General features: G+C 59.8%; 55 protein-coding genes and 1 pseudogene (2 of these 56 running past the window's edge). 27 read left to right on the top strand and 29 right to left on the bottom strand.

Going from position 1 to position 55329, the window contains the following annotated elements; translation table 11 throughout:
- Positions 1 to 517, top strand: the final stretch of a protein-coding gene (locus tag ACYZUA_RS20065; RefSeq protein WP_461960299.1) for a tripartite tricarboxylate transporter permease. It extends 992 nt beyond the left edge of the window; the window shows 517 of its 1509 coding nt (coding positions 993-1509); its start codon lies off the left edge, out of view; it ends in the stop codon at positions 515 to 517.
- Positions 518 to 570: 53 nt separating this feature from the next.
- On the opposite strand, the gene ACYZUA_RS20060 is transcribed toward ACYZUA_RS20065, so the two are convergent.
- From ACYZUA_RS20060 to ACYZUA_RS20050, 3 genes are all read right to left on the bottom strand, one after another.
- A complete protein-coding gene (locus ACYZUA_RS20060) occupies positions 571 to 990 on the bottom strand; it encodes an organic hydroperoxide resistance protein (protein ID WP_461960298.1) in 420 nt (139 codons plus the stop codon).
- 235 nt (positions 991 to 1225) lie between these two features.
- Positions 1226 to 1732: a peptide-methionine (S)-S-oxide reductase MsrA gene (gene msrA / locus ACYZUA_RS20055; protein WP_461960297.1), complete on the bottom strand. Its 507-nt coding sequence runs from the start codon at positions 1730 to 1732 to the stop codon at positions 1226 to 1228.
- Between the two features lie 78 nt (positions 1733 to 1810).
- Entirely contained in the window at positions 1811 to 2212 is a 402-nt protein-coding gene (locus ACYZUA_RS20050) for a GFA family protein (protein WP_461960296.1), read from the bottom strand.
- Between the two features lie 137 nt (positions 2213 to 2349).
- Between ACYZUA_RS20050 and ACYZUA_RS20045 the strand changes: the two genes are divergently transcribed.
- The 4 genes from ACYZUA_RS20045 to ACYZUA_RS20030 all read left to right on the top strand — a co-directional run bounded on the left by ACYZUA_RS20045 (position 2350) and on the right by ACYZUA_RS20030 (position 5178).
- A complete protein-coding gene (locus ACYZUA_RS20045; RefSeq protein ID WP_461960295.1) occupies positions 2350 to 2910 on the top strand; it encodes a nucleotidyltransferase family protein in 561 nt (186 codons plus the stop codon).
- 105 nt (positions 2911 to 3015) lie between these two features.
- Complete coding sequence (locus ACYZUA_RS20040; RefSeq protein WP_461960294.1) at positions 3016 to 3648, top strand: CDP-alcohol phosphatidyltransferase family protein; 633 nt, start codon at positions 3016 to 3018, stop codon at positions 3646 to 3648.
- Positions 3635 to 4234, top strand: coding sequence for a lysophospholipid acyltransferase family protein (locus tag ACYZUA_RS20035; RefSeq protein WP_461960293.1), 600 nt, complete (start codon positions 3635 to 3637; stop codon positions 4232 to 4234). Before ACYZUA_RS20040 ends, ACYZUA_RS20035 begins: the two co-directional genes overlap by 14 nt.
- Positions 4231 to 5178 carry a phosphatidate cytidylyltransferase gene (locus tag ACYZUA_RS20030; RefSeq protein WP_461960292.1) on the top strand — a complete coding sequence of 316 codons (948 nt, stop codon included), beginning with the start codon at positions 4231 to 4233 and terminating at the stop codon, positions 5176 to 5178. Before ACYZUA_RS20035 ends, ACYZUA_RS20030 begins: the two co-directional genes overlap by 4 nt.
- Before the next feature lie 471 nt (positions 5179 to 5649).
- On the opposite strand, the gene ilvD is transcribed toward ACYZUA_RS20030, so the two are convergent.
- Entirely contained in the window at positions 5650 to 7332 is a 1683-nt protein-coding gene (ilvD, locus tag ACYZUA_RS20025; protein WP_461960291.1) for a dihydroxy-acid dehydratase, read from the bottom strand.
- A 375-nt stretch (positions 7333 to 7707) separates the two neighbouring features.
- On the opposite strand from ilvD, the gene mqo reads away from it, so the two are divergent.
- A complete protein-coding gene (mqo, locus tag ACYZUA_RS20020) occupies positions 7708 to 9354 on the top strand; it encodes a malate dehydrogenase (quinone) (RefSeq protein WP_461960290.1) in 1647 nt (548 codons plus the stop codon).
- 116 nt (positions 9355 to 9470) lie between these two features.
- Here the strand turns inward: mqo and ACYZUA_RS20015 are convergent, their stop codons facing one another.
- Entirely contained in the window at positions 9471 to 9743 is a 273-nt protein-coding gene (locus ACYZUA_RS20015) for a hypothetical protein (protein ID WP_461960289.1), read from the bottom strand.
- A gap of 200 nt (positions 9744 to 9943) precedes the next feature.
- Here ACYZUA_RS20015 and ACYZUA_RS20010 point away from each other — a divergent pair, with 200 nt between their 5' ends.
- Positions 9944 to 10309, top strand: coding sequence for a hypothetical protein (locus ACYZUA_RS20010; RefSeq protein WP_461960288.1), 366 nt, complete (start codon positions 9944 to 9946; stop codon positions 10307 to 10309).
- A 131-nt stretch (positions 10310 to 10440) separates the two neighbouring features.
- Here ACYZUA_RS20010 and ACYZUA_RS20005 read toward each other — a convergent pair whose 3' ends face one another.
- Positions 10441 to 11343 carry a LysR substrate-binding domain-containing protein gene (locus ACYZUA_RS20005; protein WP_461964054.1) on the bottom strand — a complete coding sequence of 301 codons (903 nt, stop codon included), beginning with the start codon at positions 11341 to 11343 and terminating at the stop codon, positions 10441 to 10443.
- Between the two features lie 184 nt (positions 11344 to 11527).
- On the opposite strand from ACYZUA_RS20005, the gene ACYZUA_RS20000 reads away from it, so the two are divergent.
- From ACYZUA_RS20000 to ACYZUA_RS19970, 7 genes are all read left to right on the top strand, one after another.
- Positions 11528 to 12286 (top strand): alpha/beta fold hydrolase, encoded by a 759-nt coding sequence (locus ACYZUA_RS20000; protein WP_461960287.1) that lies wholly within the window; start codon positions 11528 to 11530, stop codon positions 12284 to 12286.
- Positions 12287 to 12341: 55 nt separating this feature from the next.
- The gene (locus ACYZUA_RS19995) at positions 12342 to 13889 is read left to right on the top strand and encodes a GMC family oxidoreductase (protein WP_461960286.1); all 1548 of its coding nucleotides are present in this window, start codon (positions 12342 to 12344) and stop codon (positions 13887 to 13889) included.
- Positions 13890 to 13953: 64 nt separating this feature from the next.
- Positions 13954 to 14883, top strand: a complete 930-nt coding sequence (locus ACYZUA_RS19990) for a LysR family transcriptional regulator (RefSeq protein WP_461960285.1) — start codon at positions 13954 to 13956, stop codon at positions 14881 to 14883.
- 116 nt (positions 14884 to 14999) lie between these two features.
- Positions 15000 to 16637: a GMC family oxidoreductase gene (locus ACYZUA_RS19985; protein WP_461960284.1), complete on the top strand. Its 1638-nt coding sequence runs from the start codon at positions 15000 to 15002 to the stop codon at positions 16635 to 16637.
- A gap of 19 nt (positions 16638 to 16656) precedes the next feature.
- Positions 16657 to 18114, top strand: coding sequence for an aldehyde dehydrogenase family protein (locus tag ACYZUA_RS19980; RefSeq protein ID WP_461960283.1), 1458 nt, complete (start codon positions 16657 to 16659; stop codon positions 18112 to 18114).
- Between the two features lie 113 nt (positions 18115 to 18227).
- Positions 18228 to 19157: a catalase family peroxidase gene (locus ACYZUA_RS19975; protein ID WP_461960282.1), complete on the top strand. Its 930-nt coding sequence runs from the start codon at positions 18228 to 18230 to the stop codon at positions 19155 to 19157.
- Positions 19154 to 19702 (top strand): hypothetical protein, encoded by a 549-nt coding sequence (locus ACYZUA_RS19970; RefSeq protein WP_461960281.1) that lies wholly within the window; start codon positions 19154 to 19156, stop codon positions 19700 to 19702. Before ACYZUA_RS19975 ends, ACYZUA_RS19970 begins: the two co-directional genes overlap by 4 nt.
- Before the next feature lie 52 nt (positions 19703 to 19754).
- On the opposite strand, the gene dapF is transcribed toward ACYZUA_RS19970, so the two are convergent.
- The 6 genes from dapF to ACYZUA_RS19940 form a co-directional block, all read right to left on the bottom strand.
- Positions 19755 to 20570 (bottom strand): diaminopimelate epimerase, encoded by an 816-nt coding sequence (dapF, locus tag ACYZUA_RS19965; protein ID WP_461960280.1) that lies wholly within the window; start codon positions 20568 to 20570, stop codon positions 19755 to 19757.
- Positions 20571 to 20842: 272 nt separating this feature from the next.
- On the bottom strand, positions 20843 to 21862 hold the full coding sequence (locus ACYZUA_RS19960; RefSeq protein ID WP_461960279.1) for an AbrB family transcriptional regulator: 1020 nt from the start codon (positions 21860 to 21862) through the stop codon (positions 20843 to 20845).
- Positions 21863 to 22013: 151 nt separating this feature from the next.
- Positions 22014 to 24269, bottom strand: coding sequence for a catalase/peroxidase HPI (gene katG, locus ACYZUA_RS19955; protein ID WP_461960278.1), 2256 nt, complete (start codon positions 24267 to 24269; stop codon positions 22014 to 22016).
- Positions 24270 to 24648: 379 nt separating this feature from the next.
- Positions 24649 to 26685 (bottom strand): LTA synthase family protein, encoded by a 2037-nt coding sequence (locus ACYZUA_RS19950; protein WP_461960277.1) that lies wholly within the window; start codon positions 26683 to 26685, stop codon positions 24649 to 24651.
- A gap of 32 nt (positions 26686 to 26717) precedes the next feature.
- A complete protein-coding gene (locus tag ACYZUA_RS19945) occupies positions 26718 to 27332 on the bottom strand; it encodes a hypothetical protein (protein ID WP_461960276.1) in 615 nt (204 codons plus the stop codon).
- Positions 27329 to 28627 carry a sialidase family protein gene (locus tag ACYZUA_RS19940; protein WP_461960275.1) on the bottom strand — a complete coding sequence of 433 codons (1299 nt, stop codon included), beginning with the start codon at positions 28625 to 28627 and terminating at the stop codon, positions 27329 to 27331. Before ACYZUA_RS19940 ends, ACYZUA_RS19945 begins: the two co-directional genes overlap by 4 nt.
- 314 nt (positions 28628 to 28941) lie before the next feature.
- Here ACYZUA_RS19940 and ACYZUA_RS19935 point away from each other — a divergent pair, with 314 nt between their 5' ends.
- Together ACYZUA_RS19935 and ACYZUA_RS19930 are read left to right on the top strand one after the other, a co-directional pair.
- Positions 28942 to 29448: a GNAT family N-acetyltransferase gene (locus tag ACYZUA_RS19935; protein WP_461960274.1), complete on the top strand. Its 507-nt coding sequence runs from the start codon at positions 28942 to 28944 to the stop codon at positions 29446 to 29448.
- Positions 29439 to 29840 (top strand): NUDIX hydrolase, encoded by a 402-nt coding sequence (locus ACYZUA_RS19930; protein ID WP_461960273.1) that lies wholly within the window; start codon positions 29439 to 29441, stop codon positions 29838 to 29840. The genes ACYZUA_RS19935 and ACYZUA_RS19930 overlap by 10 nt, the downstream gene beginning before the upstream one ends.
- 279 nt (positions 29841 to 30119) lie before the next feature.
- Here the strand turns inward: ACYZUA_RS19930 and ACYZUA_RS19925 are convergent, their stop codons facing one another.
- Positions 30120 to 30326, bottom strand: a complete 207-nt coding sequence (locus tag ACYZUA_RS19925; RefSeq protein ID WP_461960272.1) for a hypothetical protein — start codon at positions 30324 to 30326, stop codon at positions 30120 to 30122.
- 96 nt (positions 30327 to 30422) lie between these two features.
- Here ACYZUA_RS19925 and ACYZUA_RS19920 point away from each other — a divergent pair, with 96 nt between their 5' ends.
- Positions 30423 to 31643 carry a helix-turn-helix domain-containing protein gene (locus ACYZUA_RS19920; protein WP_461960271.1) on the top strand — a complete coding sequence of 407 codons (1221 nt, stop codon included), beginning with the start codon at positions 30423 to 30425 and terminating at the stop codon, positions 31641 to 31643.
- A gap of 36 nt (positions 31644 to 31679) precedes the next feature.
- The gene (locus ACYZUA_RS19915; protein ID WP_461960270.1) at positions 31680 to 32309 is read left to right on the top strand and encodes a Vgb family protein; all 630 of its coding nucleotides are present in this window, start codon (positions 31680 to 31682) and stop codon (positions 32307 to 32309) included.
- Between the two features lie 16 nt (positions 32310 to 32325).
- Here ACYZUA_RS19915 and ACYZUA_RS19910 read toward each other — a convergent pair whose 3' ends face one another.
- Entirely contained in the window at positions 32326 to 33186 is an 861-nt protein-coding gene (locus ACYZUA_RS19910; protein WP_461960269.1) for a CAP domain-containing protein, read from the bottom strand.
- Positions 33187 to 33359: 173 nt separating this feature from the next.
- Here ACYZUA_RS19910 and ACYZUA_RS19905 point away from each other — a divergent pair, with 173 nt between their 5' ends.
- Positions 33360 to 33767: a hypothetical protein gene (locus ACYZUA_RS19905; RefSeq protein WP_461960268.1), complete on the top strand. Its 408-nt coding sequence runs from the start codon at positions 33360 to 33362 to the stop codon at positions 33765 to 33767.
- Here ACYZUA_RS19905 and ACYZUA_RS19900 read toward each other — a convergent pair.
- Positions 33715 to 34605 (bottom strand): DMT family transporter, encoded by an 891-nt coding sequence (locus ACYZUA_RS19900; protein WP_461960267.1) that lies wholly within the window; start codon positions 34603 to 34605, stop codon positions 33715 to 33717. The genes ACYZUA_RS19905 and ACYZUA_RS19900 overlap by 53 nt on opposite strands.
- A gap of 83 nt (positions 34606 to 34688) precedes the next feature.
- Here ACYZUA_RS19900 and ACYZUA_RS19895 point away from each other — a divergent pair, with 83 nt between their 5' ends.
- The 3 genes from ACYZUA_RS19895 (at position 34689) to ACYZUA_RS19885 (ending at position 38039) form a co-directional block, all read left to right on the top strand.
- A complete protein-coding gene (locus ACYZUA_RS19895; protein WP_461960266.1) occupies positions 34689 to 36020 on the top strand; it encodes an aminotransferase-like domain-containing protein in 1332 nt (443 codons plus the stop codon).
- Between the two features lie 157 nt (positions 36021 to 36177).
- The gene (locus ACYZUA_RS19890) at positions 36178 to 36594 is read left to right on the top strand and encodes an organic hydroperoxide resistance protein (protein WP_461960265.1); all 417 of its coding nucleotides are present in this window, start codon (positions 36178 to 36180) and stop codon (positions 36592 to 36594) included.
- A gap of 173 nt (positions 36595 to 36767) precedes the next feature.
- Positions 36768 to 38039 carry an epoxide hydrolase family protein gene (locus tag ACYZUA_RS19885; protein WP_461960264.1) on the top strand — a complete coding sequence of 424 codons (1272 nt, stop codon included), beginning with the start codon at positions 36768 to 36770 and terminating at the stop codon, positions 38037 to 38039.
- 14 nt (positions 38040 to 38053) lie between these two features.
- Here the strand turns inward: ACYZUA_RS19885 and ACYZUA_RS19880 are convergent, their stop codons facing one another.
- Positions 38054 to 38842, bottom strand: coding sequence for an alpha/beta hydrolase (locus tag ACYZUA_RS19880; RefSeq protein WP_461960263.1), 789 nt, complete (start codon positions 38840 to 38842; stop codon positions 38054 to 38056).
- Positions 38843 to 38928: 86 nt separating this feature from the next.
- Here ACYZUA_RS19880 and ACYZUA_RS19875 point away from each other — a divergent pair, with 86 nt between their 5' ends.
- Together ACYZUA_RS19875 and ACYZUA_RS19870 are read left to right on the top strand one after the other, a co-directional pair.
- Positions 38929 to 40215 (top strand): NTP/NDP exchange transporter, encoded by a 1287-nt coding sequence (locus ACYZUA_RS19875; RefSeq protein ID WP_461960262.1) that lies wholly within the window; start codon positions 38929 to 38931, stop codon positions 40213 to 40215.
- Positions 40202 to 41146 (top strand): aldo/keto reductase, encoded by a 945-nt coding sequence (locus ACYZUA_RS19870; protein WP_461960261.1) that lies wholly within the window; start codon positions 40202 to 40204, stop codon positions 41144 to 41146. The genes ACYZUA_RS19875 and ACYZUA_RS19870 overlap by 14 nt, the downstream gene beginning before the upstream one ends.
- 18 nt (positions 41147 to 41164) lie before the next feature.
- Here ACYZUA_RS19870 and ACYZUA_RS19865 read toward each other — a convergent pair whose 3' ends face one another.
- The gene (locus tag ACYZUA_RS19865; protein ID WP_461960260.1) at positions 41165 to 41845 is read right to left on the bottom strand and encodes a glutathione S-transferase family protein; all 681 of its coding nucleotides are present in this window, start codon (positions 41843 to 41845) and stop codon (positions 41165 to 41167) included.
- Between the two features lie 102 nt (positions 41846 to 41947).
- Here ACYZUA_RS19865 and ACYZUA_RS19860 point away from each other — a divergent pair, with 102 nt between their 5' ends.
- A complete protein-coding gene (locus tag ACYZUA_RS19860) occupies positions 41948 to 42319 on the top strand; it encodes a nuclear transport factor 2 family protein (protein WP_461960259.1) in 372 nt (123 codons plus the stop codon).
- 45 nt (positions 42320 to 42364) lie between these two features.
- Here ACYZUA_RS19860 and ACYZUA_RS19855 read toward each other — a convergent pair whose 3' ends face one another.
- Positions 42365 to 43756 (bottom strand): aldehyde dehydrogenase family protein, encoded by a 1392-nt coding sequence (locus ACYZUA_RS19855; RefSeq protein WP_461960258.1) that lies wholly within the window; start codon positions 43754 to 43756, stop codon positions 42365 to 42367.
- A gap of 100 nt (positions 43757 to 43856) precedes the next feature.
- On the opposite strand from ACYZUA_RS19855, the gene ptrR reads away from it, so the two are divergent.
- Entirely contained in the window at positions 43857 to 44741 is an 885-nt protein-coding gene (ptrR, locus tag ACYZUA_RS19850) for a putrescine utilization regulator PtrR (protein WP_461960257.1), read from the top strand.
- A 37-nt stretch (positions 44742 to 44778) separates the two neighbouring features.
- Here ptrR and ACYZUA_RS19845 read toward each other — a convergent pair whose 3' ends face one another.
- The 3 genes and pseudogenes from ACYZUA_RS19845 to ACYZUA_RS19835 form a co-directional block, all read right to left on the bottom strand.
- Positions 44779 to 45240 (bottom strand): MarR family winged helix-turn-helix transcriptional regulator, encoded by a 462-nt coding sequence (locus ACYZUA_RS19845; protein ID WP_461960256.1) that lies wholly within the window; start codon positions 45238 to 45240, stop codon positions 44779 to 44781.
- A gap of 133 nt (positions 45241 to 45373) precedes the next feature.
- Positions 45374 to 45814 carry an Ohr family peroxiredoxin gene (locus ACYZUA_RS19840; RefSeq protein WP_461960255.1) on the bottom strand — a complete coding sequence of 147 codons (441 nt, stop codon included), beginning with the start codon at positions 45812 to 45814 and terminating at the stop codon, positions 45374 to 45376.
- A 109-nt stretch (positions 45815 to 45923) separates the two neighbouring features.
- A pseudogene (locus ACYZUA_RS19835) lies at positions 45924 to 46359 on the bottom strand (Ohr family peroxiredoxin).
- A gap of 236 nt (positions 46360 to 46595) precedes the next feature.
- On the opposite strand from ACYZUA_RS19835, the gene ACYZUA_RS19830 reads away from it, so the two are divergent.
- Positions 46596 to 47603, top strand: a complete 1008-nt coding sequence (locus ACYZUA_RS19830; RefSeq protein WP_056745298.1) for an Ldh family oxidoreductase — start codon at positions 46596 to 46598, stop codon at positions 47601 to 47603.
- Positions 47604 to 47727: 124 nt separating this feature from the next.
- On the opposite strand, the gene ACYZUA_RS19825 is transcribed toward ACYZUA_RS19830, so the two are convergent.
- From ACYZUA_RS19825 to lhpI, 8 genes are all read right to left on the bottom strand, one after another.
- Positions 47728 to 49308 (bottom strand): aldehyde dehydrogenase (NADP(+)), encoded by a 1581-nt coding sequence (locus tag ACYZUA_RS19825; protein ID WP_461960254.1) that lies wholly within the window; start codon positions 49306 to 49308, stop codon positions 47728 to 47730.
- Between the two features lie 219 nt (positions 49309 to 49527).
- The gene (gene abaF, locus ACYZUA_RS19820) at positions 49528 to 50925 is read right to left on the bottom strand and encodes a fosfomycin efflux MFS transporter AbaF (protein WP_461960253.1); all 1398 of its coding nucleotides are present in this window, start codon (positions 50923 to 50925) and stop codon (positions 49528 to 49530) included.
- 73 nt (positions 50926 to 50998) lie between these two features.
- A complete protein-coding gene (locus ACYZUA_RS19815) occupies positions 50999 to 51916 on the bottom strand; it encodes a dihydrodipicolinate synthase family protein (protein WP_461960252.1) in 918 nt (305 codons plus the stop codon).
- Between the two features lie 137 nt (positions 51917 to 52053).
- A complete protein-coding gene (locus ACYZUA_RS19810; RefSeq protein ID WP_076030925.1) occupies positions 52054 to 53082 on the bottom strand; it encodes a trans-3-hydroxy-L-proline dehydratase in 1029 nt (342 codons plus the stop codon).
- Between the two features lie 131 nt (positions 53083 to 53213).
- On the bottom strand, positions 53214 to 53936 hold the full coding sequence (locus ACYZUA_RS19805) for an amino acid ABC transporter ATP-binding protein (RefSeq protein ID WP_008157200.1): 723 nt from the start codon (positions 53934 to 53936) through the stop codon (positions 53214 to 53216).
- Positions 53929 to 54579 carry an amino acid ABC transporter permease gene (locus ACYZUA_RS19800; protein WP_008157201.1) on the bottom strand — a complete coding sequence of 217 codons (651 nt, stop codon included), beginning with the start codon at positions 54577 to 54579 and terminating at the stop codon, positions 53929 to 53931. Before ACYZUA_RS19800 ends, ACYZUA_RS19805 begins: the two co-directional genes overlap by 8 nt.
- A gap of 10 nt (positions 54580 to 54589) precedes the next feature.
- A complete protein-coding gene (locus ACYZUA_RS19795; protein WP_283180624.1) occupies positions 54590 to 55255 on the bottom strand; it encodes an amino acid ABC transporter permease in 666 nt (221 codons plus the stop codon).
- On the bottom strand, positions 55248 to 55329 hold the 3' end of the coding sequence (gene lhpI / locus ACYZUA_RS19790; RefSeq protein ID WP_461960251.1) for a cis-3-hydroxy-L-proline dehydratase. It continues 1697 nt past the right edge of the window; 82 of the gene's 1779 nt are visible here — the last part of the coding sequence; its start codon lies off the right edge, out of view — the gene reads right to left on this strand; its stop codon occupies positions 55248 to 55250. Before lhpI ends, ACYZUA_RS19795 begins: the two co-directional genes overlap by 8 nt.

The following is a 55329-nucleotide window of genomic DNA, read 5'->3' as shown; positions in this document are numbered from 1 at the left end:
CACCGCGGCGATTCTGTTGGCCGCGTTCCAGAACTACAACCTGCAACCGGGGCCGATGCTCTTCCAGACTTCTGGGGAACTGGTTTGGACCCTTGTGGCTTCGCTGTATGTCGGCAACGTGATCCTGTTGGTGTTGAATCTCCCGTTGGTGGGGCTGTGGGTCAAGCTCCTGCAGATTCCCCGGCCGTACCTGAACGCCGGCATTCTGGTGTTTGCCACCATCGGCGTGTACGGCATGCGTCACTCTTCCTTCGACCTGTTGCTGATGTTGGCGATCGGTTGGGGTGGGGTGCTGATGCGTCGTTTCGATTTCCCCGTTGCGCCCGTGATCGTCGGCATGCTGCTGGGGCCTATGGCTGAAAAGCAGCTGCGCAATGCGTTGTCCATCAGCGAGGGGGATTGGCTGGTGTTTGTCACGCAACCGATATCGGCCGCGTTCCTCGCGCTGACGCTGCTGGTGCTGGTGATCCCGCATCTGCTTCACGCCCGCGGTATCAAGTTGCATGAGGACGATTGAGCGGCGTGGCCAGTGCAGCCTGCCGGGAAGGCAGGCGGCAAGGGGGGCTTTGGTTAAACCAGATTGATCGTGACGTCGATGTTGCCACGGGTCGCCTTGGAGTACGGGCACCGCTGGTGGGCGCCATCCACCACCGCCCGAGCGAGAGCAGGGTCCAGACCCGGAAGGCTGACATTGAGGCGCGCCTGGAGGAAAAAGGCGTCTTCGGTCTTGCCAAGGTCTACTTCGGCATCGACGGCGACGTCGCTCGGCAGGGTCACCTTCAACGCCACAGCCGCCTTACCCATTGCACCGATGAAGCAGGCTGACCAACCTGCAGCCAGCAGCTGTTCGGGATTGGTGCCGCTCCCTGACGAGCCAGGCGCAGAAAGCTTGATGTCCAAACGTCCATCGTCGCTTCGCGCCTCGCCGTTACGGCCTCCGGTCGTGTGGGTCTTGCCGGTATAAAGCACGGTATCGATTTCATTGATCATGAGGTGGTTCCTGCTGGGGTGTTGGGCTCTTTAGCCTGGGTTCATCGCAGAACGCCAGATGTTCGACGCCGCCCACTCTTTCACCTTCATGTACTGCGTATGTGTCCTGATTCAGTGGTTGTGTAACGCTGTGTAAGATCGCCCGCGAAAATACACAGCGTTACAAATCTTCCGGTCGGGCTGAAAATGACGGACAAACGTTGGTCCTCCGCAACAGGCTGGACCGGCCGAGACATCACGCTCGTTTGGGCAGTTTCCAGTCTGGCCGAATGAAATGACAGGTGTAGCCGTTGGGATAGTGTTCGAGGTAGTCCTGATGTTCGGGCTCTGCCTCCCAGAACGGGCCTGCGGGCACGATTTCAGTCACGACCTTGTCGGGCCACAAGCCGGATGCATCAGCGTCGGCCACCGTGTCCTCGGCCACTTGCTTCTGTTCATCGTTGAGGTAGAAGAGTGCCGAGCGATAGCTCATACCCACATCGTTGCCCTGACGATTTGTCGTCGTCGGGTCGTGGATCTGGAAGAAAAACTCGAGGATCTGGCGATAGCTGATCTGGTCCGGATCGAACACAATCTCGATCGCTTCCGCGTGCGTGCCATGGTTGCGGTAAGTCGCATTGGGCACATCGCCGCCCGAGTAGCCGACCCGCGTGGACAGCACGCCGGGGTAACGCCTCAGCAAATCCTGCATGCCCCAGAAGCAGCCGCCGGCCAGGATGGCGGTTTCAGTTCGAGTCGTCATATACGGTCCCTCCCATCAGTGAATTCGGGATCAGGTATCAATGTACCTCATGTGCTTTCGCTTTTTGGCCGAAAGCGCTCACTCGGTCCGCGGCCACCGATCCTCGATTGCGTACCACGGCGCTTTGGATGCAACACACACGTGTTTCTGTTTTTCACTCAGGAACGGTGTATCCAGCGTGCCTATCGCCACTGACATCCAGTCCGAATACTCACCTTTGGAGTCAGACCAGAACAGCGAAGAGCCGCACTCGCCACAGAACTGTCGGTCGACGCCCTCAGACGAGTGAAAGGTTTTCAGCGTCTCGACACCCGCAACGATAGTAATCGCCGACCTGGGCGCGCTTGCATACGTCGCGAATGCTGCCCCGTGGCTCTTGCGGCATTGGCTGCAATGGCAATGGGTAACCGCTTTCAGCTCGGCGGCCACTCGATAGTTCACTGTGCCGCACAGGCAACTTCCTTGGTGAAGTGCATCCATGTTCATCGTTTCTCAGGTGTCGGTCGCGCCACTGTAGCGGTCTGCCGGGTTGAGTGAAACCCAAGTGCCCGGTCTTTCGTCAGGCGGTTTTAAGGTATCGTCAGCCCCCAGGATTTGATGCATCCCATGGAGAGAACATGACGTTAACCGCTGAAACGTTGATTGAGATCGCGATGGCCAATCCGGCAAACGCCGAGATTGCCCGGCGCTTGCCTTCGCTCGGCCTGGACCAATGCATGTTGACGGCGGGCTGCCTTTTTCAGGCGGTCTGGAATCATCAAGCCGGGCTTCCCGCCGCTTGGGGTATCAAGGATTACGACGTTTTCTACTTTGATGAAGACGTGTCTTGGGAGGCCGAGAATGAAGTCATCATCGCCGCCCGGAAGCTCTTTCACGACCTCGACTTAAACATCGAAATCAAGAACCAGGCACGGGTTCACCTTTGGTACGGCCAGCGGTTCGGCCGGGCGTATCCCAAGCTTCAGTCGGCAAAGGATGGCATCGATCGGTATCTGATCCTGGGGACATGTATCGGTCTGGATGTAGTGACCGGCGAGGTGTACGCGCCTTACGGTCTGAGCGATGTCGAAGAAGGGCTTTTACGGATCAATCCGGTGAATCATCAACCCGATCTGTTCGATCAGAAGGCCCGGAGTTATCAGGCTCGCTGGCCTTTTCTACGAGTGGTCGCAGTTTGAATCGGCAGGTTCGTTGGCAAAGTCTTCAACTGCTGGGTGTAGTCAGCTCGACTCGCCATTACAATGCAACACGTTGTAACTCATCATTTATAGGGATATTGGCTAGTGGATGACAACAGAAGGCCCATCAAGACGCGCTCTGCGGGCTGGGCAAGACGCATCACCGACATTCTGGTGAAAAGAGACATTTCCCCCAATCAGATATCTGTCGCCAGCATCGCCTTCGCGCTTGCCGGCGTCATGGCGCTCAATATTGATAGCGGTGTCATTGGATCGATCTGCTGCGCGATCGGCATTCAGTTGCGCCTGCTGTGCAACCTCTTCGATGGGATGGTGGCGATAGAGGGCGGCAAGAAGTCCGACATCGGCAGTCTCTACAACGAATTCCCGGACCGGATTGCCGACAGCCTGCTGATCGTCGGGTTGGGGTATGCCATTGGGCAATCCGACCTCGGATGGTTTGCTGCCCTGGCGGCGGCACTGACTGCTTATGTCAGGGTGTTCGGCGGCTCGATCGGTCTCAAGCAGACCTTTATCGGCCCTATGGCCAAGCAACATCGAATGGCCGTAATGACCGCAGGACTGCTGCTGAATGCCGTCGAAGCAAACGTTTATGGCACTCACTACGTACTGCTGATCGCGCTGGCTGTCATCGCCATTGGCTCAGTCGCCACCTGCGTCACACGAACGCTGGCGATCGCCAAGCAACTGAAAGGGGCCGACCATGTGGATCAGTAATGCGCTGATTTCTGTTCTTCGACTGCTGATTGGCGTCACGGCCAGGTGGGAGAGCCCGCCGGATCTCACGCGTCAGCGAATCTATTTCGCCAATCACTCCAGCCATATGGACACCTTGGCCATCATTGCAGCCCTGCCGCCCGAGGCCAGGTTAAATGTGAAACCGATCGCCGCTGCCGATTACTGGGGGAAAAACAGATTTCTGTCGTACATCTCCCAGAAAGGCCTGAACGCTGTGCTGATTGACCGTAAACCGGCGCCCGGCAAAAACGCGTTGGAGCCCATTTTCGATGTGGTGCAGGCGGGTCATTCGATCATCTTCTTTCCAGAAGGCACTCGCTCATCCGAGGCACTGCCCGGGGAGTTCAAATCAGGTCTTTTCCGGCTGGCCGAGACCTTTCCCGATGTCGACCTGGTGCCGATCTACCTGGAAAACCTTCATCGCTCCATGCCCAAAGGCAAACACGTCCCTTTGCCGATCATCTGCACGATCCGTATCGGCAATCCGATGGAAAGGATTGCGGGCGAAGACAAACAGGTGTTTCTGGAACGCGCGCGTAACGCCATTGTGGGGCTGTCGAAATGAGTCTTGACGCAAAGTTTTTGTGGTTCTTTTTTGGATTGGCATGCTTGCTGGCGATTGCTTCGCTGGCCGGTCGATTGCTGGCCCGGCGGGCCAACACAGAAAGCGCTGTCTCGACCATCGAAAACCTCAATCAGCGCGTGAATGCCTGGTGGGGGATGGTCATCATCTTCTTCGTGTCCTACCTGCTGGGCGGTAATGCAACGGTCGTCCTCTTCGGTTTCATCTCGCTGTTCGCGCTCAGGGAATTCATCACCCTGACACCGACCCGACGAGGTGACCATAACGCCCTGTTTTCAGCGTTTTTCATCCTGATCCCGCTGCAATACATTCTGATCGGTACGCATTGGTATTCGATGTTTACGCTGCTGATTCCGGTGTATTCATTTCTGCTGTTACCGGCGATTGCGGTGTTGAGTCAGGACACTGACGGCTTCCTGGAAAGGACGGCAAAAATCCAGTGGGGCGTAATGATCTGCATTTATTGCATCAGCCATGCGCCCGCGCTTTTGCTCCTGGATCTGGAAGGGTTCGCCGGTCAAAACGCGCTGCTGCTGTTCTATCTGGTGTTCGTCGTACAGTTGAGTGACGTGTTGCAGTACGTGTTCGGCAAGCTCTTCGGCAAGCACAAGGTAGCGCCGCTGGTGAGTCCGTCAAAAACGGTGGAAGGCCTGGTCGGTGGCGGCCTCTCTGCAACGCTGATTGGCGGCTGCATGTTCTGGATGACCCCCTTCAGCTTCTGGCAGTCACTGATGATGTCGTTCGTCATCGTGGTGATGGGCTTCCTCGGTGGTCTGGTCATGTCGGCAATCAAACGCAGTTTGAGCGCCAAGGACTGGGGCACCATGATCAAAGGTCACGGCGGCATGCTCGACCGGATGGACTCGATTTGCTTCGCAGCGCCAATCTTCTTTCACCTGACGCGCTACTTCTTCTCTGCAGCTTGATTCGGGCACCCGCAAAACCGAAAAAACATACCGCATGTCGTAAGACATGCGCGTATGGACATTCGCTTCATTAACCACTCGTGCCAGTCGATAACCCTTTCAGCAAACCAATCCGCAGTTGGCTTAGGGGGATTGATTGCCTGCATGTCCGAAGGCAACAGCAAGATCATCGGCCGGACTGTCTCGACCACCGAAGAGCTGTCCACTTTGGCGGGCAAGCTCTCGCAGTCGGTGGATCGGTTCAGACTCTAAGCCATGACGCGATCCCTGTAGCAGCTGTCGAGCTTGCGAGGCTGCGTTCGGTTCGGGCCGCGTTCGGACGAAGCAGTCGTAAGGTCAGGCAATGCGGTGTGTCAGATTCACCGCGCACTTAGGGTTTACGACTGCTGCGTCCGAACGCGGCCCGAACCGAACGCAGCCTCGCAAGCTCGACAGCTGCTACAGAACCGGACGCAAGCTCGCATGAAACGCCTAGAGGTATTTATCCGTCACCGCGCCTTCCGAGGCGCTGGACACCGTCTTCGCGTACTTGGCCAACACCCCGCGTTTGTACCTGGATTCCGGGCGCACCCATCGGGTCTTGCGCTCGGCCAGTTCGGCATCGGAAACATCGACCGTAATCTGTCGTGTTTCGGCGTCGATGGTGATCTTGTCGCCGTCTTCAATCAGCGCAATCGGCCCGCCATCAAAGGCTTCGGGCGTGATATGACCCACCACAAACCCATGCGAACCGCCGGAGAAACGGCCGTCGGTGATCAGCGCAACGTCCTTGCCCAGCCCCTTGCCCATGACCGCCGACGTGGGCGAGAGCATTTCGCGCATGCCCGGGCCGCCCTTGGGGCCTTCGTAGCGAATCACGATCACATCGCCGGCTTTGACTTCGCCGTTGAGGATGCCGGCCAACGCGCCTTCCTCGCCGTGGTAAACCCGGGCCGTGCCTTCAAAGCGCAAACCTTCCTTGCCGGTGATTTTGGCTACCGCACCGGTGGGCGAAAGGTTGCCGCGCAGCACCACTAAATGGGAGTCCTTTTTGATCGGTTGGTCGAAGGGCAGGATCACGTCCTGGCCTTCGGGATAGTCGGGCACGTTTTCCAGATTTTCGGCCAGGGTTTTGCCGGTGACCGTCAGCGCATCGCCATGCAGCATGCCGGCGGCGAGCATGCGCTTCATCAGCGGCTGGATACCGCCGATGGCCACCAGTTCACTCATCATGTATTGACCGCTGGGGCGCAGGTCGGCCACCACCGGGGACACCTTGCCCAGCTCGACGAAATCATCCAGCGTCAGTTCGACATCCACAGCATGCGCCATGGCCAGAAGGTGCAGCACGGCATTGGTCGAGCCGGCGAGGGCGATCACCACCCGAATCGCATTTTCAAAGGCCTTGCGGGTCATGATGTCGCGCGGTTTGAGGTCCAGCTTAAGCAACTCCATGACCTGCTGACCGGCGCGGAAACTGTCCGACGCCTTGTCGCTGCCGACGGCGTCCTGAGAGCTGGAACCGGGCAGGCTCATGCCCAACGCCTCAATCGCAGAAGCCATGGTGTTGGCCGTGTACATGCCGCCGCAGGAGCCGGGGCCGGGAATTGCCACTTCCTCGATTTGCTTGACCTGAATCTCGCTGATGTCACCCCGTGCGTGCTGACCCACGGCCTCGAACACCGAGATGATATCGGTGTGGCCGGCGCCCGGCCGGATGGTGCCGCCATAGACGAAGATGGAAGGGCGGTTCAGCCGCGCCATGCCGATCAGGCAGCCCGGCATGTTCTTGTCACAACCGCCCACGGTCACCAGGCCGTCGAAGCCTTCGCAGCCGGCCACCACTTCAATGGAGTCGGCGATCACTTCCCGCGACACCAGCGAATACTTCATGCCTTCGGTGCCGTTGGCGATGCCGTCGGAAATGGTGATCGTGTTGAAAATGACGCCCTTGGCGCCGGCGGCATTCGCGCCTTTTTCGGCTTCAATCGCCAGTTTGTCGATGTGCATGTTGCAGGGCGTGACCATCGCCCAGGTGGAGGCGATGCCGATCTGCGGTTTCTTGAAGTCCTCGTCGGTGAAACCCACGGCACGCAGCATGGATCGTCCCGGCGCTCGTTCCACGCCATCGACCACTTGAGAGGAATATTTGCGCAGATCAACTTTGTCGCTCATGACATCTCCTCACCGGCTCATCGAGAAAAGCACGATGAGTATAGTGGCCGAGGCGGACTATCAAGTCGGGAACAGACGCGCGGGTTTGCCGTGTCGTGATATTCTTCGCCCCAACTTGCTTTGACCTATTCAGTTTGCGCGTCCTCGAGACGCGCCAACAGAATCACTGTCGCTCAAGTAGCTGAAGCCAATAACGATAAAAAGTCAGTTCAGTAGGGACATATAAACTGAGGTCGATGGAGACACGTCGGCCTTGTGTGCCCACCCTCCAATCGTCATGTGCGAGAACCCACGACATCCTGCCTGAATGCCGTAAACAAGGGGCTCGTAAGTGAAGATGGAAGGGCGGATGGCGTTTTATCATAGGTGCTACACATGTTTAAAAAAATGAACACGGCCCTGCTGGGGCTGGCTTTGTCGATGGGGATCACGTCCGTTCACGCGGAAGAGGCAAAGAAAGTCGATGTGCTGCTCATTGGCGGCGGCATCATGAGCGCGACCCTCGGTGTCTGGCTCAACGAGCTGGAACCGGGTATGTCGATGGAAATGGTCGAGCGCCTCGACGGCGTCGCCCTGGAAAGCTCCAATGGCTGGAACAACGCCGGTACCGGTCACTCCGCCCTGGCCGAGTTGAACTACACCCCGGAAGACGATAAAGGCAACGTTCAGATCCCGAAAGCCGTTGAAATCAACGAAGCCTTCCAGATCTCCCGTCAATTCTGGGCCTGGCAGGTTCAGCAAGGCGTGCTGAAAAACCCGCGTTCGTTCATCAACTCCACGCCACACATGAGCTTTGTGTGGGGCGATGACAACATCAAGTTCCTGAAAAAGCGCTACGAAGCCCTGCAAGCGAGCCCGCTGTTCGCCGGCATGCAGTACTCCGAAGACCCGGCTGTGATCAAGAAGTGGGTTCCGCTGATGATGGAAGGGCGTGACCCGAACCAGAAAGTCGCGGCCACCTGGTCTCCGATCGGTACCGACGTCAACTTCGGCGAGATCACCCGCCAGTTCGTTGCGCACCTGCAAACCACGCCGAAGTTCGACTTGAAACTGTCTAGCGAAGTGCAAGACATCACCAAGAACGAAGATGGCAGCTGGCGCGTCAGCTACAAAAACCTGAAAGACGGCAGCAAAACCGAAACCGACGCCAAGTTCGTGTTCATCGGCGCGGGCGGCGGTGCACTGCACCTGCTGCAGAAGTCCGGCATTCCTGAAGCCAAGGAATACGCAGGCTTCCCGGTTGGCGGTTCGTTCCTCGTGACCGAAAACCCGACCCTGGCCGAACAACACTTGGCCAAGGCCTACGGCAAAGCCTCCGTTGGCGCACCGCCAATGTCGGTTCCGCACCTGGACACCCGTGTCCTGGACGGCAAGCGCGTCATCCTGTTTGGCCCATTCGCGACCTTCAGCACCAAGTTCCTGAAAGAAGGCTCGTACCTGGACCTGCTGACCACCACCACCACGCACAACGTGTGGCCAATGACCAAAGTCGGCATCAAGGAATACCCGCTGGTCGAGTACCTGGCTGGCCAACTGATGCTGTCTGACGAAGACCGCCTCAACGCCCTGAAAGAATACTTCCCGAACGCCAAAGCCGAAGACTGGCGCCTGTGGCAAGCCGGCCAACGCGTGCAGATCATCAAGCGTGATGAAGCCGCTGGTGGTGTGCTGAAGTTGGGTACTGAGATTGTTGCTTCGCAAGACGGCAGCATCGCGGGTCTGCTGGGCGCATCGCCGGGCGCTTCGACGGCTGCACCGATCATGCTGACCGTGCTGCAGAAAGTGTTCAAGGACAAGGTGGCTTCGCCAGCCTGGCAGGAAAAGCTGCACCAGATCGTGCCTAGCTATGGCACTCAGTTGAATGGCAGCCCTGAGAAAGTGGCTGAAGAGTGGGCTTACACCGCCAAGGTGTTGCAGCTGACTCCGCCGCCGGCGATTGGTCAGATGGTGGCTCCGGCTGCTGCTCCGGCTGCTCCGGCTAAGGCTCCGAAGGCCAATGCTGCGACTGATATGGCTTTGTAACTAGAGGCCAAATCAAAAGCCCACTGAACCGGTGACGGTCAGTGGGCTTTTTTGTGGGCGCAATTCAGTTCTTGCAGGTTACGCAACACTAAGGCCGAAGCGGGCGGACCGCTAACTCACTCCTGCGTTGGTTTTTTCTCAACGTCCTTCGAACCGCTAGAGGTGGCCGCATCTTTGTCCGTCTCCTCCGAGCTGGCACCGGAGTTTGAACCCGCCGCTTCCTCACCTTTTTTGTCGGCCTTCTCCTCCTTGGATTCAGTGCCCTGAGCCTGGTTGATTCCGGGAAGCGCGGCAGGTGCGTCTTCAGTCACCTTTTCCGCAGCAAACGCGAAAAGCGAGCAGGCGGACACCAGGCCCGCGATCGTGAGAGCAGCAATTGTCCTGTTCATCATTTAGGCCTGCCATGTGAGGGGGTGTACAGCGTTGGAATAACCGGGAAGGGGAAGGTGCTGAGGAGCAGACAAACGGTGGTGGCTCCTGATTTCGCAGCACCAGAGACGGCCAAGCAGTGCCTTCATCCGTCGCGACAAAATGGCTTAAGCTAATCGAAGACTGGAATGGAACATCTCGACTAAAGGACGCGACATTTATGGAAATCCCCTTTTCTCAAATCAGCGAGCGTTTGAACAATCGCCGGTTTTCGGTAGCAGACAACGCCCACGGGCTGTCCGATGCACGCACCGTATTTCACTACCATGTCGAGGAAGGTGCCATTTGGGGTACTTACCAGGGCGGCCATATCCGCATGGGTAATCAAGTCGGACGCGTGACTGGTCCCGATACCATTGAGCTTCTTTATCAGTGCTTGACTACGGATGGTGAGATTCTTGCCGGCTGGTCTCGGGGCACGGTAGGCGTTGATCACGCAGGACGCACCACTCTGACCTTTGTCTGGGGTTGGCTGTCGGGTGCGACTGGAGGTGGGGAGTCTAGCTACGTCGAGCTTGCCGCGTAGCGGTTAAGGATTTTTTGACAGTCACGCAGTAAAAAGCCCACTGAACCGGTGACGGTCAGTGGGCTTTTTAGTGTCTGAAATTCAGTTGCTTCGAATGACACGATGGAGAGTGTTTTGTAGGCGACTCAGTCTCAAACCAGCGGACTCACCCGCATCCCCCGCGCCGGATCATCCAGCAACTTGAATTGCTCCACCATGAAATCTATCAACATCCGCATCGACGGCAGCATTCCATGCCTGCTCGCAAACACGGCGTAGATCATTTCAGTCCGCGGAGCCCAGTCAGGCAAAACCACCACCAGTTGCCCGCGATCAATGTAGTCGTGCACCAGGGACATAGGCATCTGCGCAATGCCGACGCTGTCCAGCGCCGCGCATCGCAGCATCGGCAGTCCTTTGGTGATGAGTTGCGGACGATGCTGAATAGTAAATTCCGCGCCATCCTGATGAAACAACGTCCAGCTGTAATCACGTTGCGGACTGCCGTGATGGACGCTGGGGAAGCGTGACAGGTCTTCCGGTTCCTGGGGTTCGCCCAGGCGCTGCAATAGCGCGGGGCTGGCCACCAGACATTGTGGCCGCTGGGACATAACCCGGTTAACCAGGTCCGAGTCCTGAAGGGGAGGCGGGCGTACTCTCAGGGCAAGATCAACGCCCTCGGCCACCACGTCTACTTGACGGTCGCTGGCTTCCAGATGCACTTCGACTCGCGGGTGCATGGCCATGAATCGCGTGATCATGCCGCCCACGCATTCTTCCAGTAACACCGTCGGGCAGGTGACGCGCAGCAAGCCACCGGGTTCTGAGCGGGTCATGGCAACCGCCGCTTCAGCGGCTTCTGCTTCCTTGAGCATTGAACGGCAATGGGCGTAGTACGTCAGCCCTAGTTCCGTCACTTTGAAACTGCGGGTGTTACGGATGATCAGGCGCACGCCGAGTCTTTCTTCGAGCAGGGCGATCCGTCGGCTGAGGTTGGATTTTGGAATGCCTAGCGCCCGTGCAGTCGGCGCGAAGCCACCGTGGTCCACCACCATAACAAAGTACTGAAGGTCATTGAGATCGAGCACTGGGCGACGTTCATTCAGCCAAAGGAGGCCAACTATACAAGAAGGATCGTCCACTGTATGGGAAAGAGAAACCAACTATTGGGGCCTAGTTCGTTAGGCAACGCGGGGGCTAGATTGCCGCTGTTTGGTTGGTTCACTTAAGGAGATACAGATGTTACGCAGGACAGTTCTCGCCATGTCTTTGGGTTTGGCCGCACTGGGTTCGGTGTGTTGTGCCAATGCTGCAAATGATCCTTCCGTTGTGCTGGTGCATGGGGCGTTTGCCGACGGTTCTGACTGGGCGAAGGTGATCACCTTGTTACAGGCCAAGGGTGTGCAAGTACGGGCCGTGCAGAACGGTTTGAATTCGCTGGCCGATGATGTGGCTACAACCCGCCGCGCGATTGAAACGGCGCCGGGCAAAGTGGTGCTGGTAGGGCATTCGTGGGGCGGCAGTGTGATCACTGAAGCCGGTGCCAGTGACAAGGTAGCGGCGCTGGTCTACGTGGCCGCCTTCGCCCCGGACGTCGGGCAGACCACGGGTGAGCTCGGTAAAGACTATCCGCCGTCGCCGGGCATGCGCGAATTTGTGGCCGACAAGGCCGGGTATCTGTCGCTCACGCAGCAAGGTATGGAGCAGGATTTTGCCCCGGACGTGCCCGCGGCTCAGGCCCGATTGATGGCCTCCACGCAAGGCGCCATCAATGCCCGAGCGTTCGACGAACGCATCAGCGTGGCCGCGTGGAAGCAGAAGCCATCGTGGTACATCGTCAGTGAGCGCGATCGCATGATTGCACCTGAACTTCAGCGCGCACTCGCCAGGAAAATAAACGCCACAACGACTGCGCTGCCCACCAGCCATGTGCCGCATCAGTCCCGCCCGGCAGACGTGGCCAAGGTCATTACCGAAGCGCTGAACACCACGCGCTGAACATGACCTGCGATGTAAATCAAAGTCGCTACATCAATAAATAGGGATATGAAAGATGACTGTAAATAGCAAGGTGTTCGACTTTGTCATTCTGGGTGGCGGTTCTGCCGGCGCCGTATTGGCGGCGCGTTTGTCGGAAGACCCACAACTTAGTGTTCTGTTGGTTGAGGCGGGGCGAGCCTTTGAACCCGATGAATATCCAGAAGCGATCTACAGCAGCAATATCATCGCCGCCAACGCGGATGGACGTTATGAGTGGGGGTATTTCGCAACGCCGGTCGATCAACCGCAATCGGTCTACGTTCCGCGTGGAAAAGTATTGGGCGGAAGTTCCGCCATCAATGGCGCCGTTGCCTGCCGGGCCTTGCCTTTTGACTTTGCGCGCTTCACTGCCAAAGGCCTGAAAGGCTGGAGCTTTGAAGAAGTGCTGCCCTATTACAAAAAAATGGAGCGCACCCCGCACGGTGAAGAACAATGGCACGGCCGCAGCGGGCCGCTTCCGATTCACCAAATGTCATTGGAGTACATCACTCCTGTACAGCGCGCAATGGTCGAGGCGGCATGGGCTTGCGGAGCCAACAAAGTTGACGACTTTAATGACCCAGAGGCCAATAACGGCGCTGGCCCCATTCCAATGAACGTGATCAACGGTGTACGTGTTAACACCGGGATGGCCTATCTCACCCGTGAAGTGCGTGTTCGCCCAAACCTGACGATCCTGGATCAAAGCCTCATCGACAAAGTGTTGATTGAAGGCGGCAAGGTTCAGTCCGTGTTGTTGGCTGGCGGCGAAAAAGTCCACGGCAAAGAAGTCATTCTTAGTGCTGGCGCCTATGGCTCTGCTGCCATTCTTCTACGTTCAGGTATCGGCCCCAGGGCAGATCTTGAAGCATTGGATATTCCTTTGGTCAAAGAGGCGCCGGTCGGTGTTCGACTGCTCGATCATGCGTTCTTCTGGATGAATTTCAGTGGAACAGAAGCGTTGAAGGGGCTGGATCATCCGGTGGTGGGGGCGCAGTGGTGGACCCATTCATCCTATGCCGGTTCGGATAAGGAGCTGGATATCGCTATTTCCCCCTCACATTTGCTCGATCCCGCCAGCAGTCCGACCGGTGTCGCGTTTTCGCTGGGTCTGGAACTGATGCATTGCACGTCCCACGGCCGCCTGCGTTTGAAAAGTCGCGATCCCGAAGAGGCACCTGTTATCGAACTGAATCATCTGAGCAGTGAGGATGATATGAACAGGATGATCGAGTGTTTCCGTCTGGCCAGAAAACTGGCCAACACGGAGCCGCTTAAAAGCATGATCGTGGAAGAGCTCTATCCAGGCTCATCCACTGACGACAGTAATGAGCACATTCGTGCCGCGCTGGCAAAAGGTGTGGGCACTTTGCAGCACCCTTGTTCGACGGCCCCGATGGGGTTGCCGGATGACCCAAACGCCGTGGTGGATGAGGAAGGGCGCGTTTACGGCATAGAAGGGCTGCGCGTTATTGATGCGTCTATTTTTCCCGAGATCCCGCTGATCAACTTGAACCCGACCGTCATCATGACGGCGGAAAAGTTGTCCGATGCCATTAAAAAATCCCTCCAGTCCGCATAAAAAACCTTGAGGGGGCATGCCATCTGGAAGGTATGCCCCCGACTTTTCTTTGGATTACCAAAACTTGAACAAACTGTCCGAGATGCATTCTTTCGCCATGGTGGTGGACACCGGCAGTATTTCCGAAGCCGCCCGGCGTTTGGGTATCGCCAAGTCAATGGTCAGCCTGCGGATCCAGCAATTGGAAAAGCGCCTGGGCAGCATCTTGTTGGAGCGTGGTCGTCAGGCCCGGCTGACTGAGTCGGGCGAGGTGTTTCACAGTTATTGCGTACGTATTCTGGCCGATGTCGAGGATGCCGAAGATGCAGTGTTGGCGTTTCAATCGAGTTTGCGCGGGGTCCTGCGGCTTGCAGCGCCGATGGCCTTCAGCATTCGCTACCTGACGCCGATTCTGTCGTCATTCGCGGTGCGTTACCCCGAGTTGCGGCTGGACGTCGAGTTTGATGACCGCCACGTCAACCTGCACGAAGAGCATTATGACGCGGCCATCCGCATCGGCGAGTTGCCTGACTCCTCGCTGGTCGCCAAGACCATTACGCCCAACCGGCACATCATTTGTGCGAGTCCGGAGTACCTGGCCGCTCACGGCACACCGCAAACCCCGCAAGAGCTGGCCCAGCATTTCGCCATGCTTTATGTGAATCGCGAACCCCACGGCATGTGGATGCTACCGGTGAACAACACCTTGGAATCGTTTCGTGTCCGCTGCCGTATGCGCACCAATAATGGCCATCAACTTTTGGAAGCCGCCAAGGCTGGTATGGGCCTGGCGATTTTGCCGACGTTCCTCGCGGCGCAGGCCATTGTGGCTGGTGAACTGAAAGAGGTGTTGGCGCCTTATGCCCCGCGAGGCGGCAATATCTCGGCGGTTTACCGGCGATCCCAGCGAGCTTCGCCCAAGCTTCAGGCGCTGATCAACTTCCTCATCGAACAGATCGGTAGCCCACCGGTGTGGGAGCAAATGCTGACGGCTCACTCGCAACCACAGCGTTGATTCGTTCGAGAATAACGAAACGTGGAATCGTCTTTTGCCGGCTTATGAGTCTGCGCACCCTCCCATATGCTTTTTCCCAACAGGCGCAATCTGGCGTCTGACAGGGAAGAAGACGGATGAAGAGTACCCTTAACAATCCTGCTCGCCGTGCTGTTCTGGCCGGCGGTGTTGTGGCCGCCGCTACGTTGGCGGCGGGCAGTGGTTTGGCGCAGGCGTTGGAGTCAAGCGGTAGTGCCGGCAAGCGTGCCGCTCACAGCGCCCCGGTTGACGTGATCATTGTCGGCGGTGGCTCGGCAGGTGCGGTTTTGGCCCGTCGTTTGAGCGAGAACAACCAGCGACAGGTGGTATTGCTTGAGGCGGGCCACAGCTACAGTCCGCACAATTACCCCGAGATCATTGCCAGCAGTGACATCGTCGGTGCCAATGCCAATCCTGAGTTCGAATGGGGTTACAAGACCCGACCGGGCTACATTGATCATCCCATCGGCGCCTTGCGCGGCAAGGTGCTGGGAGGCAGTTCGGCGATCAACGGCGCGGTGGCCATCCGCGCCCGTGCCAGCGACTTCAAGCGCTGGGATCTGCCTGGCTGGAGCTATGAAGAGCTGCTGCCGTCGTTCAAAAAACTGGAAACCCACAGCGGTGGAGCCAACCCGTTGCACGGCCATGAAGGGCCGCTGCCGGTGCATCAATTGGGCAAGGCCGATGTCACTCCTATGCAGAGGGCCTTCATCTATGCGACCTTCGCCAACGGCTACAGGGTGATTGACGACTTTGACGGCGCTGACGCCCACGGCGTCGGTCCGTACCCGATGAACATCGTCAACGGCGTGCGGGTCAACACCGGCATGGCGTATCTCACCGATGAGGTGCGCGCCCGCGACAACCTGCATATCCGTACCGACAGCCTGGTGGACAAAGTGCTGTTCGACGGTACTCGTGCGATCGGTGTGCAACTGGGCAACGGTGAGAAGCTGCTGGCCGGTGAAGTCATCCTGTCAGCTGGCAGCTACGGCAGCGCCGCGATCCTGTTGCGTTCCGGCATTGGTCCTGGCGAGGACCTGCGAGCCTTGCAGATTCCACAAGTCGCTGAGCTGGCGGTCGGGCAGAATCTGGTGGATCACCCGTTCTATTACAACGCCTATGCCGCCAGGCCTGACCTGATCGGCAGCCAGTCGCCCGCCATCGGGGCCAAACTCTGGACCCACAGCCGTTCTGCCGAGAATGGCGAGCTGGATCTGCATATCACGGCCACGCATTTGTTCCCTCATGAACAGAGCCCGACCGGCGTTGGCTTCGTGCTCGCGGTAGCCCTGACCCGGCCACTGTCTCGGGGCAAGGTGACGCTGGCCAGTCGCGATCCGTTCGTGGCACCGAACATCGACCTGAATTTTCTCGCCGAGCCCAAGGATCGCCAGCGCCTGCTGGATGGCATCCGTCTGGCCCGCAAAATCGGCACCACGGGGCCTCTGAATTCGTTGATCCATTCCGAGCTCAACCCCGGTCAAGGCAACGATTCGGACGAGGCCTTGCTGGCCAGTGTCAAAGCCAGTCTCGACACCTATCACCACCCGACCTCGACGGCCCCGATGGGCAAGCCAGGGGATACGCGAGCGGTGGTCGACCTGCAAGCGCGGGTCATCGGTGTGCAGGGGCTGCGCGTGGTGGACGCGTCGGTCTTCCCCGACGTGCCATCGGTCGCCACCAACATCACCGTGATTGCCACCGCCGAGCACATTGCCCGTCTTTACGCTTGACCCTCAGGAACCTGCCTCTATGAACAGCACCCCGGTTTTGAACTGGATCGACGGCCAATGGCTGGACTCCGGTGTTTACAAAGACTCCATCGACCCTGCGACCTACGAGCTGATTGGTCGATACGCCGAAGGAGGCTTGAACGAAGCGCAACAAGGGATTGAAGCGGCGCAACGGGCGTTTGCCGAAACACCCTGGAAAGATGACCGCCAATTGCGCGCTCAGGTGTTGCTGGAGCTGGCGGACGCCTTCGAGCGCAACGCCGATGAGCTGATCGATACCCTGGCGCTGGAAAACGGCAAGATCCGACCCGAAGCCGAGTTCGAGGTCGGCATGGTGCCCTCCAAGTTGCGCTATTACGCCGCCCTGGCGCGTGCCGAATACGGTCGAGCGGCCGAGCCCCGACTCGGCAAGCTATCGTTGGTGATTCGTCAGGCGGTAGGCGTGGCGGGCATCATCGTGCCGTGGAACTCGCCGGTGGTGCTGATGATTCGCTCACTGGCACCGGCGCTGGCGGCCGGTTGCACCACGGTCATCAAAATGCCCGGGCAAACCGCGCAGACCAACTGCCTGGTGGCCCGGATCATGAGCGAGGCGCTGTCGCTGCCGCGCGGCGTCATCAACCTGTTCAGCGAGCAGGGCGCGGCCGGCTCCATCCACCTGGTGGAATCACCCCGGGTTCCGGTGATCAGTTTTACCGGCAGCACCACCACCGGCCGGGCGATTTCAGCCGTGGGGGCGCAACACCTCAAGCGTTTTGGCCTGGAGTTGGGCGGGAAAACACCCATGTTGGTGTTTAACGACGCCGACCTTGATGCCGCGGTACCCACTCTGGTGAAAGCCCTGACGGTATTCGCCGGTCAGTTCTGCATGACCGGTTCGCGGCTGCTGGTGCAACGCGATATCGCCACGGCGTTGACCGAGCGTCTGGCCGAGCAACTGGAAGCTGTGCGTGTGGGGCCCGCCGCGGATTCGGCCAGCGAAATGGGTCCGTTGATCGATAAGCCCAACGTGCAACGGGTCAATCAAATCGTGAAGGAGGCGATTACCGCCGGTGCCCAGGTCATCGTTCGCGGTGGCCCGGTGACCGAGGGGCCTTTGGCCAAGGGCGCGTTCTATCGCCCGACGCTGCTGCGGGTCAGCGACCCCGAGATGGCGATCGTCCAGCGCGAAACTTTCGGCCCGGTGCTGACGCTGCAGGTCTTCGACAGCGAAGCCGAGGCGATCGAACTGGCCAACAACAGCGAGTTCGGTCTGGCGGCCAGTGTCTGGACCCGCGATGTCGACCGCGCGCTGCGGGTGGCTCGCGAACTGGAGGCGGGCACGGTGTGGGTCAACGACTGGGCCGTGGTCTACGACGAGTTCGAAGAAGGGGGTTTCAAACAGTCGGGGCAGGGGCGCCTCAACGGCGTGGCGGCCATGGATGACTTTGTCGAGTACAAACACATCGCCCTCAATCCTGGCCTGCGTCAAGGCTGAATCCAATGCAGCCACCCCGATTGTTGACCGGCATGCTGCTGGCAGGGACGCTTGCCGCGTCCTCTGCCTTTGCCGCCAACCAGAATAATGTGTCGCCCATGAGAAGTGCCCCCATGTCCCAGGACAGACTTTACGACGCTTTACTTGATGCACTCGCCGCGACGTTCGGCCATCACCCGGGATTTCGCGTGACCCATGCCAAGGGTGTATTGCTACGCGGAACCTTTGCGGCTTCGCCATCAGCTCCCGTACTAAGCCGGGCAGCCCATTTGCAGGGGCAACCGGAGTCGGTGCTGCTGAGGTTCTCCAACTTCAGCGGCGTGCCAGCCACCGAGGACGGCGATCCGCAGGCCAGTCCTCACGGCCTGGCCGTTCGCTTTACGCTGCCGGACGGTGAGTTCACGGACATCGTGACGCACTCGTTCAACGGCTTTCCGGTGGCCACACCCGAAGACTTCCTGAGTTTTTTGCAGGGCATCGCCGCCAACGTCGCCACGTCGCCGAATCCGCTGCCGCTGCAAACCTTTCTGGCCAATCATCCACGTGCGGAGCATTTCCTTCAGGCACCCAAGCCCGCGCCGAGCAGTTACGCCAGCGTCGAATACTTTGGCGTGAATGCCCTGGTGTTCAGCAACCGTCAGGGTGAAGCGTTTATCGGTCGCTACCGTATTGAGCCGTTGCTGGCAGAGCCTGCATTGAGTGATCAGCAAGCCGCCGCGATGCCAGCCGATTATTTGCAGGACGAAATCGGCGCCCGACTGGCCAGGGGGGCAGTGAAGTTACGTCTGGTGGTGCAACTGGCGGCGCCGGGGGATGCCATCGAAGACGGGTCGATCCCTTGGTCGCGCAGCCACGAGGAAGTCGAGCTGGGGATTCTGACCCTTGATGCGCTTGTCCCGGCTGAGGAACAACAGCTTGCCCAGCAGCGCCTTGATTTCAACCCCGGGCGCTTGCCCGATGGCATCGCACCCAGTCACGACCCGATGATTCTGGCGCGCGAACGCCTCTACCAGCGGGCCATGCTCCGGCGGCAGCAACCATGAGCATTGACGCCGATATTGGCGTCAGTGTGATTGTGCATGAGGTCAATCCGCAGTATCAGGCGTTGTATGAGCAATGGATGAACAAGGCCATCGACGCCCATCGACAGTTTCCGGGTTACCTGGCGACGGATGTGGTCAAACCGGTCGGCTTGCACTTGCGCTACGCAATCATCCTGCGCTTTGTCAGCAAGGGGCATGTCACGGCCTGGCTGGAATCCCGGGTTCGTCATGCCTTGTTGCGCGAGTCGTTGCCCTGGCTGCGGCAGGACTACCACCGTACTGACGATGATTCGAAATTCTGGTTTGAGCCGCTGCAAGGTCGGGTGACCGTCGAGCGATGGAAGCAATGGTTGGTGTCCTGGATGATCGTATTGCCGTTGACCGTTTTTGTGCCTTGGGTTCTGGCGGCTGGGCTTGAACTGTCTGATCTGCGTCTGCCGGTCTGGTTGTTCAAGGTTGCGGTTGCCGGGGTGGTGTCATTCAGTATGGTCTATGGGTTGATGCCGTTGACGACGCGTCTGATGTCGCGTTGGTTGTTGAGCTGATATCAGTGGTCGTGAATGATTAACTCCTCCGTTTATCACGATATAGCCGCTATTAAACGTGCAATAAGCTATCCGTGATCATTCCCGAAAAAGTTGTCTCGACCGGTCCGATAAGAAAGACAGATCCCACGCCATCCCATTGAACCGTCACAGTTCCACCATCACATTCAACCTCAACGGAATTGTCTAACAAGCCACGACGAATTCCGTTAACAGCGGCGCCACAAGAGCAGGAACCTGAACCGAGTGGAATACCACTCCCGCGCTCCCAGATACGCAACCGAATGTGCTTTCGGTTAATGATCTGGACGAAATGCACGTTCGTCCTGAGGGGGAATAGGGGATTGGTTTCTATTGTCGGTCCGATTGCCGCTATATCAATGGCCGTCAGATCATCCACAAAATAGGTGCAGTGCGGATTGCCCATGCTGCACGCTGTTGGGCCACCAGCAAGTGGCAAAACAGCAGTGTCCAGTTCCAGAGCCAGGGGAATATCCGACCAGCCGAAAAGCGGCTCTCCCATGTTCACAGAAATTGCGCCGGTTGAGGTCCGTTCGCAAGTGAGTAGACCACGGTTGGTTCGGAGCGATATCGAAGTGGTATTTGATTCGCGCATCAGCCTATCCGCGGCACCCCGCGTTGCGCTGCCGCAAGCATCCAGCGTGGAGCCATCTGCATTCCAGAACATCAAACGCGCATCTGCATCATCGCAATCGAGCACCACCGCGAGTTGATTGAATCCGACTCCTCGGTGCCGATCACCCATTCGCCGAGCCAGGGTACTTGTCATTGGATTGGCCGCGTTTCGCGAGTTCACAATAATGAAGTCATCGCCATTGGCGTGCATTTTATGAAAATTCAGTGGCATAAATAAATCCTGGCGGAATTGACGTTTAAAGGCGATCTAGCCCCGATCCGGTGTTCTGATCCGTATTTTCCTGCGCTATCTGCATCTGTAACGCACACAGCCGCCGGCTCACAATATCGGCATGCGCCGCAGTCGCGGCAACCGCTGCACCGCAAACTCATAATGTAGGAGGCCCAATGGGCAAGATGGCGATTTTCCTGGGTGGATTTCTGGTGTTGACCATTTTGATTGGGGCGCTGGCCACAATCTCTCCCGCTTAGTTCTTCCTGCGATCAAACATCTTCCCGCCAACGCCGCGCCTGAACGACCAACGCTGGCGCAAAGTGCAGCACGACCATTCGCACCAGGTGATGGGTCAGGATGAACACCACGTTTAGCCCGCCACTGAAGGCGACGAGGGCGATGGTTTCGATGGCGCCCGGCATGTACGCCAGCCACAACGACAAGGGATCGCTGCCCAGAATCCGTCCGGCCACTGCGGCAAACGCTGCTGCGATCAGCAGCATCAGGCCGATGGCCATCAGCCCGGCTCGTCCGTGGCGGGCAAGTTCTGCGAGGCTGATGTCTTTGAATTTCGAGCCAATCAGTACGCCGAGGAGGACCACGGCGGTGTCGACACTCCATGACGGCAGGTGGAAGGCCTGGAGATAGCCCAGCTTGAGGTAGACGCCGGTGACGACGATAGCGGTGAGCATGAACGGCGCCGGAACGCCGACGCGCAACAGCAAGCGGCCGAGCAACAGGCACAAGGCAATCAGCGACAGCAGGGTCAGCGCGGTACTCATGAGCAGCGGGCTGCTCTCGGCAAGCGCTACGTCGGTCTGTCCGGGAATGCAGAAACTGACCAGCACGGTGATCGACAGCAGTCGCACCAGGTGCACGACGATCACCTTGCTGGACGCGCGCTCGGACTCGAGCAAATCGAACACGGCGGCGAGTGCGCCCGGATACACGGCTAACAGAGAGTCCTTCGGGTTCCATCCCGAGACCTTTAGCAGCCACACACCGGCCACGGCACTTTGGACCGTCAGGCCCAGCAGCATGAAGCCCAGACTGGGCAACATGGCAGCCGCCGTTTGGCTGTTCCACGAGGTGAACATCAGGCCGGTCGCGATCCCCAACACGATTTGCACGTAGACAAGGCTGAAGGGCAGCGCAGGAGAAAAACGCAGGTTGCTGGCGATCAACGCAGTCGCGAGTATTGAACCGAGCAACAGGCCATGGGGGAGGCCGGCGTACTGCAGCGCGGTGCCGATACCGGTGGCGATCAGCAAACACAATAGGGTTTTCATGGTTTTGTGAGTCTTCCTTGATTCTTGTGGAACCCAACGCTTGCATCCGCGCCACGCACGTTTTCCCATCTAACGGCGTGAAGCGTCAAGTGACAAAAAGCACAACGCCTCCACAGTGGGAGGCGTTGCAGTTTCAGCGATACCGCTCGTGTTACTTACGGTCGAAGCGATCCAGGTCCATCACTTTGGCCCAGGCAGCTACGAAGTCTTTGACGAACTTCTCCTGCGCATCAGCGGTTGCATAGACTTCCGCCAACGCACGCAGTTGCGCATGTGAGCCGAAGACCAGATCAACGCGAGTGCCGGTCCACTTCATTTCGCCGGTTTTGCGATCGCGCCCTTCAAACTCCTCATTGGCCTCCGACACCGGTTTCCATTCCACGCCCATGTCCAGCAGGTTCTTGAAGAAGTCGTTGGTCAATGCCTCCGGCTGCTGGGTGAACACACCGTGCCTGGTTTGCCCGACGTTGGTGTTCAGCACGCGCATGCCGCCAATGAGCGCGGTCATTTCTGGCGCGGTGAGTGTCAGCAGTTGCGCCTTGTCGATCAACAGCTGCTCGGCCGCTACGCTGTATCTGCCTTTGAGGAAGTTGCGGAAACCATCGGCGATGGGTTCGAGGAAGCCGAAAGACTCCACGTCCGTCTGCTCTTGGGTGGCGTCCATCCGTCCTGGTGTGAACGGAACTGTCACGGTTTGACCGGCATTTTTCGCCGCCTGCTCGACGCCGGCGTTACCGGCCAGCACGATCAGGTCTGCCAGCGAGATTTTCTTGCCGCTGTTATTGAACTCGCTCTGGATACCTTCGAGTTTCGCCAGCACGCTCGCCAGCTGCTCAGGCTGGTTGGCCTGCCAGAACTTCTGCGGGGCCAGACGCAAACGCCCGCCGTTGGCGCCACCGCGTTTGTCGGAGCCACGGAAGGTCGAAGCCGCCGCCCAAGCCGTTGATACAAGTTGCGAGACGGTCAGGCCCGAGGCCAGGAGTTTGCTCTTGAGCGCGGCGACGTCACTGTCGTTGACCAGGGCATGGTCAACCGCAGGAATCGGGTCTTGCCAGAGCAATTCTTCGCTCGGCATTTCCGGGCCGAGGTAGCGGGAGAGGGGGCCCATGTCGCGGTGGAGCAGCTTGAACCAGGCACGGGCGAATGCGTCGGCCAACTGGTCTGGATTGGCCAGGAAGCGCCGCGAAATCGGTTCATAGATCGGGTCGAACCGCAGCGCCAGGTCAGTGGTCAGCATGGTCGGATTACGACGTTTTGACGGGTCGTGAGCATCCGGAATGATGCCGGCGCCGGCGTTGTTTTTCGGTATCCACTGGCTCGCACCGGCCGGACTTTTGCTCAGTTCCCACTCGAAGCCGAACAGGTTTTCCAGGTAGTTATTGCTCCACCGGGTGGGTGTGGTGGTCCAGGTGACTTCCAGGCCGCTGGTGATGGTGTCCGGGCCTTTGCCGGTGCCGAAGCTGTTCTGCCAGCCAAAGCCCTGGGCTTCGAGGCCAGCGGCTTCGGGCTCGGCGCCGACATTGTCGGCAGGTCCGGCGCCGTGGGTCTTGCCGAAGGCGTGGCCGCCGGCGATCAGTGCCACGGTTTCTTCGTCATTCATCGCCATGCGCCCGAACGTTTCGCGGATATCCTTACCCGAAGCGACCGGATCCGGATTACCTTCAGGACCTTCCGGGTTCACATAGATCAGGCCCATTTGCACAGCCGCCAACGGGTTCTCCAGGAAGCGCCCCTGGTCGGTGCGACTTGCCTCATTTTCCCCAGGCTCAGCTACGAGTGGGCCTTCGCCAGGCTCTTGCATGGGCTCGTTTTTTTTGCCGTAGCGGGTGTCGCCGCCCAGCCACTTGTTTTCCGAGCCCCAGTAGACGTCCTCACTCGGTTCCCAAACGTCCGGACGACCACCGGAAAAGCCAAAGGTCTTGAAGCCCATGGACTCCAGCGCAACGTTGCCGGTGAGGACGATCAGATCGGCCCAGGAAATTTTACGACCGTATTTTTGCTTGATCGGCCAGAGCAGCCGACGTGCCTTGTCGAGGCTGACGTTGTCCGGCCAACTGTTGAGCGGCGCGAAGCGTTGCTGGCCGGAACCGGCGCCACCACGACCGTCACCGGTGCGGTACGTACCGGCGGAGTGCCAGGCCATGCGAATGAAGAGTGGCCCGTAGTGACCGAAGTCCGCCGGCCACCAGTCCTGGGAATCGGTCATCAACGCAGTCAGGTCTCTTTTGACCGCTTCAAAGTCCAGGCTTTTGAAAGCTTCGGCGTAGTTGAAGCCCTCGTCCATGGGATCGGACAGGGACGAGTGCTGATGGAGGATCTTCAGATTCAGTTGGTTCGGCCACCAGTCGCGGTTTGTCGTGCCACCGCCAGCGGCGCTAATGAACGGGCATTTCGATTCGTTTGCCATGTGTGAGCTACCTTTGGTCGTATTCATCCGGCTATCCGGCCCAACGTGGGCGTTAAACAGCAACGGGCGAAACCAATGACACAGGCTGCAGGGCCAGCAGTTTGATCAACTGATTGTTTTGATCACACGGGAATTCTGAACAGCGGCAATCGAGTTGCCTGCACGGTGGCCTACGGCAGGTTTAGTCAGGCTTCTGACCCATTCCTATCTCCTTATCAGCTCTTGACCGGCCGGCTTATGGTGCCGACGCTCGAATAAGGTTAGACCCCAGTTGGGAAGTCAGCTAATAGGGGGAGTATTGGGGCGTGATAGGCAGAGTCTTTTACGGGTATCACGGTCAGTTCCCGCGTCTATTTGAAGCATAGACGCGGGAGAGCCGTTACTTGCGCACGTTCTGGTACAGCATCAACCTTGAGGTTTCATGCATGGCGCGGGTCAGCTCTGACAGGCGCTTGAACTCTTCTGGGTTTTGCTCGGCGACGTTGTCCAGTGGCGTCATTGAGGCCAGGTCATGGAGACTTGGTGAGCTGCCATCGTGTTCCATCTGCACCATATAGTGCTGGGTCACGCCGGCAATCAGCGGGAACGTACCTTCGCGCAACACCAGCGGTACTACTCGCTCACCCTCGGGCGCGGGCTGCTGAATGTCACGGCCCATGCCGCTGTTGCGAAACTCAAGACCGGCCATGCCCGCCACGGTGGGCAGCAAGTCCACCAGGCCGACTGCTTCCTTGACCTTGCGCGTCCCCAGCAAACCCGGTGCGTGGATGATCATCGGCACCGCGTTGCTTTCCAGGCCCAGTTGCTCGTAGGCCGGTGCCAGGAACGGAATCTGCGCGATTCGGGTGTTGTGGTCGCCAAACAGCACGAAAATGGTGTTGTCGTACCAGCCACCTTCTTTAGCGATTTCCATCAAGCGACCGATGTTGAAGTCCAGCAAACGCACGGCGTTGTACTGCTCGACACTGCGCGACCCTGCGGCCTGTACTTCGGCCAGGGTAGGGTGTTTGACCTCGAATCCATCATTGGTCTTGGGAATCGTAAAGGGACGATGGTTGCCGGCCGTCTGCACATAGGCGAAGAACGGTTTGTCCTTGGGCAGCGCTTGCAGGATCTGGTCGGTTTCCTTGAACAGATCCAGATCGGAGATCCCCCAGACATCTACCACCGGGGACTTCCAGTCCCGCTCTTCGAACAAGCGAACGCCGTCGATGCTTTGCCGAATCAAGGCATTCATGTTGGCCCAGCCGGAGTTGCCGCCGATGGTGTAGATCTTCTCGTAACCGGTGAAGGCGTTGATCAGTGTGTTCTGCTTGGTGATCAACGGATTGCGCGTCGCGGTTTCCTGTCGAGTGACGTCAGGCACACCGCTAATGCTGGCCCAGACGGTTTTTGCGGTCCCCGTCACCGGCACATAGAAGTGCTCGAAGAACCAGCTCTGCGTGGCCAGGCGATCGATGTTCGGCGTCGGATTGATCGGGTTGCCGTAGGCCCCGACGGCGCTGGTGCCCAACGATTCGAGCATGACGAACATCACGTTCGGCGGCCGGGAGCCCGGCACTTTGTAGGGTTGTGGTGCCTGGTGACGGACGAAATCGAGGGTTTGCGGATCGGGCTTGTCTACGCCCAGATAGTTGGCCATCACCGCGTAGTGCTCGCGCACTTGCGCTTCGTCATAGCGCGACTGGCCGACTTTGACCGTGTCATAGAGGAACAACACCGGGTTCAAGCCCAACGCAGCAACCTGGTTATTACCCGAGAAAAACGCATCGCTCCAGCGCAGCGGGACCGGGTTTTCAAGGTTCATGTTTTCGACACGACCTAAAATGCCCAGCAGCACCACCACGACCATCAACGCGCCACCCAATGTCGCGGCGAGCCGGCGAATGGCTTTGCGAGGGCGGTCCAGCGTTACGCGTTCCAGACGCACCAGAGCCAATGTCACCAACGCGACCGTTGCCAGCCAACCCAGTGAAATCCAGATCACCGGGTAAGTCTGCCAGACCATGTCACGGGATATTTGCGCATCCTCGATGAAGCGCAGCACGGTGGCGTTGATCCTCACGCCCAGGTAGGCGTAATGACCAAAATCGATGATGTAAATCAGCAGCAGGACGCTCAGGATCGCGACCAGGTACACGCGGGCGATACGGCGCAGCAGGCGGCTGCCGATCAGGTTCCAGCGAGGAATCCAGGCGAGAAACGCCAACGGCAACATCGCCAGGATGGCCAGGCGCAGATCGAAACGAAAGCCGATCCCCAGGGTTTCCAGGACGTCATTTTTGTCGATCAGGGCGTTGGCGTCGAAACCGGAATAGCCGAAAAAAAACATGACCCGAAGCACAGCAAACAGCGCGAACGTAATCGCTGTCGCGCCCAGCCAGTAATGTAAACGTCTCGAGTGCAGCCAACCCATCCATGTTCCCCTGTTAATAAAGTCGTTAAATCTCAAACGGAACTGGACACCTTGCCCACTGCACCGCGGCGTTTGGTTGCCCGGCGATACGTCCAGCGCACGGCAAGCACCAGCAGTGCCACGCAGCAATACAGACCCAGCAGCGGATCAATCAGGTAATCCCAATAGTTTTGCGAAGGTTTTATCCCGGCAATGAAGGCCAGGGTCGCGCAGGCCAGCATCACGACGGCCAGTCCGTTGCGCAGGTAAAACAGGCCCAGTGTCAGCACAGCGAGGACAATCAGCATGGGGCGCGGGCTGTAGCCAAACCGATAGGGGTCCAGATCACTCATGCCCAGGGTTGCCGGGTACAGCACCACGGCCATCGCGGCGAAGAGGATCAGTACGCCGGTTTTACCCCGCGCAGGTGGCAGGATGTCCAGCCGACGCAAGCAGCCCCACGCCATGAACACCATGGAGGTGATCGCCAGGTCATCAATGTAGCTGCGCAAATAGGCGGCCAACGACAACCCGTTCAGCGGTATGACGCTGACTGCCAGCAATGCGGCCAACAGTGCGATCCGCCAGGTCCTGGGCAAGCCGAAAGAAGGCAGCACCAGGAAGATGATCATTGCGAAACTGACATGGGCTTGCCACAGGCTGATCATTTGCGACGCTCGTTAAGCCATGCATCGTTGAAGGTGACGTGCTTGATGAAGGTGTTGTTCCAGGAATAAACCAAGTGATACATCCCGTCGGGACTGCGGATGAAGTACGGGTATTCGTATTCAAACTCACACCCTTGGTTTTTACAGACACGGTTGTCGAGGTTATCCAGGAACTGCGCCTCCAGCGGTTGGCGAAGCGCGCCGCTGGAACCGCGGAACTCTTTACCGATGATTTCCTTGTAGGCCTCGGGTGAAAACGGAGCGCCTGCTGGATCAGGTGACTTGTCCAGGTCTCGCAACGAGCGCCAATCGTCCATTTTCGCGTCGGTCCCATAAAGACTCAGTTTGAAGCGCCCCTCCTGCAGGTCGTTGAGCGCCACCAGCAACCCATGTTCAGGCGTCGCGACGGCGGCCAACGATGAGTTCGGATTCGAGGGGTCGAGCGGATAAGGTTCGCTCCAGGATTGCCCGGCGTCTTCGGTGCGGGTCGCCAGCACACGGTGGTGGGTGTCGCCGGCATAGCGCAGCAAGGCGATGCCGCGCTGGCCGTCCAATGGAACCACCGTGGGTTGCAATGAGTTTTTGCCGTGGCTGATGCGGAATTTGTCGATCACATTGCCGTCTGCACTCAAGTAGAGGTACTCGGCAAACTTGCCCAGAAACTCGTGGTAGACCGGCAAACCGATGGAGCCGTCGGCATGAAACACCGGTGCCGACCGGACCAGGGTGCTGATGTTCAGGAAGGGTGAGGTGATCAGCTGGCGCGGGGTGGACCAGCTTTCACCGAAGTCGTCTGAAACCATCACATTGACCGCGCTGCCAGCCCAGCCGCCCATGGACACCGACACGTAGAACAACCACACGCGATTATCCGGCGCGAGGGCAACCACCGGATTGCCCAGCTTGCGAATGTATTTTCGTGTGCCTTGTTGGGTCGAATCCCGCGTCGCCAATACCTTTTCAGAACCCCATTCGCCGGTTTTCGGGTCGAAACGGGCGGAGCGCACCTGCACATCGGCTGCGCCTTCGCGGGAGCCGGCGAACCAGACCGTCATCAGACTGCCGTCAGGCAAGGCGGTCACCGCCGAGGAATGCACGAAATCCACCAGCCCGGAGGAGGCGAAACGGCTGGTATAAATGGGCTTGGCCACTTGGCCGGCCACTGCCATCACTGGACTGATCAGGGCAAAGGAAGAATGCGTGTTGGCAGGATTGAAGAACCATGCAGCCGCAAAAAGGCAGGAGAGTGCAAGGTATGCACCGAGGGCAGGAACGCTGGGAAGTTTGATGCGCATAATTAAGACGTTGGCATCTCATGGCCCGATAAAGCGCTCAAATTAACACTCGGTAGTACACGATCGGGCTTATTGATTTTCTATTTTGTAAGAAATTGTTTGAGGCGTGCTGCGTGGACGACGATCCAAATCTGATTGAGACGCTGAGACTACCGGATTAGACAGTCTTCACTTCCGCCGAGCGGGGCTTGCCGAGCATCTCCACCGTTGGTCGCAAAAGCCGGACCTAAGCCGTGGTGAACCTGAAAAGGAAACTTCTATCCATCCTTTGCAAAAAGTAATCTGTCACTCCCGACATTTGGATGGATCCAACCATGCGCCTCACCAACCGCCCCGTCAGCGCTGAAGATGTCCTGACGATTTGCGACTTTCCTCAAAATCCCCAAGAGCTGTTTTTTATGTTCCCGAAGGCGCAGTACCCGCTGACGGAAGATCAACTGCAGGCATCGATTGCTCAACGTGCCGACTCAACGGTGGTTGAGGCGGACGGTTCTGTTATGGGTTTTGCTAACTTTTACAGGTTTGAGCGCGATGGCGTTTGCGCGATCGGCAATGTGATCGTGTCGCCCAAGGCTCGGGGAAAAGGGATCGCGAAGTTTTTGCTGCAGACGATGGTGGGGCTGGCGTTTGAACGTCATCGGGCACGCGAGGTGCAGTTGTCGTGCTTCAACGAGAATACGGCGGGGCTGCTTCTGTATCCGCAGCTCGGATTTGTGCCGTATGGGATTGAGGAGCGGTTAGCGCCGGACGGACGTCGTGTGGCGCTGATAAACATGCGGTTGCTCACCGAAGCCAAAAGAGTAGATATCCCATGCGTATAGATAAAGCTTGCCCCGTCGTGCTGCGAAAAAAAGAGGGGCTGGAGATTTTAGCCTTCCGGCATCCGTTGGCTGGTCTGCAACTGGTCAAGGGCAGTATCGAACCCGGAGAGCCGACTGACGCGGCGGCTATTCGGGAGTTATTCGAAGAGGCGGGCGTCAGGGGCGAGGTGATACGGAATCTGGGGAGCTGGAATTCGGCGATAACGGGGCACACGTGGGCGTTTCACGAGTGCCGCGCTGTGCAAAACCTTCCGGATGCCTGGAGCCATTTTGCAGAAGACGATGGAGGACACGAGTTCCAGTTCTTTTGGCATCCACTGGCGCACGAGCCTAGTGAAGAATGGCATCAGGTCTTTCAGGACGTTTTGGCCTTTCTACGACCGCGCGTCTAGCGTGTATGGCCTTGCCATGGGAAAGGGCGAGGGAGGAGGGCTTGTTGAGGTAACGCGAAGCGGGGCAAAAACAGGGGTTTTGTTTTACATATGAAACGATGGGGTTCGGGCAAACCCGCATCTGTAGGAGCTGAGCTTGCTCGCGAAGGCGGTGGTTCAGCCAATAGGGATGTTGAATGTGATGGCCTCTTCGCGAGCAAGCTCAGCTCCTACAGGAGTGTGGTTTACCCGCGAAGACGGCAGCACAAACGGTGAAAATTTCAGATCGGATCTGCTGTGCTATTTACCGCTAAACACCGCCGGCCTGCGCTCGATGAAGGCTGCCAGCCCTTCAGTGAAATCGGCGCTTTCGCAGGCCTGTCGCCGCAGTTCGGCGATCTGCTCCATCGCCTGCACGGGCATCGGTTGCAGGTCGTCTTTTGTCGGTGTGCCTGAATTTCCCAGAGGCGGGGCAGGCACCTGCGGCTTTAGAGTCACGCCCGACATTCGAATGTCGGGCGGCCTCCTTCGTGATGGGACATCGTGAGATAGACTCAACAGCGAACATCCAACGGTGGGAGTGGCAACGGTGGCGGGATTGCGATGGATTCGCTGATCACGGCCGCAGCGCAGGCGCTGGCGGCGGGTGATCCGCTCGGCGCGCTGAACCGGGTCGCGTTGCGCGACGATGCGCCGGCGCTGGCGTTGCGCGGGATTGCGATGGCGCAACTCGGCGATCTGGTGCGAGCCAAGACGCTGGTGCAGAGGGCGGCGCGGGCCTTCGGGCCGAAGGAGGCCTTGGCTCGGGCGCGGTGTGTGGTCGCCGAGGCCGAGATCGCGCTGGCCTCCCGGGAGTTGGACTGGCCGGTGAAGGCACTCGAGTCGGCGCGGGTGACGCTTGAGGCGCACGGCGATCGAGTGAACGCCGCTCATGCGCGGTATCTGCAGATTCGGCGTTTGCTGCTGATCGGGCGTCTCGAAGAGGCCGACGTGCTGCTCGCCGAGCTTGACCCCGCGCCATTGCCGCCGGCATTGCGCGCCGCCCACGAACTGGTCGTGGCGGGGATAGCGATGCGGCGCCTCGAGACGAACAAGGCGCGGTCTGCCCTCACGAGGGCCGAGCACGCCGCGCAGGACGCCGATATTCCTGCGCTGACGGCCGAGGTGGAAAACGCTGCCCTTGTCCTGGACACACCCGTCGCGCGTTTGATTGCCTATGGCGAAGAGCGGCCTCTGTTGCTGGATGAGGTTGAAGCGTTGCTCGCGTCCACGTCGCTGGTCGTCGATGCTTGTCGCTATGGGGTGCGTGGTGCCGGCATGTCGGTTCCCCTCGCAACACGCCCGGTCTTGTTCGCCCTCGCACGGGCACTGGCCGAAGCGTGGCCGGCCGACGTGTCGAGGGAAACGCTGATTACCCGGGCCTTTCGTTTGAAGCACACCGATGAGTCACTTCGCGCACGGTTGCGAGTCGAAATCGGGCGACTGCGCACGGCGCTTAAACCCTTGGCCGGCGTCACTGCAACTCAACGTGGTTTTGCGCTGGTGGCGCTGATCGACTCTGACGTTGTGGTGCTGGCGCCACACGTCGAAGAGAAGCACGCGCAGGTGATCGCTTTACTCGTCGACGGTGAGTCGTGGTCGAGCTCGGCCCTGGCACTGGCCCTCGGCGCCAGCCAGCGCACGGTGCAACGGGCACTCGAGGAACTGGCCTGCGCGGGCAAGGTGCAGTCGTTCGGTCGCGGCCGGACGCGTCGCTGGATGACCCCGCCGGTGCCGGGTTTCGCGACGACCTTGTTACTCCCGGTGCCACTGCCGGGTGACTAGGATGAACGTCACCCACCCGTAACCAGGAATGCCAACATGAAACAGTCAGCAGCCAAAATCCTTCGTGAATATGGACCCTTTGCCGGTATCGACAAGGTGCATGGCGTCACTTGGGACGGTCAGCACGTGTGGTTTGCCACCGGTGACAAGCTCAACGCCCTGGACCCTGAAAGTGGCAACACACTGCGCTCAATCGATGTCGCCGCCCATGCCGGCACCGCCTTCGACGGCCAGCACCTGTTCCAGATTGCCGAGGATCGCATCCAGAAAATTGACCCGCAGACCGGCCGCGTACTCGCGACTATTCCGGCACCTGGCGGCAGTGACTCAGGGCTGACGTGGGCGGAAGGGACGCTGTGGGTCGGCGAGTATCGGGATCGCAAGATCCATCAGATCGATCCCGAGACCGGCGCGATTCTGCGCACCCTTGAATCCAACCGCTTTGTCACTGGGGTGACCTGGGTCGAGGGTCAGTTGTGGCATGGCACCTGGGAAGAAGACGAGAGTGAATTACGCCATATCGATTCGACCACCGGCGAGGTGCTGGAGAGCGTGAAGCTGCCGGCCGGCGTCGGGGTGTCGGGGCTTGAATCGGACGGCGGCGAGCAGTTTTTCTGCGGCGGCGGTAACAGTGGAAAGGTGAGGGCGGTGCGGCGCCCCAGATGAGGCGCCGTTCAATCATTCAAGGCGCGCCAAACAACATCGTCCAATAAACGCCTCTATCACTGCGTGCGTCCGCCGCATAGGCTGCGCCCATCTGGGTAAACACCGGATTCATCAGGTTGGCGCAATGCCCCGGGCTGGCCAGCCAGCCCGACATGGCCTTGTTCGGTGAGCCCTGGCCGGCAGCGATGTTTTCGCCGATTTGCCGGCCACGGAAACCAGCGGCTCTGGCCCGATCTGCGGGCATGTCACCGTCGGGGTCCTGGTGGGCGAAGTAGTTGCCGTAGGCCATCGCCTTGCTATGCCCTTGCGCCGCAGCGCCCAGGGCTGCGTTCCAGGCCAATGGCCGTGCGGCGGCGAAGCGCTGACGACCGCAGAGGCGCGACTTTGAGCGTGCCGCATTGACCTGTGCCAGCAACGCTTTGCTGACGGCTCGCGAATCACCCACACGACTGTCCAGCACGGGCTGCGCCAGCACCACCTGCCACTCACTCCGGGCGCGACTGACGCCAATGTCGGCATATTGGGTATCGAGCAACGCCCCGCAGTAATCGCTCTGGAGCATGTCGAAGGCCTCATCGGCATCCTGCGCACCGACCACACGAATCGTGCGCACCGTCACCGCCTGATAGCCGGACGCTTTCAATCGATCGCGCAAACCGCCGCCATAGCCGATCGGCAAGGCCAGGTTCGACTTCAACGCCAACGGCGATAACGCTCGACCCGCACGCCCCAAGCAGCGATCGGGGTGAGCTCGATAGTCGTTGATGGCTTCCACCAATTGCCTTTCGGCACCGGCGTGGGCGGGGTTGGCGAACAGGGAAAACAGAGGAATGAAACAGAGCGAAGCAATGCGAGCGGACAGGCGGGTTTGGCGCATGGATGAATAGCTCTGAGCGGGCAAGTGGAATTCACGGCTCGGCTATGACTGGCGCTTCAACATAAGGTTCACGGGCGCAAGAGGCATATTTGCGCTGTGCGCTGTGCGTCCGCCAAAGAGGACATGGAGGTGTCGTATGATGGCTTTTTTTTACCCGTCACAAGGACCCAGCCATGCCGTTAAGCAAACGCGATCAGGCGCACATCGAGCGTCGCCTGGTGGCCACCCTGACCGAGGCGTGTGAGACGGCTAAAGTGGAAATCCTCGGGTTCTGTTGGCTGACCCACGAGATCGATTACGACCTGTTTCCTTCCAGTCTGCGGGTCATCTGGGTCTTCGACACGCAGGCCAACAAGGATCAGGCGCTGGCCAGCGGGCAGGGCGAGCGCATGATTGAGTTGACCGCCATTGCGTTAAGCGAAGCGGACGTTCTCGTCAGCCCGGTATCGGCCCATGTGCAGTTCGATTCTGAAGAAGCATGCCAGCGCGCCAATGGCGGAAACTGGCAGCAGCGCTTGTCGCGCCCGCTCACTTCGAAAACTTTCGCGCCCCGGCCACGCAAAGGATCACCGCGACGGTAACCCCCAGCATGCCGATGCTGACGTGCTCGTGAAGCAGCGTGGCCGCCAGCGCCAAGCCAAAAAACGGCTGCAGCAGCTGAAGCTGGCCGACGGCGGCAATCCCCCCTTGGGCCAGCCCGCGGTACCAGAATACAAAGCCGATCAGCATGCTGAAGATCGATACGTACGCCAGGCTGAACCACGCGGAGGTAGAGATTCCCGAGAAGGAAGCCGGGGCCAGAAACCAGGTCAGCGGGACCATGACGGGCAGCGACAGCAGCAATGCCCAAGAGATCACCTGCCAGCCTCCCAGGGTTCTCGAAAGCTTTGCGCCTTCTGCATAACCCAGCCCGCAGGCGAGGATGGCCAGCAGCATGAGGATGTCGCCGGTCGGCGAAGCGGTCAGGCCTTGCGAAACGGCAAACCCCACGACCAACGCGCTGCCCAGCACCGAGAAGAACCAGAACACCGGCCGGGGACGCTCCCCGCCGCGCAGCACGCCGAACACCGCTGTAGCGAGCGGCAACAGGCCAACGAAGACGATGGAATGCGCCGACGTCACGTACTGCAGCGCCAGTGCCGTCAACAGCGGAAACCCGACTACAACCCCCATTGCCACGATGACCAAGGGCAAAAGCTGACGCTTGGCGGGACGTTTTTCTTTAAACAGCGCCAGCATGCAAAGCGCCAGGAGCCCGGCAATCGCCGCTCGGGCAACGGTCAGGAACACCGGGTCGAATTCCAGCACGGCCAACCGTGTGGCCGGCAGCGAGCCGCTGAAAATCAGCACACCGATAAACCCGTTGAGCCATCCGCTCGCGGTCTTTTCCGTCGTTGGGTTTTGCAGGGTCCGTTCCATCTGAGGGCACTCTCAATTTGCAGAGTTCCATCGTATGATCGACGATCACTACAATCAAAAAATTGTCATGGATACATCTCGACATGCCTCGCTCACGGTACAAGTCATTAGTGGATGCTTTGGCGGCTGACATCAGGTCTGGCCGGTTGTTGCCGGGCACGCGCTTGCCGACGCATCGTCAACTTGCGGCAACAGAAGGGCTGGCACTGGTCACCGCCAGTCGGGTCTATGCAGAACTCGAAGCCATGGGCCTGGTCAGCGGCGAGACGGGGCGAGGCACGTTCGTGCGGGAGACGTCGTTGCCGCCGGGCTTGGGCATCGACCAGAAAAACGTTGCCGTGGGAATGACCGACCTCAATTTCAACTATCCCTCGCTGCCAGGCCAGGCAGAACTCTTGCGAAATGCGCTGCGCCAACTCGCCTCGGGCGGTGATCTGGAATCCCTGTTGCGCTACCAGCCACACGCCGGGCGCCTGCATGAGCGCGCCTCGGTGGCGCGCCATTTGCTCGCCCGAGGGCTGACCGTGGATGCCGAGCAAGTGCTGATGGTCAGCGGTGCTCAGCATGGGCTGGCCGTGACGATGATGGCGCTGCTGCAACCCGGTGATGTGATTGCAGCGGATGCGCTGACCTATTCAGGATTCATCGTGCTGGCCGAAGCCTTGCACCTTGAAATCGTGCCCATTCCCGTGACCGAACACGGACCTGATCTGGAGGCGCTGGACCGTCTGTGCCGGAGTCGCCGCGTGCGTGCGGTGTACTCGATGCCGACGCTGCACAATCCGCTCGGGTGGGTGATGAGTGCCGATCAGCGCGAGTCGCTGGTGACGATTGCGCGCAGGCATGACTTGCTCATCATCGAGGACGCCGCCTATGCCTTCCTTGCCGAGAACCCGCCGGCACCGATAGCGCAACTCGCCCCTGAGCGGACCGTTTACGTTTCAGGGCTCTCCAAGAGTGTGGCCACCGGATTGCGTGTAGGTTTCGTCGCCGCCCCGGCCGAAAAAGTGCCCGCGCTGGAGCGAACGATCAGGGCGACCACCTGGAATACCCCCGGCGTGCTGACGGCGATCGCGAGCACGTGGCTCGACGATGGCACGGTCATGCAATTGGAAACTGAAAAACGTCAGGATGCTCAGGCCAGGCAAACCATGGCCGCAGAAGTGCTGGCGGGCCTTCCGTGCATTCGTCATCCGTCGTCGTATTTTCTTTGGCTGCCTCTTTCCGAAGATGCGAGGGCCGACCAGATCGCCGCGGCGCTGCTGCGTGAAAAAGTCGCGGTTTCAACCGCCGAGCCTTTTGCGACCTCTGCTCATGTACCGCATGCGATTCGGCTGGCGCTGGGGTCTGCGGAGATGGGCGCACTGCGGGAGGCGCTGGAAAAAGTGAAGTGGATGATTGGTGCTTATTCATAACCCGAAGTCGCTTACCGCCATCTATATTGAAAGGTCCAGTCCGCTGCAGGTGACGCAAGCGCCCTGACGAGTGGCGCATCCCTCAAGCAAGAAGGACTGGTCGATACAGTCACTTAGGGCAATCTTTTTCATCCAGCATTTCAATCAGGAGATCATCATGACCCAGATCGAAAAAGTACTGTACACCGCCAAAGTCCACACCACGGGTGGGCGGGACGGCGCGTCACGCAGTGATGATGGACGACTCGAAGTCAAGCTTTCGTCCCCTGGCACCAAGGGCGACGGCACCAATCCGGAGCAGTTGTTCGCCACGGGTTGGTCAGCCTGCTTCATCGGTGCGATGCAGGTCGCTGCCGGCAAAATGAAGGTCACGCTCCCGCCTGACCTGGCCATTGACGCCGAAGTTGACCTGGGCACCAACGCAGGCGGTTACCTCCTGCAGGCTCGCCTCAACATCAGCCTGCCGGGAATGGACCGCGAAACGGCCCGGGCGCTGGTGGATGAAGGGCACAAGCTGTGTCCGTACTCCAAAGCCACGCGGGGCAATATTAAAGTCGAGATCAACCTGGTCTGAGCCGGACCTGTTACGCAATTTGGGCAAGGCATCGCAAGGGTGAAACTCAACGTTTCGCCCTTGCGAGATGACTCACGTGCCCAGTGTCTTCTCTGACCGGCTGGTAAAGCGTCTTCGGTGACCGATAAGCGCAAACTCATCACTCATCGTGACCCTCAACTGAGGTAATGAAGATGAAGCACCTTTTCGCGGTTGCTATCGCTATCCTCGCGCTTTGCGTCTCGGCCCTCGCCAGCGCCGCTTCCGCCGCAGATTCCCCCACCATTCAACCCTTCCACGTCAATGTGGCGGACAAGGAACTCGTCGATCTGCGCAACCGTATCGCGGCGACTCGCTGGCCGGACAAAGAGACGGTTTCCGATCGATCACAGGGCGCACAGCTGGAACAGCTGCAGGCGCTGGTTCGTTACTGGGGCACGGACTACGACTGGCGCAAGGCCGAGGCGCAGCTCAATACGCTGGCGCAGTACATGACCACGCTCGACGGGGTCGATATCCACTTTATCTGGGTGCGCTCGCCCCACCCGAACGCTCTGCCGATGATCATGACCCACGGTTGGCCAGGCTCGGTGTTCGAGTTCATCAAGGTCGTCGGTCCGCTCACCGATCCGACCGCGCACGGGGGCAATGCGGCAGATGCATTCGATGTGGTGATTCCGTCCATTCCTGGCTACGGCTTCTCCGGCAAACCGAGTGGCATCGGTTGGGATCCGGACCACATCGCGCGGGTCTGGGCGCAGCTGATGCAGCGCCTCGAATACACCCACTACGTCGCCCAGGGTGGCGACTGGGGTGCCCCAATTACCAGCGCGATGGCGCGCCAGGCGCCACCCGGGTTGCGCGGCATTCACCTTAACCTGCCCGCCACGATACCGGCGGAAGCGAGCGCGGCGCTTGCTGTCGGCGGACCGGCGCCAGCGGGGTTTTCCGAGGAAGAACGCGCGACCTACGACGCCGTCGCCACCCTCGTCAAACAGGGAAACCTGGCGTACAGCACGATGATGGCCGCGCGACCGCAGATGATCGGTTACGGCGCGACAGATTCACCTGCCTTCCTCGCAGCGCTGCTGCTCGTGCATCCAGGTTTTGCCCGGTGGACATACGGCGCCGACCCCCAACAGTTGCCGACGAAGGATGAAGTGCTGGACGACATCACCCTCTACTGGCTGACGAATAGCGCCGCTTCGGCCGCAAGGCTCTACTGGGAGAACATGGGGCGAAGCCCTCTGTCTTCGGCCGCGCAGAAGACCACCGAGATTTTGCTGCCGGTGGCCGTCACGGTGTTTCCAGAGGATGTCTACTGCCCACCGGAATCGTGGGCCCGTCGCGCTTATAGCAACCTGATCTATTTCCACCAGACCGACAAGGGCGGCCACTTCGCGGCCTGGGAACAGCCTCAGCTTTTTACCGAGGAGCTTCGCGCGGCGTTCCGATCACTGCGCTAGTCGAACACCACCGCTTACAACCCGTCACCCAACGCCTTGAGGTACTCGGGGCTCTCGGATATCGAGTTGTGCCCCGTACCCGGTATGACCTTCAGCGACGCCATCCCCTTGGCGAAATGCGTGAAGAGCCGCTCGGTGCTGGAACGGGGAATCACTTCGTCGTGCTCAGCCGCGATCAATAGCGTCGGTACCGTGATGTGGGCGGCGTATTTCCAGGAATCATAGGTGTCCTTGAGCAACCACTTCACCGGGAAGATGGGGAATTGCCGGGCAGCGAGTTCTGCAACACTGTTGTAGGGCGTGATCAGCACCAGACGCGTCGCCGGACGTTGGCTGGCGAGGCGCACGGCGACGCCCGAGCCCAGGCTGCGACCGACCACCGTAATGTGTGGATGGGTGGCGTAGACCAGGTCAAACAAGGTCATGGCGTCGCGCGAAATCATCTCCTCGGAGGGCGATCCGGAGCTGCCACCGTAGCCTCTGTAGTGCAGCAAGTAGAGGGCGTGATCGGCGAAGGCTTCGGAAAACGAGGGCAGGCTCCGGGAGACGTCCTCGGCATTTCCACCGAAATAGATCAACGCTTTGGGTCCCTCGTGCGGCTTGACGGATACCAGCACCTGCGCGTCGTCGACGGACAGTGTGAGCAGCGTTGCCGAGGTGCCGACAGCGCGCGGTTGCGGGAAGTAGATGAGGGCGCGCTGGAATACGAACAGCGCAGCGCACAGCGCCAGATACACAACGGCGATGATGACGACGATTGACCCCAGGATTCGTGGCATTCGGCTAACTTTAGTGGGCGGCATTGACGGCTCTGGCCTGAAGACGGCTATCGCTTGATCGCTGTCAGAGTGTAGTAGACCGATAGCGCGACGCACCGGGAGGGGCAGCCATGCCCATCGCTGTCAAATGGCTCAACGTCCTGCCGTCGGAAAGAGCGGCGCTGAGGCTGGGCTTCGCCTTCCATTTCTGCGTGCTCGCCAGTTATTACCTGGTACGCCCGCTGCGCGATGCCTTGGGCCTTGAAGGCGGCGCCGACAAGTTGCACTGGCTGTTCACGGCCACCTTCGTGGTGATGCTGTTGATGGTGCCGCTGTTTGGTGCGCTGGTTTCGCGGCTGCCGGCCACTCGTTTCGTGCCGTTGATCTATCGTGTGATCGCCGTGTCGATGCTGGTGTTTGGTGTGTTGATCGCCAATCACGTTGCACCGGTGGCCGTCGGCCGGGTGTTTTTCGTCTGGATCAGCATCTACAACCTGTTCATCGTCTCCATCTTCTGGAGCGTGCTGGTGGACCGGTTTTCCAGCGAACAAGGGCGGCGGCTATTCGGCTTCGTCGCGGCCGGTGGAACGCTGGGCACGTTCATCGGGCCTTTGTTGGCCGCGACCATGGCCACCCGGTTTGGCCCGGTGGCGTTGACCATCGCTGCGGCGGTGCTGCTGGAAGTTGCGGTGCGCTGCTATCGGGCGCTGCTGTCCCGTACCGAATCGCAATTCGGCCGTCGGTCGCTGGATGATCGGCACATGGGCGGCAGCATGCTCGCCGGCATCACCCTGATTCTGCGCTCGCCTTATCTGCTCGGGCTGGTGCTGTTCATGCTGTTGCACACCAGCGCGGCGACCTTGTTGTATTTCGAACAGGGACGAATTGTTGCCGGTAGCTATGCTGATGTGGCCAGCCGGACGCAATTCTTCGCCGTCGTTGATTTGATCGTGTCGGCGCTGACCTTGGTCTTTCAGTTGGTGTTGACGGCGCCGTTGATCCGTTTGATTGGCATCGGCGGGGCGCTGGCAGTCTTGCCATTGGCGACGATCGTGGCGTTCGCCGCCATGGCCCTGGCGCCCGTGCCGGCAACCGTGGCGCTGGCGCAGGGGCTGCGCCGTGCGGTCGAGTTCGCCATCGTGCGTCCGGCGCGGGAAGTGCTGTGGACCGTGGTCAGCCGAGAGGAAAAGTACAAGGCCAAAAATGTGATCGAAACATTGGTGTATCGCGGTGGAGACGCCGCCAGTGGCTGGTTGTCCGCCGGGTTGACGGCGTTGGGCGCGGGTTTCGGCCTGGTGGCGCTGGTGATCGTGCCGTTTGCCGGGCTGTGGGGCGGGTTGTGCCTGTGGCTGGCCAGGCAGCAGGCGCAAAGGGCTGACAGCAAAAATGTGGAAGGACAATTCCATGAGCCACACTGATGGGTACACGCGTCGAAAAATACTCACGCTGGCTGCCGGTGCTTCGGCGGTCTTCACTTTCGATCCGGCATTTGCAGCAACCACGCCGTCGAGCGAGACAGGAGGCAAGAACATGCTGACCCGGGCCATTCCATCCAGCGCCGAACTACTCCCGATCGTTGGGCTGGGCACGTATCGCGGCTTTGATGTCGAGCCTTCAAGTCCTGACTACAAGCAGCTACCTGCTGTGCTGCGCGCGTTGTTCGAGAAGGGCGGGAAGGTGATCGACAGTTCGCCGATGTACGGTCGCGCCGAACAGACGACCGGTGAACTGTTGTCGATTCATGAGCCGCGCTCGCCGGCCTTTTTGGCCACCAAGGTGTGGACCCGTGGTCGCGAAGAAGGCATCGCGCAGATGGAACAGTCGTTCAAGTTGCTGCAGACCGACCGGATCGACCTGATGCAGATTCACAATCTGCTGGACTGGAAAACCCATTTGCCCACGCTGCGCAAATGGAAGGAAGAAGGGCGCATTCGTTACATCGGCATCACCCATTACACGGCGTCGGCGTATGACGAGGTGGAAGCGGTGCTCAAGGCCGAGCCGTTGGACTTTTTGCAGATCAACTACGCCCTGGACGATCGCGGCGTCGAGAAGCGCATCCTGCCGCTGTGTCGCGAACGCGGCGTGGCCGTGATCTGCAATCGGCCCTTCGGCGGCGGTGATTTGCTCGCGCGCTTGAAGGGCAAGCCGCTACCGGGATGGGCCGCGCAAGTGGGGGTCAACAGCTGGCCACAATTGGCGCTCAAGTTCCTGCTGACGCATTCTGCGGTGACCTGCGTCATCCCCGGCACCGGCAACCCGCGTTATATGGCGGAAAATGCCGGTGCCGGTTTCGGTCCGATGCTGACGGGAGCGCAGCGCGAGCAGTTGATCGACGTAGTGGGTTAGGCGAACTTTCGAGGCCTGTCAGGTGTTGTCCGTCGCTTGGCGAAACCGCTTCGGGATGGCCTCTGCAAATGGATAAAACGAAAACCAGGGCCTGGCTTCGTCAATGACCCGCTGGACGGATGGTCTGTTCATCAGCCTGTCGAAATAGGCTTTCAAGTGGACAAAGTCGTCGGGGAACGGCTCGAGTGTACTGGTATAAAAAAGTGCCGGGGCGGCGGCGCAATCGGCCAGGCTGAAATCTGCACTGGCGAGCCAGATTCTGGACGCCAACTGGCGGTCGAGCATGCCGTACGCCGTCTGCAGGGTGGAACGTTCTCTGGTCAAGTCACCGTGAACGCCGCGCAGGCGATCCAACACAATCTGTTGCAGCGGCGTCTGTAGATAGTGGTCGCACACACGGTCCCACAGACGGGCTTCCAGCGCGGTGTCCCAATCGCTGGGAATGAGCGGATGTTCACCCGGATAAAATCGGTCCAGGTATTCGATGATGATCGTGGTTTCCGCCACGTTGCGCTGGCGAGCGTGGTCGCGGATGACCGGGAATTTGCCGAGCGGCCACAGCGCTTGCAGCTCTGCTCTGTCTGCATCGTTCGCAAGATCGATGATCCGCTTCTCGAATTCGACAGCGTTTTCGTAGAGCGCGATCAGCACTTTGTGGCAGAACGACGACAGCGGATGGTAGTAAAGAGTCAGCGACATCTCTCAGCTCCTCGAAAGGCAAGTGACCCCCAACATCATAGCCGCCGTCCGGGACGGTCAAGCGTGCGGTGCTAGACTTTCAGGGTGGGATGGAGGTACGACATGACGACTCAACTGCTGGCTAAAGAACACATCAACGTGGTGGTCCGCAATTATGTAGAAGGCATGGTGTTCGCTGATGAAGCCTTGCTGCGAAAGGCCTTTCATCCTTCTTGTCGCATCATTGGTCACTACGAAGAAAAGCTGGAATGGGCATCCCTGGAGGAATTTATCAGCGCGATCAAGGCCGAGGGGCCGGCAGCCAAAGAGGTCAAACCGTTTTGGGAAGTGCTCAGCATCGATGTCACGGGCGATGCCGCTGCGGTAAAAGTCACTGATGATTATCTCGGCATGCGATTTACCGATTATCTGTCGCTAATGAACATCAATTATCGATGGCGGATTGTGAACAAGCTGTATTACCTCCACGAATAGCGCGTGAGCCCGGGAGCCAAATAGCTCCCGGGCATCGTTATGCAATCAGCGCCGATCCAGCCACACCGTCTGGGCATTGCAGAATTCACGCACACCGAAATGCGAGAGTTCACGACCAAACCCGCTTTTCTTCACGCCGCCGAAGGTGACGCGTGGGTCGGAGGCGCAATAGCCATTGATGAACACACCACCGGTTTCCAGTTCATCGGCCATCTGCTCGGCAAGCTCGACGTTGCGTGTGTAAATGGTGGAGGCGAGGCCAAACTCACTGTCATTCGCCAGCGCCAGTGCATGGGCTGCATCGCGCGCTGTGATGATCGAGGCCACCGGGCCAAACAGCTCCTGTTTGAACGAGGTCATCTGGTCGGTGACATCAGCGAAGACCGTGGGCTCATAAAAATTGCCAGGGCCTTCAGCCTTCTTGCCGCCCATCAACAGCGTCGCGCCTTCTTCCAGGGTGTCGCGCACCTGTTGATCCAGTTCATCACGCAGATCAAAGCGGGCCATCGGGCCGATGTAGGTGTCGGCGGCCAGTGGATCGCCGACCACCAGTTTTTGCGTGGCGTCGACGAACTTGCGCGTGAATTCCTCGACGATGCCTTGCTCGACGATCAAGCGTTTGGCCGCCGCGCAGACTTGCCCGGTGTTTTGGTAACGGCCAATCACGGCGGCTTTGACCGCTTCGTCGAGGTCGGCATCGTTGAGCACGATGAAGGGATCGGAGCCGCCCAGTTCCAGTACACACTTCTTCAGCGCCGCACCGGCTTGAGCGCCAATGGCCATGCCGGCTCGCACGCTGCCGGTGAGGGTCACTGCCGCGATGCGTGGATCGGCGATCGCGGTGGAGACGCCGTCCGGCGTGACATTGATAACCTCGAAGACACCTTCGGGAAAGTCGGCTTGCTTGAAGGCTTCCCGCAACAGATAGGCGCTGCCCATCACGTTGGGCGCATGTTTGAGCACGTAGGTGTTGCCGGCGATCAACGCTGGAACCGCGCCGCGCAGGACCTGCCAGATCGGGAAATTCCACGGCATCACCGCGAGAATCGGGCCGAGCGGGCGATACTCAATGCGCGCTTTTCCACCTTCAACCAGCGTCGGCTCAGCGCTCAGCATCGCCGGGCCGTGTTCGGCGTACCACTCGCAGAGTTGCGCGCACTTTTCAATTTCGCCGCGCGCCTGGGTGATCGGCTTGCCCATTTCCAAGGTGATTATGTTCGCCATCGCTGCGGCGTTGTTGCGCAATGCCTGAGCCAGGGCGATCAACAACTGCGAACGTTGATCCACCGGTTTGCTGCGCCAGGCGCGAAACCCGGCAGCGGCGCGGGACAGGGCATCGTCCAGTGCCGATGCGGATTCGAAAGGATAGTGGCCGATCTGCTCGCCGTTGGCGGGGTTGATCGAAATGGCATGGGTGAGGCTGCAAACTTGGGTCATGGCACCGTCCTGCGAGGTGGGGATGCGCTCAGGTTACGGTGGCGTTTGTTTTCTGGAAACTGAATAATACTGAGCATATCGTTCACGTTTGGAGAATGCCTTGGATCTGGTTCAGCTGGAAATTTTCAAAGCCGTCGCCGAACACGGCAGCATCAGCGCGGCGGCTCAACACATCCACCGGGTGCCGTCGAACCTGACGACCCGGATCAAGCAACTGGAGCTGGATCTGGGCGTGGACCTGTTTATCCGCGAGAAGAGCCGCCTGCGCCTGTCGCCGGCCGGCTGGAGTTTCCTCGACTATGCCCGGCGCATTCTCGACCTGGTCCAGGAGGCTCGCGCGACGGTAGCGGGCGAAGAACCGCAGGGATCGTTTCCCCTGGGGTCACTGGAGAGCACCGCTGCAGTGCGCATCCCTGAGCTGTTGGCCGCGTATAACCAGAAGCACGCCAAGGTCGAGCTGGACCTGTCCACCGGACCTTCGGGGACGATGATCGACGGGGTGTTGTCTGGCCGATTGGCGGCAGCGTTTGTCGATGGAACGGTGCTGCACCCGGCACTGGAAGGCGTGCCGGCGTTTGAGGAAGAAATGGTGGTGATCGCACCGCTCAATCATTCCCCCATTCATCGTGCGCGGGATGTTAATGGCGAAAATATCTACGCCTTCCGCTCCAATTGTTCCTACCGCCATCACTTCGAAAGCTGGTTCGCCAAAGACGCGGCGGTGCCCGGCAAGATTTTCGAAATGGAGTCCTATCACGGCATGCTGGCGTGCGTCAGCGCCGGTGCAGGCCTGGCGCTGATGCCCCGCAGCATGCTCAACAGCATGCCCGGATGCACCACCGTGAGCGTCTGGCCGCTATCGGAATCGTTCCGCTATTTACGCACCTGGCTGGTGTGGCGCCGGGGCACGGTGTCGCAAAGTCTGACCATGTTTGTGCGCTTGCTTGAAGAGCGCGGGGTGGTGCGGGATGAAGTGGCGCGCTAGTTCGCGCGCTTGAGAATGTCCAGATCGGTGTGCCGGCTCATTCCCCGGCTTTTGTCGACTTGATCAGATTGTTGCGCAGCTTCACGACCGCTTTTTGCAGGACCGTGAACTCTTCGAGCGTCAGGCCCGTCGCGTCGGCGAGGCCCATTTCCGGTTGGCCTTCGCGCAGCTGTCGACCGTTCTTCGTCAGGCTGATCCGCACCTGGCGCTCGTCTTCGGGATCGCGCTGCCTTTGCAAAAAGCCCATCGCTTCCAGTTTCTTCAGGATCGGGGTCAGTGTGTTCGATTCCAGAAACAGCTTCTCGCCCAGGCTTCCGACGGTCTGATTGTCTTCCTCCCAGAGCGCGACGATGGTGATGTATTGCGTATAGGTCAGCCCAAGCTGCTCGAGTATCGGCTTGTAAGCCTTGCCGAAGGCCAGGTTGGTGGAATAGACCGCAAAACACAGGAATTGGGAGAGCTTCAGGTTGTCAGGGACGGCGTTGTCGGTGGGTTTCATATGCATCCTCGTTGGCCAAAGACGGATGGCTCGAAAAAAGCAGAATATACCTCGTATGCGATTGTGTCGGAACGACTCTAATTGACGGTGGCGACCGGTTCGATGGCGAAAGTCGAACCGGTCGTACGGTGCGTCACGCTGTCAGGGCGTTGATGACCACGTCGATATTGCCGCGCGTTGCCTTCGAGTACGGGCAGATTTGGTCTGCGGCGTGCGCCAGCTCCGTCGCGACGTTTTGCGTCAAGCCTGGCACGCGAAGAGTCAGCCGGGCCTGGAGGAAGTAGGCCGGACCGGTCTGGCCCAGATCGACCTCAATATCAATGGCCAGATTGGGCGGCAGCGTCACCTTCATATTTTTCGCCGCCAGCTCTACGGCAGCGGTGTAGCAGGCCGACCATGCGCCGGCGAAAAACTGCTCTGCCGTTGGGTGCGGCACAATGGCTGCGAACTCGTGTGCCAGTCTAGGGTTTCCAGGCGACGAGAGCTGGATGGCGAGGCCGCGGGAAGAGTTGGCACCGTCGCTGAACGTCGTGTGGGTTTTGCCTGTGGCCAGGACTTTTTCGATCTTGTTCATGATTAAGTCCTCAATGTTTTGTTGGGTTTGTGATTCGTATGCGCTTAAAGCGCATACGATATATATGGCGTATCGACCATGCCGATCGATAGCAACGCCGCGCGGTGCGTCAAGCCGTGAGGACGTTCAGGGCCACGTCAATGTTACCCCGCGTCGCTTTCGAGTACGGGCAGATTTGATCGGCGGTGTGCGCCAGTGTCGTCGCGATGTCGTGGGACAAACCCGGCACACGCAAGGTCAATCGAGCCTGAAGGAAGTAGGCCGGACCGGTCTGACCCAGATCGACTTCGATGTCGACGGACAGATCAGACGGCAGCACCACGTTCATTTCTCCGGCCACCAGCCCGACGGCGGCGGTGTAGCAGGCCGACCAGGCGCCGGCGAACAGTTGCTCGGCCGTTGGGTGCGGCTGGGTGGCGGGCGAATACGTGGGCTGGCTTGGCGTTGCCAGGCGTCGACAGGGTGATGTCGAGGCTGCCGCGTGAGGTGTTGCTGACGGTGGTGTGGGTTTTGCCGGTGACCAGTACTTTTTCGATCTTGCTCATGGAGTGAGTCCTCAACGTTTCAAAGGGTGCGATTTGTGTATCGCATACGTTTGTATCGTATGCGATGTAAATAATACTCGCGCAGAGCTCAATCAGTGTCAAGGGGTGGTGCGAGGGCCTGCCGACGAATGGTTTGTTGGCGGGGTATGCCGAATTCGTCGTCGACCGGGTCTAAAGCGATCAAGCCGTGGCTTCGGGGATGGATCACTCTGGACGGTCTGTCCAAGGAGTTGATGATGAAACGACTGTCCCTGGCCGAAGCTCGCGAGCTGGCCGAATCGATCTTGCTGCACAACGGTTTCAACCTTGCCCACGCTCAGGCGGTGGCCGCCACGGTGATTGCCGGCGAGCGCGATGGCTGCGCCTCCCACGGTTTGTATCGGGTTTTGGGTTGCGTGAATTCGCTCAGGGCCGGCAAGGTGGTGGCCGATGCCGAGCCACGGGTGATCGACCAGGCCCCTTCGATCGTGCGGGTCGATGCGGCGGGTGGTTTCTCTCAATTGGCGTTTCAGGCGGGGTTGCCATTACTGGAGGAGAAAACCCGGGCAAACGGGATTGCGGCGCTGGCGATCAATCGCTGTGTGCATTTTTCCGCGCTGTGGGTCGAGATCGAGCAGTTGACCGCTGCCGGCCTGGTGGCGCTGGCGTGTAATCCCAGCCATGCCTGGGTCGCGCCGGCAGGAGGCAGTCAGCCGGTGTTCGGCACCAACCCCATCGCATTCGGTTGGCCGCGTTCGGGCAAGGATCCGTTTGTGTTCGACTTCGCCACCAGTGCGATTGCCCGTGGCGAGATCGAGTTGCATCGACGCGCCGGCAAAGCGATTCCCGAAGGCTGGGGCGTCGATGCAGACGGGCAACCGAGCACCGATGCGAACGTGGTGCTCGATGCCGGCGCGATGCTGACGTTCGGCGGGCACAAGGGCTCGGCGCTGGCCGCCATGGTGGAGTTAATCGCGGGGCCGTTGATTGGTGACCTGACCAGTGCCGAATCGCTGGCGTACGACGCGGGCAGCAAGTCGTCGCCGTACCACGGCGAGCTGATCATCGCCCTCGACCCGCGGCGCTTTCTCGGCGAGGCCACCGAGCAGCACCTGGCCCGTGCCGAAGTCATGTTCCAGAGCATACAAGGGCAGGGCGCACGCTTGCCGTCGCAACGCCGTTACGAGGCGCGAGCACGCAGCTTGGTGGAGGGCGTGCAGATTCCCGAAGCCTTGTACAACGACTTGAAGGCACTGCTGGGCTGAGTGAAAGCCGGACCTGTAGGAGCTGAGCTTGCTCGCGATGAGGCCATCAGATTCAACATCTTCGTTGACTGACATGCCGCTATCGCGAGCAGGCTCGCTCCCACAGTAGGTTGCTGAGTGATTTTTAAACCGGTTCGCGATGGCTGTTGCCATCGACCAGACGGGCGATGCCCAGCGGATTGGCGTTTTTCAGCGTCTCGGGCAGGAGCGCATCCGGGCAGTTCTGGTAGCACACCGGACGCAGGAAACGCTCGATTGCCAGACTGCCGACCGAGGTGCCACGGGCATCGGAGGTGGCCGGGTAGGGCCCGCCATGCACCATCGCATCGCAGACTTCGACACCGGTCGGGTAGCCGTTGAACAGTACCCGGCCGACTTTCTGTTCGAGCAGCGGCAGCAGTTCGTCATGGGTTTGCAGGTCACCGGCTTCGGCAATCAGCGTGGCCGTAAGTTGACCGTGCAAACTCTGCAATGCCCGTTGCAGTTCGGCCTTGTCGGCCACTTCTACCAGCACCGTGGCCGGCCCGAAAACTTCTTCCTGCAACAGCGGGTCGCCATTGAGCAGCAGGCTGACGTCGGCCTTGAACAGCTGCGGCTGGGCCTGATTGCCCTGTTGTTCGCGGCCGGCCAAGTGGCTGATGTGCGGATGCGCGTGCAGCGCCTGTACGCCCTTGGCGTAGCTGGTTAACGTGCCGGCGTTGAGCATGGTTTGCCCCGGCTGGTCGGCCATGATCGCGCTGAGCGATTCAACAAATGCGCTGAGCTCGGGGGAGCGAATGCCGATCACCAATCCGGGGTTGGTGCAGAACTGGCCGCAACCAAGAACCACTGACGCAGCGAGTTCGCTGGCAATTTTATCGCCCCGCAATTGCAGGGCTTCGGGCAACACCAATACCGGATTGATGCTGCTCATTTCGGCGAACACCGGAATCGGCTGAGGCCGTGCGGCGGCCATGTCGCAGAGGGCGCGACCACCCTTGAGCGAACCGGTGAAACCGACCGCCTGGATCGCCGGATGTTTGACCAACGCTTCGCCGACACCCGCACCGTAGATCATGTTGAACACACCTTTGGGCATGCCGGTTTGCTCGGCGGCGCGGATGATTGCATCGGCCACGAACTCGGCAGTTGCCATATGCCCGCTGTGGGCCTTGAACACCACCGGACAACCGGCGGCCAGGGCGGCAGCGGTGTCGCCACCGGCGGTGGAGAACGCCAGCGGGAAATTGCTCGCGCCGAACACCGCGACCGGGCCGACGCCGATCCGGTACTGACGCAAATCCACACGTGGCAATGGCTGACGGTCGGGTAAGGCGCGGTCGATGCGCGCGCCATAGAAATCGCCACGGCGCAGGACTTGAGCGAACAGCCGCATTTGGCCGCTGGTACGGCCGCGCTCACCCTGAATGCGTCCGGTCGGCAGCGCTGTCTCGCGGGTGACCAGGGCAACGAACTCATCGTCCAGCGCATCCAGTTGCGCGGCGATGGCCTCTAGAAACTCTGCGCGGCGGTTCGCCGGCAAGTTGCGGAAGGTCGGGTAGGCGGCAGCCGCGGCCTGAGCGGCGGCGTCAACTTCTTCAACGGTGGCTTGCATGAACGAGTAGGGCAGCGCTTCACCGGTGCTCGCGTCATGGCTTTGCACGGTGATGTTGCCGGCGGCACTGCGCGCACCGCCGATGTAGTTGTGGCCGATGATGTGGGGCATGAAAAACTCCTGTCGGAATGTGAAGCCAAGTACGTTGGCAGACCGCAGCGCATGACCTGTAGCAGCTGCCGAAGGCTGCGTTCGGTGCGGGCCGCGTACGGACGAAGCCGTCGTAAAACCATGCAACGCGGTGTCACAGTCACACCGTGTCGCGAGTATTGACGACCGCTACGCGCTCGAACGCAGCCTTCGGCAACTGCTACAGGTTGCGTATGGAGGTCAAGCCAGAGAATCACCCCGGCGTGCGGTGGCGGGTCCGGCGGTGTCCAGGGCTGCGATCCGCGCAGCGGATTCGCTATCCACCAGGTGCAGCGACTTGCCCCGGGTTTCCCGAGTCAAACCGACGGCGACAATGGAGATCAGCGCAGCGCCGACCAGGTACCAGGCGATCGGTGTCGAGCTGTGGTACTTGTTGAGCAGGGTGAGGGCGATCAGCGGCGCCAACGAGCCAGCGAAGATCGGAGCCACCTGGTAGCACAGAGACAACGCGGTGTAGCGCACGTGGGTCGGGAACATTTCGGCCATCAGCGCCGAGTAGGGCGCGTAGGTCATCGACTCGATCGCCAGGCCCAGGGTGATTGCCCCGATGATCAGCCAGTTGTTTCCGGTGTCCATCATCGGGAAGCCAATGAAGCCCCAGAACGCGGTGAGGATTGCGCCCGTCAGGTACACCGGTTTGCGCCCGATCAGGTCGGACAGATAACCCATCAGCGGGATCATGAAGAAATGCAACAGGTGCGCGCCGAACATCAGAAACAGAATCTCTGAGGTGTCCTTGTGCACCACCAGTTTCAGGTAGGTAATCGAGAAGGTCACGACGGTGTAGTAGAGAATGTTCTCGGCAAACCGCGCGCCGATGCCGACCAGCACTGCACGCCAGTGATGACGCAGCACTTCGACCACGCCCAATTGCTGTTGCTTGTTTTGCGCCTGACGGGCCTGGGCTTCCTTGAAGATCGGCGCGTCATCGACGCTGGTGCGAATCCAGTAGCCGATCAGCACCACCACCGCCGAGAACCAGAACGCTACACGCCAGCCCCACGCGAGGAATTGCTCCTCGGACAGGTTCGACGACAACAGCAGCAACGCGACAGTCGCCACCAGGTTGCCGGCCGGCACACCGGCTTGCGGCCAGCTGGCCCAGAAGCCTCGGCGATTGTCCGGGCAGTGTTCGGACACCAGCAGAATCGCACCACCCCATTCACCACCGAAGGCGAAACCCTGGATCAGCCGCAGCAGCACCAGTAACACGGGCGCGGCGTAGCCGATCTGGTCGAAACCGGGCAGGCAACCCATCAGGAAGGTGGTGATGCCGACCACCACCAGGCTCAATTGCAGCAGACGTTTGCGGCCGAACTTGTCACCGTAATGACCGAACACCAAGCCACCCAGCGGGCGGGCGAGGAAGCCGACGGCATACAGGGCGAAGGCGGCGAGGATGCCGTCGATCGGGCTGTCGGTCTGGCGAAAAAACAGCTGGCCGAAGACCAGTGCCGAGGCGGTGCCATAGAGGAAGAATTCATACCATTCGGCGACGGTGCCGGCCATGGCGGCGGCCACGACACGCTTGAGTCCCGAAGGTGAAGTTGCGCGGGCGGTGCTGTGAGGATTGGGCATGCTGACGTTTCCTGTAGAGGCGCAAAAAACAGGCAGCCGGGCCGGGTCCGCAAGGGACCCGCCCGGCAATCACTCAGAGACCGACGTCCGGCAGTTCCGGACGGTTGGCCAGGGCCTTGGCCATGATCTGCTCGACGAAAACCCGATCGGCTTCCGGCAGGGCCAGGCGTGGCGGACGGGTCAGGGCGCTGCCGCGACCGGCGATGGCTTCGCACAGCTTGATGCACTGCACCAGGTCGGCACGGGCGTCGAGGTGCAGGATCGGCATCAGCCATTCGTAGATCGGCATGGCCTCGGCGAAGCGACCAGCCTTGGCCAGGCGGAAGATGGTTTCGCCTTCTTTCGGGAACACGTTGGACATGCCCGAGACCCAGCCTTCGGCCCCCACCGCGAGGCTTTCCAGCACCACGTCATCAAGGCCGGCGAACAGCACAAAACGGTCACCCACTTCGTTGCGAATGTCGATGAAGCGGCGGGTGTCGCCAGAGGAATCCTTGAAGCACACCACGTTGTCGCAGTCGGCCAGGGCAATCAGGATGTCCGGGGTCACGTCGTTTTTGTAGATCGGCGGGTTGTTGTAAACCATCAGCGGTACGTCGGCATTCTTCGCTACGTAGCGGTAGTGCTCGGCGGTCTCGAACGGCTTGGAGCCGTAGACCAGCGCCGGCATCAGCATGACCCCGTCGACACCGACCCGGCGCACGGCGTTGGCGGCCTTGGCCGCTTGCACGCTGGTGAATTCGGCCACGCCGCAGATCACCGGCACGCGGCCGCGGGAAGCGTCGACTGCGACTTCGGTCACGGCGATTTTTTCTTCGGCGGTCAGCGAGGTGTTTTCCCCCACCGAACCGCACACCACCAGGCCTGACACGCCGTCGCGGATCACGTTGGAAATCACCTGGTGGGTTTTTTCCAGGTTGATGGTGAAGTCATCGTTGAATTGAGTGGTCACCGCGGGGAAGACGCCACTCCAGTTAATGCGCTTGCTCATTGTTGCCTCCGGTTGGTTAATTGTATTTCGTATACGATATTGCATGTGAAAAGACTCGGCCAGTGCTTTTTTCAGTGACGAAAGGTTTTTACTAGCCGTTTGTCAGAGTTTTTTGGTGAGGGTTTGTAAGGTTGTGCTCAGGCCCCAGGCCAGGTGTCGGACAGTCGATAGCCTTGTGGCCACGGATCGCTCGGATCGAGCAGCAACTGATGGGTGCCGGTGATCCATGCCCGGCCGGAAATGCACGGGTAGATCGCCGGGCGCCCGGCCACTTCCGTCAGCGAATCGATGCGGCAGTGGAACTCGGAACCGATGATCGAGCGGCCGATAAAACGCTCGCCGACCTGCATCAATCCCTTCGCCTGCAACACCGCCATGCGCGCCGAGCAGCCGGTGCCGGTCGGTGAACGGTCGATCTTGCCGGGTTGAATCACCACCGCGTTAGCCCCGGTGGCGATGCCATTTTCATAGACGAGGGGCGCAGCGATCTGGCAGAAGGAAATGTGCGACCACTCAGGGTTCAGCGGATGGACAAATCCCAGTTGCTCATTGGCCGCGCGGGTGATTTTCAACCCGACCTCGACCAGTTCGGCTGCTTCATCAGGACGAATGGAAAAGCCCAGGCGCTTGGCATCGGCGATCACAAAACTGTCGCCGCCGTACGCGGTGTCGACCTGCAATGAGCCGACGCCTTCGACTTCGATCCAGGCGTCGAGGCGGTCAGCGAAGGAGGGCACGTTCTTGATTTCCACCCGTTCGACCTTGCCGTCACGGCAGTCGGCCACCGCCTCGATCAGCCCGCCCGGCGCTTCGAGCACCAGTCGGGTTTGCGGTTCGGTCATCGGCAGGATGCCGCTGTCGAGCAACACGGTGGCCACGCACAGCGAGTTGGAGCCGGACATCGGCGGTGTGTCGGCGGGTTCCATGATGATCCAGGCCATCTGCGCCCGAGGATCCTTGGCTGGCACCAGCAAGTTGACGTGGCGGAACACCCCACCGCGCGGCTCGTTGAGCACGAAGTTGCGCAGGGTCTGATCCTTGGCAATCCAGCGCGACTGTTCCCACACGGTGGCCCCGGGCGGTGGCGCGACGCCGCCGACGATCACGTCGCCGACTTCGCCTTCGGCGTGACAGCTGACTACATGGATGACTTTCGATGAGCGCATTGTCTGCTCCTTGTTTTGTCTGTTAGGGCCTCATCGTCGGAACGCCGCCCGGAGCAGGCTCGCTCCCACACTGATTTTGTGTACACCACCAAACCCTGTGGGAGCGAGCCTGCTCGCGAAGGGGCCATTAGTTATTTCACCGATTTCAGGAAGGCCGCAGTTTCCGCATGCACCGGGTTGCCAATCACCTGATCAGGCGAACCAATCTCATGCACCAGCCCATTGCGAAAGAACGCCACGCGGTCGGACACATCGCGGGCAAAGCGGATTTCATGAGTCACCAGAACCATGGTCATGCCGTCTTCCGCGAGCATGCGCATGGTGTCCAGTACCTCGCCGACCAATTGCGGATCGAGGGCCGAAGTGGCTTCGTCGAACAGCATGTAATCCGGCGACATGGCCAGGGCGCGGGCGATGGCCATGCGCTGTTGCTGGCCGCCGGAGAGCTTGCCGGGAAAGGCCTTGAGCTTGTCGCCCAGACCGACGTGAGTCAGTTGCTTGACCGCCAGTTCCTCGGCTTCCGCCTTGCTCTTGCCCAGCACTTTGCGCGGCGCGAGCATCACGTTTTCCAGCACGGTCAGGTGCGGGAACGCGTTCCATTGCTGGAAGACAATGCCGATCTTCTGCCGCAGACGGTTGAGGTCCGTGGCGCTGTGATGGACCTCGACACCGTCGACGCGGATGTTGCCTTTCTGGATCGGCTCCAGGCCGTTGATGCACATCAACAGGGTCGATTTGCCCGAGCCGGAGCCGCCGATGATTGACACCACCTCGCCCTTGTTCACCGTCAGGTTGACGCCCTTGACCACTTCGAGGTTGCCGAAGGATTTGTGTACGTTGTCGATCTCAATCATTTTCTTGCCACCTTCTTTCCAGACGAGCGCCGAGGCGAGCGACCACCAGGCTCATGACGTAGTAGATGAGGCCCGCGATGCACAGCACCAGCAGCGGTTCCTGAATGCGGGTCACGATGGTTTGCGAAGCGCGCAGCAGTTCGACGATGCCGATCCACATCACCAGCGCGGTGTCTTTCATCACGCTGAGGACCAGGTTCAGCCAGCCGGGAAAAGCCACGCGCGTGGCCATCGGCAGGACGATCCAGCGCAGGTCCTGCAGGAAACTCAGGCCTAGCGAGCGACTGGCCCGGCGCACGGTGAATGGCACCGAAAGCACGCCGCTGCGAACGATCTCGGTGAAGTACGCGGCGGCGTAGACCCCGAGCACAATGCAGCCAACGCTGAAGGCGCTGATGTTCAAGCCGACGATGCTTTTCAGCGAGTTGAACAACACAAACTGGATCAGCAACGGCACGCTGCGAAACACGTCCAGCACCCAGGCCAGCGGCAGGCTGGCGCGCGGCAACAGCGCCCGCAGCAAACCGAACAACAGCCCGGCGAAAGAGCCGAGGATGATCGACCAGAACGTGAGTTTTAGAGTGACCCAGGCGCCATCAAGCAAGAACAACAGGTCATTCCAGGAAAAACTGGTGGTCAACATGCTCACCTCCTCAGTAACGGAACAGTCGCCAGGCCATCAGCCGGGCGACGGCGACGATCGCCTTGGCAATCAGGTAATACAACACCGCGGCGATGGCGAAGTATTCGAAGGTGCGGAACGTCTTGACGTTGTAATCCTGGGTCACGCCGGTGAGGTCATTGTTCAACCCGACGATCACCCCCAGCGACGTCATCAACACTGCCCAGACCATCTGGTTACTCAACGGGTAGAACACGATCCGCAGCAGCTGCGGGACGATGATCATCCGGTAAGCCTGGAAGGCACTCATGCCCAGCGAACGCGCAGCGCGCACTTGCGTGCCGGGCACAGCCTTGAGGCCACCGCGAAAGTTTTCCGCCAGGTAACCGGCGTTGTTGAAGGTGATCCCGGCCAGCAGCGCGAACCATGAGCTGACATGCAAATCCAGCGAGCCGAGGCCGAAGTAGAGGACGTAGATCTGGAACAGCGACGGGGTGTTGCGGGCGATCGACACCCAGCCGTTGCCGATGCCGCGCAACAATGGCTGTTTGGTTTCGCGCATCACCGTCAGGGCCAGGGCGATCAGCACGCCGAAGATCATCGACAGCGCGGCGGTCTCGAAGGTGACCCAGGCGCCGGCGAGCATGTCCGGCAGGGCGCGCAGCGTCGCGCGCCATTGGAAGGTGTAATCAAACATGCGCGTGGCTCTCCAGAGAGGCGGGCGATTGCAGCCAGGCCGGCAAACGACCACTGGCCGTGGCGCTGCAGGCG

It is taken from the genome of Pseudomonas sp. LS2P72 (assembly GCF_054897865.1).
The sequence above is the reverse complement of the archived record's forward strand: the minus strand, read 5'-3'. Positions and strand labels throughout refer to the sequence as shown.

Excerpts from the sequence above, each read along its gene's own strand:
- ACYZUA_RS20060 (WP_461960298.1), bottom strand. The coding sequence starts at position 990 with ATGATCAATGAAATCGATACCGTGCTTTATACCGGCAAGACCCACACG.
- ACYZUA_RS20045 (WP_461960295.1), top strand. The coding sequence starts at position 2,350 with ATGACGTTAACCGCTGAAACGTTGATTGAGATCGCGATGGCCAATCCG.
- dapF (WP_461960280.1), bottom strand. The coding sequence starts at position 20,570 with ATGCCACTGAATTTTCATAAAATGCACGCCAATGGCGATGACTTCATT.
- ACYZUA_RS19915 (WP_461960270.1), top strand. The coding sequence starts at position 31,680 with ATGAAACAGTCAGCAGCCAAAATCCTTCGTGAATATGGACCCTTTGCC.
- ACYZUA_RS19975 (WP_461960282.1), top strand. The coding sequence starts at position 18,228 with ATGTCCCAGGACAGACTTTACGACGCTTTACTTGATGCACTCGCCGCG.
- ilvD (WP_461960291.1), bottom strand. The coding sequence starts at position 7,332 with ATGAGCGACAAAGTTGATCTGCGCAAATATTCCTCTCAAGTGGTCGAT.
- ACYZUA_RS19860 (WP_461960259.1), top strand. The coding sequence starts at position 41,948 with ATGACGACTCAACTGCTGGCTAAAGAACACATCAACGTGGTGGTCCGC.
- ACYZUA_RS19960 (WP_461960279.1), bottom strand. The coding sequence starts at position 21,862 with ATGAAAACCCTATTGTGTTTGCTGATCGCCACCGGTATCGGCACCGCG.
- ACYZUA_RS19800 (WP_008157201.1), bottom strand. The coding sequence starts at position 54,579 with ATGTTGACCACCAGTTTTTCCTGGAATGACCTGTTGTTCTTGCTTGAT.
- ACYZUA_RS19845 (WP_461960256.1), bottom strand. The coding sequence starts at position 45,240 with ATGAAACCCACCGACAACGCCGTCCCTGACAACCTGAAGCTCTCCCAA.
- ACYZUA_RS19945 (WP_461960276.1), bottom strand. The coding sequence starts at position 27,332 with ATGATCAGCCTGTGGCAAGCCCATGTCAGTTTCGCAATGATCATCTTC.
- ACYZUA_RS19910 (WP_461960269.1), bottom strand. The coding sequence starts at position 33,186 with ATGCGCCAAACCCGCCTGTCCGCTCGCATTGCTTCGCTCTGTTTCATT.
- ACYZUA_RS19905 (WP_461960268.1), top strand. The coding sequence starts at position 33,360 with ATGCCGTTAAGCAAACGCGATCAGGCGCACATCGAGCGTCGCCTGGTG.
- ACYZUA_RS19855 (WP_461960258.1), bottom strand. The coding sequence starts at position 43,756 with ATGACCCAAGTTTGCAGCCTCACCCATGCCATTTCGATCAACCCCGCC.
- ACYZUA_RS19985 (WP_461960284.1), top strand. The coding sequence starts at position 15,000 with ATGAAGAGTACCCTTAACAATCCTGCTCGCCGTGCTGTTCTGGCCGGC.
- katG (WP_461960278.1), bottom strand. The coding sequence starts at position 24,269 with ATGGCAAACGAATCGAAATGCCCGTTCATTAGCGCCGCTGGCGGTGGC.
- ACYZUA_RS20030 (WP_461960292.1), top strand. The coding sequence starts at position 4,231 with ATGAGTCTTGACGCAAAGTTTTTGTGGTTCTTTTTTGGATTGGCATGC.
- ACYZUA_RS19930 (WP_461960273.1), top strand. The coding sequence starts at position 29,439 with ATGCGTATAGATAAAGCTTGCCCCGTCGTGCTGCGAAAAAAAGAGGGG.
- ACYZUA_RS19830 (WP_056745298.1), top strand. The coding sequence starts at position 46,596 with ATGAAACGACTGTCCCTGGCCGAAGCTCGCGAGCTGGCCGAATCGATC.
- ACYZUA_RS19865 (WP_461960260.1), bottom strand. The coding sequence starts at position 41,845 with ATGTCGCTGACTCTTTACTACCATCCGCTGTCGTCGTTCTGCCACAAA.
- ACYZUA_RS19890 (WP_461960265.1), top strand. The coding sequence starts at position 36,178 with ATGACCCAGATCGAAAAAGTACTGTACACCGCCAAAGTCCACACCACG.
- ACYZUA_RS19805 (WP_008157200.1), bottom strand. The coding sequence starts at position 53,936 with ATGATTGAGATCGACAACGTACACAAATCCTTCGGCAACCTCGAAGTG.
- ACYZUA_RS19810 (WP_076030925.1), bottom strand. The coding sequence starts at position 53,082 with ATGCGCTCATCGAAAGTCATCCATGTAGTCAGCTGTCACGCCGAAGGC.
- mqo (WP_461960290.1), top strand. The coding sequence starts at position 7,708 with ATGTTTAAAAAAATGAACACGGCCCTGCTGGGGCTGGCTTTGTCGATG.
- ACYZUA_RS19980 (WP_461960283.1), top strand. The coding sequence starts at position 16,657 with ATGAACAGCACCCCGGTTTTGAACTGGATCGACGGCCAATGGCTGGAC.
- ACYZUA_RS19995 (WP_461960286.1), top strand. The coding sequence starts at position 12,342 with ATGACTGTAAATAGCAAGGTGTTCGACTTTGTCATTCTGGGTGGCGGT.
- ACYZUA_RS20010 (WP_461960288.1), top strand. The coding sequence starts at position 9,944 with ATGGAAATCCCCTTTTCTCAAATCAGCGAGCGTTTGAACAATCGCCGG.
- ACYZUA_RS19950 (WP_461960277.1), bottom strand. The coding sequence starts at position 26,685 with ATGGGTTGGCTGCACTCGAGACGTTTACATTACTGGCTGGGCGCGACA.
- ACYZUA_RS19895 (WP_461960266.1), top strand. The coding sequence starts at position 34,689 with ATGCCTCGCTCACGGTACAAGTCATTAGTGGATGCTTTGGCGGCTGAC.
- ACYZUA_RS19815 (WP_461960252.1), bottom strand. The coding sequence starts at position 51,916 with ATGAGCAAGCGCATTAACTGGAGTGGCGTCTTCCCCGCGGTGACCACT.
- ACYZUA_RS20015 (WP_461960289.1), bottom strand. The coding sequence starts at position 9,743 with ATGAACAGGACAATTGCTGCTCTCACGATCGCGGGCCTGGTGTCCGCC.
- ACYZUA_RS19875 (WP_461960262.1), top strand. The coding sequence starts at position 38,929 with ATGCCCATCGCTGTCAAATGGCTCAACGTCCTGCCGTCGGAAAGAGCG.
- ACYZUA_RS19920 (WP_461960271.1), top strand. The coding sequence starts at position 30,423 with ATGGATTCGCTGATCACGGCCGCAGCGCAGGCGCTGGCGGCGGGTGAT.
- msrA (WP_461960297.1), bottom strand. The coding sequence starts at position 1,732 with ATGACGACTCGAACTGAAACCGCCATCCTGGCCGGCGGCTGCTTCTGG.
- ACYZUA_RS20000 (WP_461960287.1), top strand. The coding sequence starts at position 11,528 with ATGTTACGCAGGACAGTTCTCGCCATGTCTTTGGGTTTGGCCGCACTG.
- ACYZUA_RS19795 (WP_283180624.1), bottom strand. The coding sequence starts at position 55,255 with ATGTTTGATTACACCTTCCAATGGCGCGCGACGCTGCGCGCCCTGCCG.
- ACYZUA_RS19880 (WP_461960263.1), bottom strand. The coding sequence starts at position 38,842 with ATGCCGCCCACTAAAGTTAGCCGAATGCCACGAATCCTGGGGTCAATC.
- ACYZUA_RS19925 (WP_461960272.1), bottom strand. The coding sequence starts at position 30,326 with ATGTCGGGCGTGACTCTAAAGCCGCAGGTGCCTGCCCCGCCTCTGGGA.
- ACYZUA_RS19825 (WP_461960254.1), bottom strand. The coding sequence starts at position 49,308 with ATGCCCCACATCATCGGCCACAACTACATCGGCGGTGCGCGCAGTGCC.
- ACYZUA_RS19935 (WP_461960274.1), top strand. The coding sequence starts at position 28,942 with ATGCGCCTCACCAACCGCCCCGTCAGCGCTGAAGATGTCCTGACGATT.
- ACYZUA_RS19940 (WP_461960275.1), bottom strand. The coding sequence starts at position 28,627 with ATGCGCATCAAACTTCCCAGCGTTCCTGCCCTCGGTGCATACCTTGCA.
- ACYZUA_RS20005 (WP_461964054.1), bottom strand. The coding sequence starts at position 11,343 with ATGGTGGTGGACCACGGTGGCTTCGCGCCGACTGCACGGGCGCTAGGC.
- ACYZUA_RS19885 (WP_461960264.1), top strand. The coding sequence starts at position 36,768 with ATGAAGCACCTTTTCGCGGTTGCTATCGCTATCCTCGCGCTTTGCGTC.
- ACYZUA_RS19970 (WP_461960281.1), top strand. The coding sequence starts at position 19,154 with ATGAGCATTGACGCCGATATTGGCGTCAGTGTGATTGTGCATGAGGTC.
- ACYZUA_RS19840 (WP_461960255.1), bottom strand. The coding sequence starts at position 45,814 with ATGAACAAGATCGAAAAAGTCCTGGCCACAGGCAAAACCCACACGACG.
- ACYZUA_RS20050 (WP_461960296.1), bottom strand. The coding sequence starts at position 2,212 with ATGGATGCACTTCACCAAGGAAGTTGCCTGTGCGGCACAGTGAACTAT.
- ACYZUA_RS20035 (WP_461960293.1), top strand. The coding sequence starts at position 3,635 with ATGTGGATCAGTAATGCGCTGATTTCTGTTCTTCGACTGCTGATTGGC.
- ACYZUA_RS19870 (WP_461960261.1), top strand. The coding sequence starts at position 40,202 with ATGAGCCACACTGATGGGTACACGCGTCGAAAAATACTCACGCTGGCT.
- ACYZUA_RS19900 (WP_461960267.1), bottom strand. The coding sequence starts at position 34,605 with ATGGAACGGACCCTGCAAAACCCAACGACGGAAAAGACCGCGAGCGGA.
- abaF (WP_461960253.1), bottom strand. The coding sequence starts at position 50,925 with ATGCCCAATCCTCACAGCACCGCCCGCGCAACTTCACCTTCGGGACTC.